Annotated in this window: 59 protein-coding genes, 2 tRNA genes and 9 pseudogenes (2 of these 70 only partly in view); 36 read left to right on the top strand and 34 right to left on the bottom strand. The window is 58.6% G+C overall.

Annotated elements, in window-relative coordinates; all coding sequences use genetic code 11:
• Both U5G49_RS08945 and U5G49_RS08940 read left to right on the top strand, forming a co-directional pair.
• Positions 1–309, top strand: the 3' end of a protein-coding gene (locus tag U5G49_RS08945; RefSeq protein WP_018445470.1) for a GNAT family N-acetyltransferase. 882 nt of this gene lie to the left of the window's left edge; 309 of the gene's 1,191 nt are visible here — the last part of the coding sequence; the start codon falls outside the window, past its left edge; the stop codon is at positions 307–309.
• A 155-nt stretch (positions 310–464) separates the two neighbouring features.
• Positions 465–896 (top strand): HIT family protein, encoded by a 432-nt coding sequence (locus U5G49_RS08940; RefSeq protein WP_193446867.1) that lies wholly within the window; start codon positions 465–467, stop codon positions 894–896.
• Between the two features lie 73 nt (positions 897–969).
• Here U5G49_RS08940 and clpA read toward each other — a convergent pair whose 3' ends face one another.
• The 6 genes from clpA to U5G49_RS08910 all read right to left on the bottom strand — a co-directional run bounded on the left by clpA (position 970) and on the right by U5G49_RS08910 (position 6,838).
• Positions 970–3,462, bottom strand: a complete 2,493-nt coding sequence (clpA, locus tag U5G49_RS08935; RefSeq protein WP_193446858.1) for an ATP-dependent Clp protease ATP-binding subunit ClpA — start codon at positions 3,460–3,462, stop codon at positions 970–972.
• Between the two features lie 10 nt (positions 3,463–3,472).
• Complete coding sequence (gene clpS, locus U5G49_RS08930; RefSeq protein ID WP_017988219.1) at positions 3,473–3,823, bottom strand: ATP-dependent Clp protease adapter ClpS; 351 nt, start codon at positions 3,821–3,823, stop codon at positions 3,473–3,475.
• A gap of 277 nt (positions 3,824–4,100) precedes the next feature.
• Positions 4,101–4,472 (bottom strand): phasin family protein, encoded by a 372-nt coding sequence (locus tag U5G49_RS08925; protein ID WP_193446857.1) that lies wholly within the window; start codon positions 4,470–4,472, stop codon positions 4,101–4,103.
• Positions 4,473–4,746: 274 nt separating this feature from the next.
• Positions 4,747–4,950, bottom strand: a complete 204-nt coding sequence (locus U5G49_RS08920) for a DUF3126 family protein (protein ID WP_003539277.1) — start codon at positions 4,948–4,950, stop codon at positions 4,747–4,749.
• A gap of 140 nt (positions 4,951–5,090) precedes the next feature.
• Positions 5,091–5,924 carry a serine O-acetyltransferase gene (gene cysE, locus U5G49_RS08915; protein WP_003539276.1) on the bottom strand — a complete coding sequence of 278 codons (834 nt, stop codon included), beginning with the start codon at positions 5,922–5,924 and terminating at the stop codon, positions 5,091–5,093.
• 128 nt (positions 5,925–6,052) lie between these two features.
• Positions 6,053–6,838, bottom strand: coding sequence for an alpha/beta fold hydrolase (locus U5G49_RS08910; protein WP_018241879.1), 786 nt, complete (start codon positions 6,836–6,838; stop codon positions 6,053–6,055).
• A gap of 158 nt (positions 6,839–6,996) precedes the next feature.
• Between U5G49_RS08910 and U5G49_RS08905 the strand changes: the two genes are divergently transcribed.
• Positions 6,997–7,242, top strand: a complete 246-nt coding sequence (locus U5G49_RS08905) for a zinc-finger domain-containing protein (protein ID WP_018241878.1) — start codon at positions 6,997–6,999, stop codon at positions 7,240–7,242.
• A 27-nt stretch (positions 7,243–7,269) separates the two neighbouring features.
• Complete coding sequence (locus U5G49_RS08900) at positions 7,270–8,424, top strand: FAD-dependent monooxygenase (RefSeq protein ID WP_193446856.1); 1,155 nt, start codon at positions 7,270–7,272, stop codon at positions 8,422–8,424.
• Positions 8,425–8,455: 31 nt separating this feature from the next.
• Here U5G49_RS08900 and U5G49_RS08895 read toward each other — a convergent pair whose 3' ends face one another.
• Positions 8,456–9,646, bottom strand: a complete 1,191-nt coding sequence (locus U5G49_RS08895) for a cystathionine beta-lyase (RefSeq protein WP_193446855.1) — start codon at positions 9,644–9,646, stop codon at positions 8,456–8,458.
• 362 nt (positions 9,647–10,008) lie between these two features.
• On the opposite strand from U5G49_RS08895, the gene U5G49_RS08890 reads away from it, so the two are divergent.
• The 4 genes from U5G49_RS08890 (at position 10,009) to U5G49_RS08875 (ending at position 14,304) form a co-directional block, all read left to right on the top strand.
• Positions 10,009–11,034, top strand: a complete 1,026-nt coding sequence (locus tag U5G49_RS08890; protein WP_018241875.1) for an amino acid ABC transporter substrate-binding protein — start codon at positions 10,009–10,011, stop codon at positions 11,032–11,034.
• A gap of 103 nt (positions 11,035–11,137) precedes the next feature.
• Positions 11,138–12,340 (top strand): amino acid ABC transporter permease, encoded by a 1,203-nt coding sequence (locus U5G49_RS08885; RefSeq protein ID WP_026230541.1) that lies wholly within the window; start codon positions 11,138–11,140, stop codon positions 12,338–12,340.
• A 1-nt stretch (position 12,341) separates the two neighbouring features.
• The gene (locus U5G49_RS08880; protein ID WP_018241873.1) at positions 12,342–13,496 is read left to right on the top strand and encodes an amino acid ABC transporter permease; all 1,155 of its coding nucleotides are present in this window, start codon (positions 12,342–12,344) and stop codon (positions 13,494–13,496) included.
• A 34-nt stretch (positions 13,497–13,530) separates the two neighbouring features.
• Entirely contained in the window at positions 13,531–14,304 is a 774-nt protein-coding gene (locus tag U5G49_RS08875) for an amino acid ABC transporter ATP-binding protein (protein WP_003559021.1), read from the top strand.
• Between the two features lie 163 nt (positions 14,305–14,467).
• Here U5G49_RS08875 and U5G49_RS08870 read toward each other — a convergent pair whose 3' ends face one another.
• Positions 14,468–15,139, bottom strand: a complete 672-nt coding sequence (locus tag U5G49_RS08870) for a hypothetical protein (RefSeq protein ID WP_193446854.1) — start codon at positions 15,137–15,139, stop codon at positions 14,468–14,470.
• Positions 15,140–15,537: 398 nt separating this feature from the next.
• Here U5G49_RS08870 and U5G49_RS08865 point away from each other — a divergent pair, with 398 nt between their 5' ends.
• Both U5G49_RS08865 and U5G49_RS08860 read left to right on the top strand, forming a co-directional pair.
• Positions 15,538–15,987, top strand: coding sequence for a DUF3597 domain-containing protein (locus U5G49_RS08865; RefSeq protein ID WP_018445477.1), 450 nt, complete (start codon positions 15,538–15,540; stop codon positions 15,985–15,987).
• A 170-nt stretch (positions 15,988–16,157) separates the two neighbouring features.
• Entirely contained in the window at positions 16,158–16,469 is a 312-nt protein-coding gene (locus U5G49_RS08860; RefSeq protein ID WP_018241870.1) for a hypothetical protein, read from the top strand.
• Between the two features lie 123 nt (positions 16,470–16,592).
• On the opposite strand, the gene U5G49_RS08855 is transcribed toward U5G49_RS08860, so the two are convergent.
• Positions 16,593–16,772 (bottom strand): hypothetical protein, encoded by a 180-nt coding sequence (locus tag U5G49_RS08855; protein WP_018241869.1) that lies wholly within the window; start codon positions 16,770–16,772, stop codon positions 16,593–16,595.
• 409 nt (positions 16,773–17,181) lie between these two features.
• Between U5G49_RS08855 and U5G49_RS08850 the strand changes: the two genes are divergently transcribed.
• Positions 17,182–17,472 (top strand): DUF982 domain-containing protein, encoded by a 291-nt coding sequence (locus U5G49_RS08850; RefSeq protein WP_018241867.1) that lies wholly within the window; start codon positions 17,182–17,184, stop codon positions 17,470–17,472.
• A gap of 195 nt (positions 17,473–17,667) precedes the next feature.
• On the opposite strand, the gene U5G49_RS08840 is transcribed toward U5G49_RS08850, so the two are convergent.
• The 8 genes and pseudogenes from U5G49_RS08840 to U5G49_RS08805 all read right to left on the bottom strand — a co-directional run bounded on the left by U5G49_RS08840 (position 17,668) and on the right by U5G49_RS08805 (position 26,511).
• Positions 17,668–18,060 (bottom strand): hypothetical protein, encoded by a 393-nt coding sequence (locus tag U5G49_RS08840; RefSeq protein ID WP_193446853.1) that lies wholly within the window; start codon positions 18,058–18,060, stop codon positions 17,668–17,670.
• 156 nt (positions 18,061–18,216) lie between these two features.
• Positions 18,217–19,192: pseudogene (locus U5G49_RS08835) on the bottom strand (formylglycine-generating enzyme family protein).
• A 295-nt stretch (positions 19,193–19,487) separates the two neighbouring features.
• Positions 19,488–20,270, bottom strand: coding sequence for a hypothetical protein (locus U5G49_RS08830; RefSeq protein ID WP_193446852.1), 783 nt, complete (start codon positions 20,268–20,270; stop codon positions 19,488–19,490).
• 278 nt (positions 20,271–20,548) lie between these two features.
• On the bottom strand, positions 20,549–21,985 hold the full coding sequence (locus U5G49_RS08825; protein ID WP_193446851.1) for a DUF1254 domain-containing protein: 1,437 nt from the start codon (positions 21,983–21,985) through the stop codon (positions 20,549–20,551).
• A 160-nt stretch (positions 21,986–22,145) separates the two neighbouring features.
• On the bottom strand, positions 22,146–23,459 hold the full coding sequence (locus tag U5G49_RS08820; protein WP_193446850.1) for an alpha/beta hydrolase: 1,314 nt from the start codon (positions 23,457–23,459) through the stop codon (positions 22,146–22,148).
• 15 nt (positions 23,460–23,474) lie between these two features.
• Positions 23,475–23,687, bottom strand: a complete 213-nt coding sequence (locus U5G49_RS08815) for a hypothetical protein (protein WP_193446849.1) — start codon at positions 23,685–23,687, stop codon at positions 23,475–23,477.
• Positions 23,684–24,490, bottom strand: coding sequence for a DUF2092 domain-containing protein (locus U5G49_RS08810; protein ID WP_193446848.1), 807 nt, complete (start codon positions 24,488–24,490; stop codon positions 23,684–23,686). The genes U5G49_RS08815 and U5G49_RS08810 overlap by 4 nt, the downstream gene beginning before the upstream one ends.
• The gene (locus U5G49_RS08805; RefSeq protein WP_246289456.1) at positions 24,484–26,511 is read right to left on the bottom strand and encodes an adenylate cyclase; all 2,028 of its coding nucleotides are present in this window, start codon (positions 26,509–26,511) and stop codon (positions 24,484–24,486) included. The genes U5G49_RS08810 and U5G49_RS08805 overlap by 7 nt, the downstream gene beginning before the upstream one ends.
• Positions 26,512–27,071: 560 nt before the next feature.
• On the opposite strand from U5G49_RS08805, the gene U5G49_RS08800 reads away from it, so the two are divergent.
• The 4 genes from U5G49_RS08800 to U5G49_RS08785 all read left to right on the top strand — a co-directional run bounded on the left by U5G49_RS08800 (position 27,072) and on the right by U5G49_RS08785 (position 32,813).
• Positions 27,072–29,513, top strand: coding sequence for an arylsulfatase (locus U5G49_RS08800; RefSeq protein WP_193446847.1), 2,442 nt, complete (start codon positions 27,072–27,074; stop codon positions 29,511–29,513).
• Positions 29,514–29,563: 50 nt separating this feature from the next.
• Positions 29,564–29,977, top strand: coding sequence for a hypothetical protein (locus U5G49_RS08795; RefSeq protein WP_193446846.1), 414 nt, complete (start codon positions 29,564–29,566; stop codon positions 29,975–29,977).
• A gap of 21 nt (positions 29,978–29,998) precedes the next feature.
• Entirely contained in the window at positions 29,999–30,388 is a 390-nt protein-coding gene (locus tag U5G49_RS08790; RefSeq protein ID WP_246289455.1) for a hypothetical protein, read from the top strand.
• Between the two features lie 379 nt (positions 30,389–30,767).
• The gene (locus tag U5G49_RS08785) at positions 30,768–32,813 is read left to right on the top strand and encodes a choice-of-anchor Q domain-containing protein (protein ID WP_193446845.1); all 2,046 of its coding nucleotides are present in this window, start codon (positions 30,768–30,770) and stop codon (positions 32,811–32,813) included.
• A 227-nt stretch (positions 32,814–33,040) separates the two neighbouring features.
• Here U5G49_RS08785 and U5G49_RS08780 read toward each other — a convergent pair.
• The 3 genes and pseudogenes from U5G49_RS08780 to U5G49_RS08770 form a co-directional block, all read right to left on the bottom strand.
• Positions 33,041–33,613: pseudogene (locus U5G49_RS08780) on the bottom strand (chloramphenicol phosphotransferase).
• 168 nt (positions 33,614–33,781) lie between these two features.
• Positions 33,782–33,858, bottom strand: a tRNA-Arg gene (locus U5G49_RS08775).
• A gap of 57 nt (positions 33,859–33,915) precedes the next feature.
• Complete coding sequence (locus tag U5G49_RS08770) at positions 33,916–34,221, bottom strand: ETC complex I subunit (protein WP_018241855.1); 306 nt, start codon at positions 34,219–34,221, stop codon at positions 33,916–33,918.
• A gap of 660 nt (positions 34,222–34,881) precedes the next feature.
• Between U5G49_RS08770 and U5G49_RS08765 the strand changes: the two genes are divergently transcribed.
• Both U5G49_RS08765 and U5G49_RS37105 read left to right on the top strand, forming a co-directional pair.
• Positions 34,882–34,958, top strand: a tRNA-Pro gene (locus U5G49_RS08765).
• Between the two features lie 172 nt (positions 34,959–35,130).
• Positions 35,131–35,286: pseudogene (locus U5G49_RS37105) on the top strand (transposase domain-containing protein); the annotation flags it as partial.
• 42 nt (positions 35,287–35,328) lie between these two features.
• Here the strand turns inward: U5G49_RS37105 and U5G49_RS08760 are convergent.
• Positions 35,329–35,760, bottom strand: coding sequence for a hypothetical protein (locus U5G49_RS08760; protein ID WP_193446844.1), 432 nt, complete (start codon positions 35,758–35,760; stop codon positions 35,329–35,331).
• Positions 35,761–35,909: 149 nt separating this feature from the next.
• Here U5G49_RS08760 and U5G49_RS08755 point away from each other — a divergent pair.
• A pseudogene (locus U5G49_RS08755) lies at positions 35,910–36,000 on the top strand (CopG family transcriptional regulator); the annotation flags it as partial.
• Positions 36,001–36,053: 53 nt separating this feature from the next.
• Positions 36,054–36,248, top strand: a complete 195-nt coding sequence (locus tag U5G49_RS08750; protein WP_246289454.1) for a hypothetical protein — start codon at positions 36,054–36,056, stop codon at positions 36,246–36,248.
• Between the two features lie 76 nt (positions 36,249–36,324).
• On the opposite strand, the gene U5G49_RS08745 is transcribed toward U5G49_RS08750, so the two are convergent.
• Together U5G49_RS08745 and U5G49_RS08740 are read right to left on the bottom strand one after the other, a co-directional pair.
• A complete protein-coding gene (locus tag U5G49_RS08745; protein ID WP_193446843.1) occupies positions 36,325–37,110 on the bottom strand; it encodes a hypothetical protein in 786 nt (261 codons plus the stop codon).
• A 79-nt stretch (positions 37,111–37,189) separates the two neighbouring features.
• A pseudogene (locus U5G49_RS08740) lies at positions 37,190–37,623 on the bottom strand (ATP dependent DNA ligase); the annotation flags it as partial.
• A gap of 114 nt (positions 37,624–37,737) precedes the next feature.
• Between U5G49_RS08740 and tnpC the strand changes: the two are divergent.
• A pseudogene (gene tnpC / locus U5G49_RS08735) lies at positions 37,738–38,844 on the top strand (IS66 family transposase); the annotation flags it as partial.
• Positions 38,845–39,114: 270 nt separating this feature from the next.
• Here the strand turns inward: tnpC and U5G49_RS08730 are convergent.
• A complete protein-coding gene (locus U5G49_RS08730; RefSeq protein ID WP_193446840.1) occupies positions 39,115–40,128 on the bottom strand; it encodes an IS110 family RNA-guided transposase in 1,014 nt (337 codons plus the stop codon).
• Positions 40,129–40,195: 67 nt separating this feature from the next.
• On the opposite strand from U5G49_RS08730, the pseudogene U5G49_RS37100 reads away from it, so the two are divergent.
• Positions 40,196–40,327: pseudogene (locus tag U5G49_RS37100) on the top strand (transposase domain-containing protein); the annotation flags it as partial.
• A 48-nt stretch (positions 40,328–40,375) separates the two neighbouring features.
• On the opposite strand, the gene U5G49_RS08725 reads toward U5G49_RS37100, so the two are convergent.
• Positions 40,376–40,843, bottom strand: a complete 468-nt coding sequence (locus U5G49_RS08725) for a DMP19 family protein (RefSeq protein WP_193446839.1) — start codon at positions 40,841–40,843, stop codon at positions 40,376–40,378.
• 141 nt (positions 40,844–40,984) lie between these two features.
• Between U5G49_RS08725 and U5G49_RS08720 the strand changes: the two are divergent.
• A pseudogene (locus tag U5G49_RS08720) lies at positions 40,985–41,097 on the top strand (thermonuclease family protein); the annotation flags it as partial.
• Between the two features lie 508 nt (positions 41,098–41,605).
• Here the strand turns inward: U5G49_RS08720 and U5G49_RS08715 are convergent.
• Complete coding sequence (locus U5G49_RS08715) at positions 41,606–42,544, bottom strand: sialate O-acetylesterase (protein WP_284200591.1); 939 nt, start codon at positions 42,542–42,544, stop codon at positions 41,606–41,608.
• Between the two features lie 882 nt (positions 42,545–43,426).
• Between U5G49_RS08715 and U5G49_RS08710 the strand changes: the two genes are divergently transcribed.
• Positions 43,427–43,801: a thermonuclease family protein gene (locus U5G49_RS08710; protein WP_193444973.1), complete on the top strand. Its 375-nt coding sequence runs from the start codon at positions 43,427–43,429 to the stop codon at positions 43,799–43,801.
• A 260-nt stretch (positions 43,802–44,061) separates the two neighbouring features.
• Here U5G49_RS08710 and U5G49_RS08705 read toward each other — a convergent pair whose 3' ends face one another.
• The 5 genes from U5G49_RS08705 to U5G49_RS08685 all read right to left on the bottom strand — a co-directional run bounded on the left by U5G49_RS08705 (position 44,062) and on the right by U5G49_RS08685 (position 47,282).
• Entirely contained in the window at positions 44,062–46,008 is a 1,947-nt protein-coding gene (locus tag U5G49_RS08705; protein WP_193444972.1) for an acyltransferase family protein, read from the bottom strand.
• A 206-nt stretch (positions 46,009–46,214) separates the two neighbouring features.
• On the bottom strand, positions 46,215–46,697 hold the full coding sequence (locus U5G49_RS08700) for a hypothetical protein (protein ID WP_193444971.1): 483 nt from the start codon (positions 46,695–46,697) through the stop codon (positions 46,215–46,217).
• Positions 46,694–46,879: a hypothetical protein gene (locus U5G49_RS08695; RefSeq protein ID WP_193444970.1), complete on the bottom strand. Its 186-nt coding sequence runs from the start codon at positions 46,877–46,879 to the stop codon at positions 46,694–46,696. The genes U5G49_RS08700 and U5G49_RS08695 overlap by 4 nt, the downstream gene beginning before the upstream one ends.
• A complete protein-coding gene (locus U5G49_RS08690; protein WP_193444969.1) occupies positions 46,876–47,142 on the bottom strand; it encodes a hypothetical protein in 267 nt (88 codons plus the stop codon). Before U5G49_RS08690 ends, U5G49_RS08695 begins: the two co-directional genes overlap by 4 nt.
• Positions 47,143–47,147: 5 nt before the next feature.
• Positions 47,148–47,282, bottom strand: coding sequence for a hypothetical protein (locus U5G49_RS08685; protein WP_281365505.1), 135 nt, complete (start codon positions 47,280–47,282; stop codon positions 47,148–47,150).
• A 136-nt stretch (positions 47,283–47,418) separates the two neighbouring features.
• Between U5G49_RS08685 and U5G49_RS08680 the strand changes: the two genes are divergently transcribed.
• The 8 genes and pseudogenes from U5G49_RS08680 to U5G49_RS08650 all read left to right on the top strand — a co-directional run bounded on the left by U5G49_RS08680 (position 47,419) and on the right by U5G49_RS08650 (position 51,345).
• A complete protein-coding gene (locus U5G49_RS08680; protein ID WP_193444968.1) occupies positions 47,419–48,606 on the top strand; it encodes a recombinase RecT in 1,188 nt (395 codons plus the stop codon).
• Position 48,607: 1 nt separating this feature from the next.
• The gene (locus U5G49_RS08675; protein WP_193444967.1) at positions 48,608–49,345 is read left to right on the top strand and encodes a 3'-5' exonuclease; all 738 of its coding nucleotides are present in this window, start codon (positions 48,608–48,610) and stop codon (positions 49,343–49,345) included.
• Positions 49,345–49,413: pseudogene (locus U5G49_RS37095) on the top strand (NUMOD4 domain-containing protein); the annotation flags it as partial. The gene U5G49_RS08675 and the pseudogene U5G49_RS37095, both read left to right, overlap by 1 nt.
• Positions 49,414–49,634: 221 nt before the next feature.
• A complete protein-coding gene (locus tag U5G49_RS08670) occupies positions 49,635–50,081 on the top strand; it encodes a hypothetical protein (RefSeq protein WP_246289114.1) in 447 nt (148 codons plus the stop codon).
• Entirely contained in the window at positions 50,078–50,416 is a 339-nt protein-coding gene (locus tag U5G49_RS08665) for a hypothetical protein (protein ID WP_193444964.1), read from the top strand. The genes U5G49_RS08670 and U5G49_RS08665 overlap by 4 nt, the downstream gene beginning before the upstream one ends.
• A complete protein-coding gene (gene ssb / locus U5G49_RS08660; protein WP_193444963.1) occupies positions 50,416–50,943 on the top strand; it encodes a single-stranded DNA-binding protein in 528 nt (175 codons plus the stop codon). The genes U5G49_RS08665 and ssb overlap by 1 nt, the downstream gene beginning before the upstream one ends.
• A 2-nt stretch (positions 50,944–50,945) precedes the next feature.
• Entirely contained in the window at positions 50,946–51,146 is a 201-nt protein-coding gene (locus tag U5G49_RS08655) for a hypothetical protein (protein ID WP_193444962.1), read from the top strand.
• A complete protein-coding gene (locus tag U5G49_RS08650) occupies positions 51,139–51,345 on the top strand; it encodes a ClpX C4-type zinc finger protein (protein WP_193444961.1) in 207 nt (68 codons plus the stop codon). The genes U5G49_RS08655 and U5G49_RS08650 overlap by 8 nt, the downstream gene beginning before the upstream one ends.
• A gap of 5 nt (positions 51,346–51,350) precedes the next feature.
• Here U5G49_RS08650 and U5G49_RS08645 read toward each other — a convergent pair whose 3' ends face one another.
• Positions 51,351–51,731, bottom strand: coding sequence for a hypothetical protein (locus U5G49_RS08645; protein ID WP_193444960.1), 381 nt, complete (start codon positions 51,729–51,731; stop codon positions 51,351–51,353).
• Between the two features lie 64 nt (positions 51,732–51,795).
• Here U5G49_RS08645 and U5G49_RS08640 point away from each other — a divergent pair, with 64 nt between their 5' ends.
• Genes U5G49_RS08640 through U5G49_RS08620 form a run of 5 tightly spaced genes read left to right on the top strand, consistent with a single transcriptional unit; the run spans position 51,796 to position 54,193 of the window.
• Positions 51,796–52,059 (top strand): hypothetical protein, encoded by a 264-nt coding sequence (locus tag U5G49_RS08640; RefSeq protein WP_193444959.1) that lies wholly within the window; start codon positions 51,796–51,798, stop codon positions 52,057–52,059.
• Positions 52,056–52,511 (top strand): hypothetical protein, encoded by a 456-nt coding sequence (locus U5G49_RS08635; protein WP_193444958.1) that lies wholly within the window; start codon positions 52,056–52,058, stop codon positions 52,509–52,511. The genes U5G49_RS08640 and U5G49_RS08635 overlap by 4 nt, the downstream gene beginning before the upstream one ends.
• Positions 52,496–52,747: a hypothetical protein gene (locus tag U5G49_RS08630; protein WP_193444957.1), complete on the top strand. Its 252-nt coding sequence runs from the start codon at positions 52,496–52,498 to the stop codon at positions 52,745–52,747. The genes U5G49_RS08635 and U5G49_RS08630 overlap by 16 nt, the downstream gene beginning before the upstream one ends.
• Entirely contained in the window at positions 52,740–53,174 is a 435-nt protein-coding gene (locus tag U5G49_RS08625) for a hypothetical protein (RefSeq protein ID WP_193444956.1), read from the top strand. Before U5G49_RS08630 ends, U5G49_RS08625 begins: the two co-directional genes overlap by 8 nt.
• Positions 53,175–53,218: 44 nt before the next feature.
• Positions 53,219–54,193, top strand: coding sequence for a site-specific integrase (locus U5G49_RS08620; protein ID WP_193444955.1), 975 nt, complete (start codon positions 53,219–53,221; stop codon positions 54,191–54,193).
• A 216-nt stretch (positions 54,194–54,409) separates the two neighbouring features.
• On the opposite strand, the gene U5G49_RS08615 is transcribed toward U5G49_RS08620, so the two are convergent.
• On the bottom strand, positions 54,410–54,898 hold the full coding sequence (locus tag U5G49_RS08615; RefSeq protein ID WP_193444954.1) for a DUF192 domain-containing protein: 489 nt from the start codon (positions 54,896–54,898) through the stop codon (positions 54,410–54,412).
• 1 nt (position 54,899) lies between these two features.
• Positions 54,900–55,108 carry the end of a cold-shock protein gene (locus U5G49_RS08610; RefSeq protein ID WP_193444953.1) on the bottom strand. 370 nt of this gene lie beyond the right edge of the window, so the window shows 209 of its 579 coding nt (coding positions 371–579); its start codon lies beyond the right edge, outside the window; its stop codon occupies positions 54,900–54,902.

Below are 55,108 nucleotides of genomic sequence, written 5' to 3'. Positions count from 1 at the left end.
TACGGCCGTCACTGGGGCTGCATCGAGGACCATCCCTTCCTGCATTTCGAGGTCTGCTATCACCAGGCGATCGACTTCGCCCTTTCGAAAGGGTTGAAAAGGGTCGAGGCCGGAGCGCAAGGCGAACACAAGCTCGCCCGCGGCTATCTGCCGGTGACGACGCATTCCGCCCATTATGTCGCTCATGCCGGCCTTCGCCGGGCGATCGGCGACTATCTCGCGCGCGAGCGCGCCGATGTCGAACAGATGAGCGAATTGCTGACCGAGCACAGTCCTTTCCGCAAGGGCGAACGTCTGCAGGAGGATTGACGCCGCCGCACCGGCCGCGCTACCCGCTCAACGACGCATATTCCTTAAATCGGAATCGATTTAAGGATAAAACTATGCAGCAATTCAAAGTGCTACAGCGTCCGTGGCGCGTTTGAAAAGACGCACGGCGCTGTGAAAAACGAGGAGATTTCGTGATGACCAGCCCGGCCGCTTATGACGACAACAACATCTTCGCCAAGATCCTCCGCGGAGAAATCCCCTCGCACCGGGTTTACGAGGACGAGCATACTATCGCCTTCATGGATGTGATGCCGCAGGCGCCGGGCCATGTGCTCGTCCTTCCCAAGGCGCCGTCCCGCAATCTCCTAGATGCCGATCCAGCCACCCTCACCCATGCGATTACCGTCGTCCAGAAGGTCGCCAATGCGGTCAAGGACGTCTTCGACGCCGATGGCGTGTTCATCGCCCAGTTCAACGAACCGGCGGCCGGTCAAACGGTGTTCCATCTGCATTTCCACGTCATCCCAAGGCATGAGGGCGTGGCTCTCAAGCCGCATTCCGGCAAGATGGAGGACGGTGCCGTGCTTGCCGCCAATGCCGAAAAGATTAGGGCAGCGCTGGGGTAACCGGTCCCTGCGATGCCTGAAAAACGAAAAAGGCCGCTGAGAACGCGGCCTTTTCCAATTCGGTGACGGTATCTTACTTCTTGCGTGGAACCTTCGGAACCGCGCTTCCCTTCTTCGGGGCGTCGCGGACCTCAGGCTCAACCTGCGGCACTGCTTTGGCGCGGGTCTTGCGGGCCGCCTTCGTCTTCAGCTCGCCGTCATCCCCATCATCGCCTTCGGGATGCACGACCTCGGCTTCGGGCTTCGGCTTGATCGGCGCCGTTTCCGAAATGGCTTCCAGCACGATGCCGGGCTTGCCATCTTCCTTCGGGCCGACGGTGACGTTGACGACGCCGCCCTTCTTCAGCTTGCCGAAGAGGATTTCGTTGGCGAGCGGCTTCTTGATCGTATCCTGAATGACGCGAGCAAGCGGGCGGGCGCCCATCTTCTCGTCGTAACCCTTTTCCGCCAGCCAGGCGATCGCATCCTCATGCAGGTCGAAGGTGACGTTCCTTTCGGAAAGCTGGGCCTCCAGCTGCATGATGAACTTCTGCACGACCTTATGGATGACGGCCGTCGGCAACGCCGCGAAAGGAATGATCGCGTCGAGACGGTTGCGGAATTCCGGCGTGAACAGGCGGGTGAGCGCCTCCTCGTCCTCGCCGGTGCGCTTGGACGAACCGAAGCCGATCGCCGCCTTGGCCATTTCGGACGCACCCGCATTGGTCGTCATGATCAGGATGACGTTGCGGAAGTCGATCTTCTTGCCGTTATGGTCGGTCAGCGTGCCGTGGTCCATGACTTGCAGCAGGATATTGTAGATGTCGGGATGCGCCTTCTCGATTTCGTCGAGCAGGACCACGCAATGCGGGTGCTGATCGACGCCATCTGTGAGAAGGCCGCCCTGGTCGAAGCCGACATAGCCGGGAGGCGCCCCGAGCAGACGCGAAACCGTGTGCCGCTCCATATATTCCGACATGTCGAAGCGCAGGAGTTCGACGCCGAGCGACGATGCCAGCTGCTTTGCCACCTCGGTCTTGCCGACGCCGGTCGGACCGGAGAAGACATAGGCGCCGATCGGCTTGTTCGGCTCGCGAAGACCGGCACGCGCCAGCTTTATCGAGGTCGAAAGGGCTTCGATGGCGATATCCTGGCCGTAGACCACCGAACGCAGTTCCTGCTCGAGATTGGCGAGCACGGCCTCGTCGTCCTTGGAGACGGTCTTTGGCGGAATGCGCGCCATCGTGGCGACCGTCGCCTCGATCTCCTTTTCGGTGATCAGCTTGCGGCGCTTGGACGGCGGCAGCAGCATCTGGGCCGCACCGGTTTCGTCGATCACGTCGATCGCCTTGTCGGGCAGCTTGCGGTCGGAGATGTAGCGGGCCGACAGTTCGACGGCCGACTTGATGGCGTCGTTCGAATAACGCAGATGGTGATATTCTTCGAAATAGGGCTTCAAGCCCTTCATGATCTCGATCGCATCATCGATCGACGGCTCGCTGACGTCGATCTTCTGGAAACGACGGACCAGTGCCCGGTCCTTCTCGAAGAACTGGCGGTATTCCTTGTAGGTGGTCGAACCGATGCAGCGAATCGCGCCCGATGACAGGGCCGGCTTCAGGAGGTTCGACGCATCCATTGCGCCGCCCGAGGTGGCGCCGGCGCCGATCACCGTGTGGATCTCGTCGATGAAGAGCACAGCGCCCGGATATTCTTCCAGTTCCTTGACGACCTGCTTCAAGCGCTCCTCGAAATCGCCGCGGTAGCGCGTGCCGGCCAGAAGCGTGCCCATGTCGAGCGAGAAGATCGTCGCATCGGCGAGCGCTTCCGGGACCTTGCCTTCGACGATGCGCTTGGCAAGGCCTTCGGCGATCGCCGTCTTGCCGACGCCGGGATCACCGACATAGAGCGGATTGTTCTTCGAACGGCGGCACAGGATCTGGATCGTGCGGCTCACCTCGGCGTGACGGCCGATCAGCGGATCGATCTTACCGCCCTTGGCCTTCTCGTTGAGATTGACGCAATAGGCCTTGAGCGCATCCTGCTGCTTCTTGGGGCCGCCCTCTTCCTCGCCGCCGCGCGCCGTCGGCTTGCTGCTTTCGGCTTCGTCCTCGGCGCCGCGCGGGGGACGCGCTTCGGAAACGCCCGGGCGCTTGCCGATGCCGTGGGAGATGTAGTTGACGGCATCGTAGCGGGTCATCTCCTGCTCCTGCAGGAAATAAGCGGCGTGGCTCTCGCGCTCGGCGAAGATCGCGACGAGCACGTTGGCGCCGGTCACCTCTTCGCGACCGGACGATTGCACGTGGATAACGGCACGCTGGATGACGCGCTGGAAGCCGGAGGTCGGCTTCGAATCCTCGTCATAACCGGTGATCAGGTTGGAAAGTTCGTTATCGACATATTCGACGAGCGTCTTGCGCAGCGCGTCGAGATCGACATTGCAGGCACCCATGACCGCGGCCGCATCGGCATCGTCGATCAGGGCAAGCAGCAGATGCTCGAGCGTCGCATATTCGTGGTGCCGCTCGTTGGCAAAGGTCAGTGCCTGATGGAGCGCCTTCTCTAAACTAGGCGAAAATGTTGGCACGTTCAGATCCTCACTTCTTTTCCATGACGCATTGCAGCGGATGCTGGTGCTGCCGGGCGAAGTCCATCACCTGGCTGACCTTCGTTTCCGCTACCTCGTATGTGAATATTCCGCATTCGCCGACGCCGTGGTTATGGACATGGAGCATGATGCGGGTGGCACTTTCACGATCCTTCTGAAAAAAACGCTCCAGAATATGGATGACGAATTCCATGGGAGTGTAGTCGTCATTCAAAAGCAGCACACGATAAAGATTGGGCTTCTTGGTCTTCGGCTTGGTGCGCGTGATGACCGAGGTTCGATTTGCGTTGTCCCCGTTCCTTTCGCTGTCGTTCTGCATCCGGATCGGCTTTGCGATCATTGTCATTTATTCCTCAAGCAATCCAGCGGAGCATGGGAGGGTGCTTTTCCCGCCGAATATCTGAAACACTAACTTAGTTCATAATAGGCTGATTTTAAGCCCCCTGTCAGACACTGCAATCAAGAAATGGCCGGCATGCACGGGAAAGACCAAAAAAGTCCCCGGCCGATCCCATGCGGGCGCTGCAGCGAAAGTGGAAACAAAAAGACCGGCTACAGATGCGTAGCCGGTCTTCTTTTTTCAATATGTAGCGCAGGTTGCGCCTTTTGAAATCAGTTCATGCAGCAGCAGGCGTCGCCGCCGACACCGACTTGGCGGTCTTGACGACGGCAGCGGCGATCGGCGCTTCATAGGGCTTGTAGGCTGATTTGGCGAGATCGGCATACATCTCACCGAGCTTCGTCGTCTCGGAGACGAAGCCTTCAAAATACGCCTTGACGTAGCTCGTCTGCAACTCGAAGGCAGCCTCAAAGCTCTTGACGCCGGCCAGCGTTTCGAAATGCGTCACCGCGTCCTGAAAGGATTTCTTCGAATATTCAGTGGCTTCTGCGGCGATTGCCTGAAAGCCCTTGGTCGTGTCGGAATAGCTTTTCAGGGCCGTGTCGACGGCTTCCTTGCTCTTCTTGTTGGCGTCTTCAAAGTTGAACATGAGCCATCCTCCGTTGGGCTGTTGATGGCGGCAGGGTAGCTGCAATGCACAAATAGTCAAGTAGTCTTGTGCGCCGCAAAACATCCATGAGTTGCATTACAATTATATAACAAAGCCCGCGCGCCGGGGCACGTACGTCTTTAACTGATTTTGCTAAAATATATCAGAATGCCACAACCGGAAGTTTTTAAAAAATTCTCGCTCCGAATCGAAAAAACGAAAAAAGGACCGAACGGATCGCGCCGTTCGGTCCTTTTGAAGCTTTCGAGCGCGATCAGAGATCGACGTCGAGGATCGCCATCGAGAAGTTGTAGGAGCGGTCGCCGTCCTCGTCATCGATATAGACGACACCCAGAAATTCTTCGCCGAGATAGACTTCCGCAGAATCATCCTTGCGTGGACGCGCCTTGACGATCATCTGCGGATTGAACATGCGCTTGAAATAGGCGTCGAGCTTCTTGATTTCTTCTGGCTTCACTCTGTCATCTCCGTAAGCGGTCTTGATTGGCCGCTTCTTGCACAGGAAATGCAGCGGTGTAAAGGCAAGGTTGCCGTTTGCTCATGGCTCTCCCCGCTCGGATCCCGCCGACTTTTCCTATCCTTGTTTCCAACGGGCGCTCAGATATCGGCGCCGATCACCTGGTCCATATTGCGCGACGGCTCAGAACAACCGGCCTCACCAACGACCTTGGCCGGCACACCCGCGACTGTCTTTTTGGGCGGCACCGCCTTCAAGACGACGGAGCCGGCGGCGACGCGCGAGCAATAGCCGATCTCGATATTGCCGAGGATCTTGGCACCGGCGCCGATCATCACGCCGGAGCCGATCTTCGGATGGCGGTCGGCGCCCTCCTTGCCGGTACCGCCGAGTGTGACGCCGTGCAGGATCGAGACGTTGTCGCCGATGACCGCCGTCTCGCCAACGACGAGGCCGGTGGCGTGGTCGAGGAAGATGCCCTTGCCGATACGGGCGGCCGGATTGATGTCGGTCTGGAAGACGCTGGAGGAACGGCTTTGCAGATAGAGCGCAAAATCACGCCGGCCGCGGTTCAGAAGCCAATGGGCCAGACGATGTGTTTGCAGCGCATGGAAGCCCTTGAAATAAAGCACCGCCTCCATGAAGCGCAGGCATGCGGGATCGCGGTCATAGATCGCCTGGATATCGACGCGCAGGATGGAGCTCCAGTCAGGCCAGTCGAGGAGCATTTCCTCGAAGGTCTGGCGCAGCAGGTTCGCCTGCATGTCGGGGTGATCGAGACGTTCGCAGATGCGGTGGATGACGCATTCCTCGAGCGAATGGTAGTTGATCACCGTAGAATAGAGGAAGGCAGCGAGAACCGGGTCCCGTTCGGCGGCGAGACGGGCTTCCTCACGCAGGCTGTCCCAGATGGGATCCATCACCTTCAGCGGATGGCCTGTGTCAAAAGCACGAATGTCAGTCTTTGCGACCATCGCCGCTCTCCTCGCTGCCAGCCGGAATGCCGTTTTCGGAATGCCAATATATAGAGGAAAACGCCAATAACATAAATGGGTGCCGTCGCCATGGTTTTTTAGCATGGTTTTTCGGCATCACGATGTTGTTAGCGATGGGCGACCCTTGCATAGAAGGCCAGCACCGCCTGCTTGAAAACCCTGTCACCGACGGCGAGCATATGATCGCGGCCCGGAATATCGAGCGCTTCGGCATTCTGCATCAGCGCCGCCAATTCCTGCGGCGAGCCGGCGATATCATCCTTGGTGCCGACGCCGATCAGCGTCGGCATGTCGAGCTTGGCCATATCAGAACGGGCGACGAGATCGCGCGAACCGCGGATGCAATCGGCAAGAGCGACCCGGTCGCTCTTCGTCTGCTCGGCGAAGGCGCGGAACATGCGGCCGCGGGCATGGGTCACCGCGTCCAGCGAGGGCGCCAGCAGCGCATCGGCGATCGGGTCCCAGTCACCGACACCATCGGTCATGCCGATGCCGAGGCCACCAAGAACCAGCGAACGGACGCGATGCGGATTGGCAAGTGCGGCAAATACGGAAATGCGCGCGCCCATCGAATAGCCCATGACATTGGCTTCTGGGATGCCCAGATGATCCAGCAAGGCGATCGCATCGCTGGCCATGACCCATGGACGATAGGCTTCGGCATGGTGCGGCTTGTCGCTTGCCCCGTGGCCGCGATTGTCCATGGCGATCACCCGGTAGCCGGCATCGCCGAGCGTCTTCAGCCAGCCCGGATGGACCCAGTTGACGTTTGCAGTCGAGGCAAAGCCGTGGATCAACAACACCGGCACACCGGCCGGATCGCCCTCATCAAAGAAAGCGAGCTGCAATCCATCATGGGTGAAGCTTGAAAATGCGGGTGTATTCAGGTTCATCGGGCCTTCCTTTTTGGCGCGAACATAGTCGAGCGGCCTTTCATCGTGAAGCCAAAAACTGCGGCTAAAAACTGTGCCCGGCGCGGCGGTTTGGCTCTACACATTTGCGGCGAAGGCTTATAAGGTTCGCGCACATTTCAAAGCATTCGGAGAGCGACATGGCCGGCCACAACATTCCCCACTTCCAGAACGACGGCGGTCACCGCGTTATCGAAGTCGGTGTCAAGGAATTCATGTGCACCGGCGCATCGGCTCCCTTCGATCATCCGCATATCTTCATCGACATGGGCGACGACAATGAGAAGGTCTGTTCCTACTGCTCGACGCTCTATCGCTTCAATTCCACGCTCAAGCCTAGCCAGACCAATCCGGCCGGCTGCGTTTTCCACGTGAAGGCGGCGTAGTCGGTCCAGATCCGGATCGGACGGACAATGCCGGTCGAACATGCCGCCATCATCGGCGCCGGGATATCAGGGCTGACAGTTGCCCTTGCGCTTTCGCGCCGGGGCATAAGTTCGGAGATCTTCGAGCAGGCGGGCGAACTCACCGACGTCGGCGCCGGATTACAGGTTTCGCCAAACGCTTCGCGCATCCTTGCCGAACTCGGTATCCTTGAAAGACTGTCAAAGGTCTGGCTAGAGCCCGACGCAATCCGGCTGATATCGGGCGGATCGCTGCGCCAGCTCGCGGCGGTGCCGGCCGGCAAATTCGCGCGGGAACGCTGGGGCGCTCCCTATGGCGTCTTGCATCGCACCACATTGCAGAAAGTCCTTTTGGCTGCGGTTAGCGCCGATCCGCTCTGCCGGCTTCACCTCGGCGTGCGGATAAATTCGACCCTACCGTCTTTCGAGCGCGCGGCCGATGTTGTGATCGGCGCGGACGGCGTCTGGTCAAAGCTTCGGCAATCCATTCCGGGCAGCCCCTCGCCGCGCTTTTCCGGCAATATCGCCTACCGTTTTACGATTGCCGAAACTGAGGCGCCCGGCTTCCTCGACCGGGCAAGCGTTTCGGCTTTTCTCGGCGGTTCGGCGCATCTCGTCTGCTATCCGCTAAGGGAGACCGGCAGCTTCAACATGGTGGCGATCACCGCCGGCAATATTGCGCCGCAGGCCTGGCAAAGCGAGCCGACGGAAGAACAGCGGACGCAGCTGCGGGCGCGCCTTTCCGGCTGGAATGCCGCGATCGTCTCGCTGCTCGAAAAAAACCGGAAGCTGACGTTCTGGCCGCTGTTCGAAACCACGACAGGCTCCTGGCAGGATGGCCGCAAGACGGTTCTGATCGGCGACGCCGCGCATGCGATGATGCCTTTTGCCGCCCAGGGAGCGGCGATGGCGATCGAAGACGCCTATGAACTCGCTGCGTTTCTTTCGAACCGCTCCGCGGCGGAAGCGCTGGCGCAGTTCGAAAGACATCGCGCGCCCCGCATCGCCAAGCTTCGCCAGCGCGGCGCCTTCAACCGGTTTGCCTATCATGCGAAAGGGCCGATCCGGATCGGCCGCGATCTCGTGCTCGGCCTCAAGCCACCGCTAAGCCTGGCGGCAGATCTCGACTGGATCTACGGCTATAGGGCTGTCGATCTGCCGTGAGGCGCTGCCAGCCACGACAAAGCGTGTCCGGTCAAACCGCGCTTGCCGCGGCAAAACCCCGTTCGATATCGGCCTTGAGGTCGACCACGTCCTCGATGCCGATTTGCAGCCGAATGACCGGACCGTCCGTCGGCGCCTTGGCGACCTTGCGATCGTTGAGATAGGCGTGCAAAGCGAGGCTTTCATAGCCGCCCCAGGAATAGCCAAGACCGAAAATCCTGAGAGCGTCGAGGAAGGCGTGCGCCTTTGCTCTGGACTTTTCGGGGCCGTCGGCGGCTAGCACGAACGAAAAGATGCCGCTGGCGCCTTTGAAATCCCGCTTCCAGAGATGGTGCGAGGGGAAACTCGGCAGGGCCGGATGCAGCACGCGGGCGACGTCCTCCCTGCCCTCCAGCCATTCTGCGATATCAAGCGCGCTTTCATAGTGCCGCTCGAGGCGGAGGCCCATGGTGCGCAATCCACGCAGGATCTGATAGGCATCATCGGGTGCGCCGCAGATGCCGAGCACACCGTTCGATTCCTTCAGCCGCTCCCAGTGCTGGGCATTGGCCGAAACCGTTCCGAGCAGAATATCGGAATGGCCGGACGGATATTTCGTCGATGCATGGATCGAGATGTCGACGCCGTGATCGAGCGGCCTGAAATAGAGCGGCGTCGCCCAGGTATTGTCCATCATGACGACGGCGCCGTGACGGTGCGCAACCGCCGAGATCGCCGGAATATCCTGCATCTCGAAGGTGTTGGAGCCGGGCGCCTCGGTGTGAACGAGTTTCGTATTCGGCCGGAACAACGCCTCGATGCCGGCGCCGACCGCCGGGTCGTAATATTCCACCTCGACACCGAGGCGCTTCAGCATCGTATCGCAGAAATGGCGCGTCGGGCCATAGACCGAATCGACCACCAGCGCATGATCGCCGGCAGCGACGAAACCCAGAAACGGAATGGTGACGGCCGCAAGGCCCGAGGGCACGAGGATCGTACCGGCCGAGCCTTCGAGTGCGTCGATCGCCTCGCAGAGCGCATCCGTCGTCGGTGTGCCGCGCGTTCCGTAGGTGTATTTCTGCGTGCGCGTCTCCATCGCCCGCGCATTCGGAAACAACACCGTCGAGGCATGCACGACCGGCGGATTGATGAAGCCGTGATAGTCGAAAGGGTCGTTGCCGATATGGGTCAGGCGGGTGTTGATGCCGGCATTCTGCAGCAAGCTGTCTTTGTCTTTCATGTCGGGAATAGCCTTTGGCGACGGAGACGCAAACCCGGACTTTTGGACGCCCCGCCATATCAGGTCAACCCCTGGGAGTTGATCGCCGGCGACGTAGCGAAGCGGTGGAAGCCACGATTTTCGCGTTATTTTTCCGCAATCAGGCGCCTATTTCATAGCCAAGTGCCCACGAACGCAGCGCAATCTACCAAAATGCTGAAATTTGCCGCAATTATTGACCGCGACACTTGACCATGGTGACATTTGCGACTGTGATAGAACAACTCGCGCCGGGAGGGTGTCGAGAAAATGGGGAGGCGGCAGAGTTTTTCCGCTGGAACTTCCCACAAGAAAATACAAGACAACGGAAAAGGTTGGGAAAAATGAAGAACAAGCTTCTGTCCGCAACGATCGGCGCAGCAGTTTTCGCTCTTGGCGCTTCGGCTGCTTCGGCCACGACACTCACAGATGTCAAGGCAAAGGGTTTCGTTCAGTGCGGCGTCAATACCGGCCTTACCGGCTTTGCCGCACCTGACGCTTCCGGCAATTGGGCCGGCTTCGACGTCGACTTCTGCAAGGCCGTCGCTTCGGCCGTGTTCGGCGACCCCACCAAGGTCAAGTACACGCCGACAAACGCGAAGGAACGCTTCACCGCTCTGCAGTCCGGTGAAATCGACGTTCTCTCGCGTAACACCACCTGGACGATCAACCGCGACACCGCACTCGGCTTCAACTTCCGTCCTGTCACCTATTATGACGGTCAGGGCTTCATGGTACGCAAGAGCCTGAACGTGAAGTCGGCTCTCGAACTCTCCGGCGCCGCAGTCTGCGTACAGTCGGGCACGACCACCGAATTGAACCTCGCTGATTACTTCAAGACGAACAATCTGCAGTACAATCCGGTCGTCTTCGAAAATCTTCCTGAGGTCAACGCGGCTTACGACGCTGGTCGTTGCGACGTTTACACGACCGACCAATCCGGTCTCTATTCGTTGCGTCTGACGCTGAAGAATCCCGACGAACACGTTATCCTTCCTGAGATCATCTCCAAGGAGCCGCTTGGCCCGGCCGTCCGTCAGGGTGATGATCAGTGGTTCGATATCGTTTCCTGGACGGCTTATGCGCTGATCAATGCCGAAGAGTTCGGCATCACCCAGGCAAATGTCGACGAGATGAAGAATTCGCCGAATCCGGACATCAAGCGCTTCCTCGGCAGCGAGACCGACACCAAGATTGGCACCGATCTCGGCCTGACCAATGATTGGGCCGCCAACGTCATCAAGGGCGTCGGCAATTATGGCGAAATCTTCGAGCGCAACATCGGCCAGGGCAGCCCGCTCAAGATCGCACGCGGCTTGAATGCTCTCTGGAGCAAGGGCGGCATCCAGTACGCACCGCCGGTTCGTTAATCGAGCTTTGGCATGAAATCCCGGGAAGGCGGCCGAGCCGCCCTCCCATCTTCCAAAAAGCAAAAAGAAAGCCCGAAAACGGGCACAAGGGGATTGGCGCGGCATGACGCATGGGGCTGTGGATACGACACCTTTGCATGGCACCGGCTGGAGTTTCCGGTCGGCAATGTACGACCCGAAATACCGGAGCATATTTTTCCAGGTTCTAACAATCGTTATTCTCGTGGGCATTGTGTGGTGGGTGGCCCACAACACGGCCGTGAACCTTGCCCGCAGCAATACGGCATCGGGTTTCGGCTTTCTTCGCGGTCGCGCCGGTTTCGAAATCGGCCAGTCGCTCATCAGCTTTTCGAGTGACTCGACTTATGCGCGCGCACTTGTCGTCGGCATTCTGAATACCTTGCTGGTGGCGGTGACCGGTATCTTCACGGCGACCATCATCGGCTTCCTGATCGGGATCGGCCGGCTGTCGCACAATTGGCTGATTGCCAAGCTCTGCACGGTCTATGTCGAGGTTTTCCGCAACATTCCGCCGCTGCTCGTCATCTTTTTCTGGTATCTCGGCGTTCTCTCCGTTTTGCCGCAGCCGCGCGAGTCGGTGGGTCTGCCGTTCAGCATGTTCCTCAACAACAGAGGACTGGCCTTCCCGAAGCCGATCTTCGAGACAGGTATGATAGCGGTCGGCATCGCCCTGGTGATTGCGATTGTCGCCACCATCATCATCGCGCGCTGGGCCCACAAACGCCAAGCCGCAACCGGCCAGCCGTTCCACACGGTATGGACGTCGATCGCACTGATCGTCGGCCTGCCATTGCTGGTCTTCGTCGTCTCCGGCTTTCCGCTCACCTTCGACGTTCCGGTTGCCGGAAAATTCAACCTCACGGGCGGCTCCGTCGTCGGTCCCGAATTCATGTCGCTGTTTCTCGCTCTGTCCTTCTATACCGCCTCGTTCATCGCCGAGATCGTTCGCGGCGGCATTCGCGGCGTTCCAAAGGGACAATCCGAGGCAGCCGGCGCGCTGGGGCTGCATCCGTCGAGCGTGACGAGACTTGTCGTGGTGCCGCAGGCGCTGCGCATCATCATCCCGCCGCTGACGAGCCAGTACCTGAACCTGACCAAGAACTCCTCACTCGCCATCGCGATCGGTTTCTCGGATCTCGTTGCCGTCGGTGGCACGATCCTCAATCAGAGCGGTCAAGCGATCGAGATCGTCTGCATCTGGGGTATCGTCTATCTCAGCTTGAGCATTCTCACGTCGCTGTTCATGAATTGGTTCAATGCCAAGATGGCACTGGTGGAGAGATAAGATGTCGGTCGCCGATAAACCCTTCGTCAGAACGTCCATCCTTGCCGCCGAACCACCGCCCCCCGGCGAGAGGGGAGCCGTCGCCTGGATACGCCGCAATCTCCTGGCAACCCCGAAGGACGTGATCCTGACAATCCTGGCTCTTGCGCTCATCGCGTGGGCCGTGCCGCATCTCGTCAACTGGCTGTTCATCCAGGCCGTATGGTCCGGGCCGGACCGCACATTCTGCGCGACGACGATCCAGGGCGGCGTCCAGCCTGACGGCTGGAGTGGTGCATGCTGGGCCTTCGTCAGCGCCAAGTACGATCAGTTTATATTCGGCCGCTATCCGCTGGATGAGCGTTGGAGACCGGCGATCGTCGGGATCCTGTTCATTGTTCTGCTGGTTCCGATGCTGATCCCTTCGGCGCCGCGCAAGGGCCTGAACGCCATTCTTCTGTTCGCCGTCCTGCCGGTCCTCGCCTTCTGGCTTCTTCATGGCGGCTTCGGCCTCGAAGTGGTGGACACTCCGCTCTGGGGCGGGTTGATGGTGACGCTCGTCCTGTCCTTTGTCGGTATTGCCGTCTCCTTACCCTGCGGCATTCTGCTTGCGCTGGGGCGCCGCTCGAAGATGCCCGTCATCCGGATGCTCTGCGTTACCTTCATCGAGGTCATTCGAGGCGTCCCGCTGATCACCGTCCTGTTCATGGCAAGTGTCATGCTGCCGCTCTTCCTTCCCACAGGCTGGAACGTGGACAAACTGCTTCGGGCGCTGATCGGTGTGTCGATCTTCACCTCGGCCTATATGGCGGAAGTGATCCGCGGCGGCCTTCAGGCGATCCCGAAGGGACAATTCGAAGGCGCCGATTCGCTTGGCCTCGGCTATTGGCAAAAGACCCGGCTGATCATCATGCCGCAGGCCATCAAGTTGGTCATCCCGAGCATCGTGAACACCTTCATCGGAACCTTCAAGGACACGTCGCTGGTCACCATCATCGGCATGTTCGATCTGCTTGGCATCGTCAAGCTGAACTTCTCCGATGCCAACTGGGCAAGCGCCGTCACACCGATCACGGGTCTGATCTTCGCGGGCTTTATCTTCTGGCTGTTCTGCTTCGGCATGTCGCGCTATTCAGGCTTCATGGAACGCCATCTCGATACCGGCCACAAACGATAAGAACGCTAAAACGATAAGAATGAGGGAAAATATCATGGCTGAAGCTCCAGCGAAAAAGCTCACCGTTTCCGCGACGGAAGTGGCGGTCGAGATCGTCAACATGAACAAGTGGTACGGCGATTTCCACGTGCTGCGCGACATCAACCTGAAGGTCATGCGCGGCGAGCGGATCGTCATTGCCGGCCCGTCGGGCTCGGGCAAGTCGACGATGATCCGCTGCATCAACCGCCTGGAAGAGCATCAGAAGGGTCGCATCATCGTCGACGGCACCGAGCTCACCAACGACCTGAAAAAGATCGACGAGGTGCGGCGCGAAGTCGGCATGGTGTTCCAGCACTTCAACCTCTTCCCGCATCTGACGATCCTCGAAAACTGCACACTGGCGCCGATCTGGGTGCGCAAGATGCCGAAGAAGCAGGCCGAAGAAGTGGCCATGCATTTTCTGAAGCGGGTCAAGATTCCGGAGCAGGCCAACAAGTATCCGGGACAGCTTTCCGGCGGCCAGCAACAGCGCGTGGCGATCGCCCGGTCGCTGTGCATGAACCCGAAGATCATGCTGTTCGATGAGCCGACCTCCGCACTCGATCCCGAAATGATCAAGGAAGTGCTCGACACCATGGTGGGGCTTGCCGAAGAAGGCATGACCATGCTCTGCGTAACGCATGAAATGGGCTTTGCCCGCCAGGTCGCCAACCGGGTTATCTTCATGGACCAGGGTCAAATCGTCGAACAGAACGAACCGGCCGCCTTCTTCGATAACCCGCAGCACGAACGCACCAAGCTGTTCCTCAGCCAGATCCTGCACTAAAGCGCATCGCGATCTTTCAGATTCGCTCTTCGCGCTTTAGGTCTTTGTTTTTACGCATGTCGTTGTCGCAAAAACTGCTGCATAGTTTTGCGCGACATGCTTTAGATCGAATCATCCTTTGAAAAGGACCCGCCGAGCCGCTGGCTCGGCGGGTTTTGTATGTTCACCGGGAGGCGGTCGCCTGCAGCAGACTGCAGAGACCGGCAAGGCCGGAATCACCGCCGGAGGCGGAGATGTCGGCGCAACGGACGAGCATCTTGCGTTGGTCATTGACAGGCATGCTGCGGAAGGCCTCCAGGGTACGTGCCCGCGACGCGCTGAGCGTGCTGCCGGGCGCAGCCGTGGTATTGCTGCCGCCAGCTTCATCCACCCGGCCGATGGCGAGATTGGCATCGACCCCATTACCCGTGCCAACCGAGGCCGTGGCCTTGGCATCGATCCCGCTAGAACCGCCGACGCGTGCATTGACATCGGCATTGATGCCCCGGCCGCCGCCAGCATTGGCGGTCGCATCGGCATTGACGCCGGTCGAGTCGCCAACGGAAGCATTGGCATCAGCGCTGATGCCACTCCCGCCGCCGAGTGACGCGCCGACATCGGCGCTGACAGCATTGCCGGCATTCACCGACACACCAACATCGAGCGCACGCGCATCGCTTGCCGGCATGACAAGGAGGGCGCAGCTGGATGCGAGCACTGCAAAGGATAGTCTATTGTGATTACGGGTCATGTTTTCCTCCGTTTCCATTCTGCCGGACGATCTGCCCGGCAGTCGAAAATCGAGGAACGCGCGTGCCTTCGATCGATCGGACGCCTGCAACTCCAGGACGTCCATGGCAAGGCAACGTGAAGGGATGACGAATGTTTCACGAGACGGCGCGGCAAGTCGGTTCGGTAGCGTGCGATGATGTTTCACGGTTATTGAAATACGAATTATCTGACAGACTGTGCCAAAAGAAAACATATATCGCAGCGGCTGGAGAGCCGACAGAGTATTTCCTCCTCATTGCGCCAGGAAACTTAGAAGCCAGCAAGCAAATCTCAGTTCGCAATACCATGGGCCGTGATTGATCCATTTGCGGCGTTTCGTGCAGATCGAATACACCCTTCCCCCGAATTGACTTTTCCACCTCAGATTTAGATTGCTAAAAATAACTCCCCTTCCGTCTGGATATATCAGGCGGGAAGTCCATGTTTCAGCTTGTTCTCATCTGATGGAACTGGAGGTTTAGAATGGGCATTTTCGACAAGATCAAACATGCAATTTTCGGAGAGGCGAAAGCAGCCGAACCCGTTGCTGCCGGCGCGCCGAAGACAGAGCCGGCGCAAGCGCCTGCCTCACCGTCGGCAGCGCCCAGTCCGACGCCTGCGGCCCCTGCCCCGCAGAGCAAGCCGGCCACCACGGCCACTGCTCCAGGCACAGGCACAGTCGATATCGTCCCGATCCTTGACGCGGCAGTGAAGAAGAGCGGCCAGAAGCTCGATTGGCGCCGCTCGATCGTGGACCTGATGAAAGCCGTCGGGATGGATGCAAGCCTGACCGAGCGCAAGGAACTTGCCGCTGAACTCGGCTATACGGGCGACAACAACGATTCCGCAAAAATGAATATGTGGCTGCACAAGGCGCTGATGAAGCGGCTTTCGGAAAATGGCGGCAAGGTACCTGCCGATCTCCTGGATTGATCGATGACGGATAGCTGCCGCCATGTCTGTGGCGGCAACTATCCGATTGCTGTTCCGCCGAGGTCACGGCCGATCAGACCGGAGGCCGGGAAGTCCCCTTGCCCGCAGGAACTGGAACGAATAATGTTCCGCTCGATACTTCGATAATCGATCAGGGGGAATTAAAGCCGATGAGATTGATGGTAGTCGTTGGTCTTGCACTTAGCCTCGGCTGTATATCGGCCGCAGAATCTCCTTCAAACTATCATTCCTACAGCGGCATTCGGGTCGATACCGACCCGGCGCTCCTGGCTCGATACGATAAAGCGCTTCAACGCTGCGTGCCGGAGGCAAGCTCATGGCGACGAGGCTCTCCGGACCCGCGAAGCCTGCATTACAATGCGGCTCTCAGAAGTTGCCTCTATAGGTACAGCTTCGTCGACAGAGGCGTCTACGCGTACCCTATCCCCCAGGTCTACTTCGATCATTTCCTGGATCGCTGATAAGAGACTGGCCCTTCAGGACCCATCAAACAAAAACCCCGCCACTTTGGCGGGGATGTCTTCAATCGAGATGCTGCGACCTCTGCATAACTCCTTAAATCGGAAAGACGCGCGGCGCTGTCGTCAGCGTTTGCCGCCAGTTGGTGGACGACCCTTGCCTGCCGGGCGATTGCCGCTTCCGGACGAGGTCTTGGCGTCGTTGCCCTGACCGAAGTTGGTGCCGCCGAGATGGCCACCGCCGCTGGTATTGGCAACCTGGCGCTGCGCTTTGCGCAACAGTGCCTCTGCATTGGTCTTGCTCATGAAAATCTCCTCAATGGCTGGAAAACCCAGCCGGAATGTCGCCACTGACATCCGCGGTCAAAGACCGAAGGCATATGAGGCAGCGACGATGGGTGTTTGGCCGAGGCTTGCGTCGATCAAAGAATTGCCTGCGTTCATGACGATTCCCCCTCAACCGGCATGACAATCACCCTCCGGCGGCTGCCGGACGGCGCAGAAATCGATTTTGAAAGGAAAGATCAGCTGGGACGCCGGGGCGCAAACCAAGCTCGACAAGCAATTTCGATAGAAGAATCAATAGGACGGCAATGTGTTTAAAACAAGTTCCCGGCTTCTGCCGGGAGAGGCATTGCCGACTGTTTTTGTGGAACCATCCGTGGGATGATCATGCCGCAGCTCCAGTTGGAACGCTTCTTGCAGAGTTACTAATATGTTTATGATGCAAGGACCAAATGTCATGAATCGGTACACATCGCATCAGTTTCCCGCACTGAGGATCCTCATGAGCGGCCAAGATAAATACAGCGTCGTCAGGACCCTCGGCGACGCAGCCACCATGCTCATTTCCGAATGGCCTGGGGATGATGGCGAGGAGTATGTCGTGGCAGTGAGGACATGCCTCGACGCCATCCGCGGCACCACGCCTCCAAACGCTGCGCGGGAAGCGCTGATGAGAGCGGCTGATGAAGCCGGCATCCGCTACCTCTCGGTCGTTCACTGAGATCACTGCCTGGATCCGGCAACACGCAATGGGCGCGCAGCCGACGCTGATCGCCGAAGCCGAATACACCGCTTGGACGGATGACGGAAAGCTGCAGCTTGCCGCGTATAAGGGCTGGGGGAAGTGCGGGCTAGCACCGGGTTCTATGAGCCCTCCCAGATTGAGCCGCGGCAGTGAGCGGAGAGATCCCCAACCTCACCCGACAGTCGAGATTGCATGGACTTTCATGTCATCTCGAACTTCATAGAATTTATCGCCGTCTATATAGATAAAGTGGCAATTTGGCTTTTCGCCTTTACCGTTGGAACAAGCTTTATCGCCCCTGAACGTGAGTTTCGTTTTCACGTCGATCATTTTGCCGCCGACATCCGCCTTACCGGTAATGGTGCCCTTCCAACTCCATACGAGATCAGCGGTCACGGGCTTTTCCAGATCGAGAATTTCCACCTTTACATGCTTGCCATCAGCAAACGCTTTGAACTCTTCCATCGTGACCTTCTTGGCCCCTGCCGGGAGATCGGCGGCATAGGTGTTCACTGCCGACAGCAAGAGTGCCGCCGCACCAACGCTCGAAAGGATGTTTCTCATGTTTAGGCCCCTAAAGATTGACGGCCAAATTACAACCCATCAGGCGAAACGACATCCCACCTATTGTGATTAGCTGCCCATACCGCAGGCTGAACTCGCCCCAGCGCGAAAGGGCAAGCGCTGGAGATGTCACGTCCGACGGGTATCGTTCTGAAATCAAGGTGCGGTCTTAGCTTCTCCGGTCGCGGGTTTTCTCTTGATGCAACGGAACCCGACATGGCTGGTGGAGGTGTCCTCCGGCTCAGCATGACGAGCCGCCGGGCGATAACGACGGCAGTAGTTCGGAGCGCAGAGATGCGATCCGCCCTTCAGCACGCGCCGATGGATGCGTATCTCGGGCTGGCGAGGGTCGAAGCTCGCCTCGGCATGGCCGCCGCGCGGGTTGCTTGGAATGCAGCACGAATGGCTGGCAGGCTCCGGATGGCGTGTCGACCAGTAGTCGGACGTCCACTCCCAGACGTTTCCGATCATGTCCTGGAGGCCGTAGCCGTTTGCCGGAAACAAGCCGACGGGAGAGGTGCGCTCATGGCCTTTCGGCTTTGTCGTCGTCGTGGGAAAGACGCCTTGCCAGGTGTTGGCCATGGCGACGCCGTCCGGCATGAATTCGTCGCCCCATGCATATTCCGTGTCGTCCGAACCGCCGCGCGCCGCGAGCTCCCATTCCGCTTCGGTCGGCAGGTCGAGGCCAGCCCAGTCGGCATATGCCTTGGCGTCGGACCACGCGACGTGGACGACGGGATGATCGAGCTTGCCGCGAAGATCGCTCAGGCCGCCGAGAGGCCGCCGCCAGGTCGCGCCGAACTTGAACGTCCACCACTGCGAGATATCGGGACCATTCACCGACTTCGGCCGGTGAACACCAGCGATCCCGCCCTCAGCATCTCCGGCGCGCGCCGGGATAGTCCTTCGGATCGGGCACCTTCTCGGCAACGGTCACGTGTCCGGTCGCCTTTACGAATTCCATGAACTTGCGGTTCGTGACCGGTGTCCGCTCTATCCAGAAGCCGTCGACCTTCACCGGGTGGGCCGGCGCCTCCTCCGGATAGTGGTCGTTCGATCCCATGGTGAACGTACGGCCCTCGATCCACACCAGATCGTCGGGCACGTGTTCTGCTCCGAATGCCAAGGCCATTGCCGCCTCCATGGTATGACCGCCGAGCATCGCGCGGCGGGTACCCGCTCAGCTCAACCATATCTGCATCCCTATTTGGCCATCAAGGAAGCCGCTCCCGTAACGGTCGCCCTTCAATGACCGACCTCATCGACGCTTTAGGACGGATGACAAGCTATTGCCGTTCGTTGACAAACTCCGACTGGCTTTGAACTGATGGTGCCGCGGGAACCGCGGCATCACAAATCACCTGATGGTCTGTTCGAACAATGCGAGAACCGCTTGTCGACCCATCGCGACCATCCAAGTCCGCCCGCTAGAAATGGATAGCGAGCCCAACGATCGGCCCTTGCTGCACGGCGTCGAAGACGAACCCGTCGTTGCTGTAGTTGACCCCCAATGCCCGGTACCCCGCGACCGCGGACACCGTCTCGTTGAATTTGTAGCCGAGGGCCAAGGCGACGTCCCAGTCGATATCCGCGCCGCCTGCCCCGACCAGGCCCCATCCGGTCATGTAGATTTCCGGCGTAAAGAAGTAATTGCCCCGGAAACCCGCGATGCCATCGACCCAGGTATCACCATCGTCGCCCTCCACGCCGTCGAGCAGCCCACCGTTGAATCCGATGGTCGTGTCGACCGACCAGACCCTGATGCCCCCGACGATATCAAGGTGGCCGGATGGGCTCTCCAGCACCGAGTAGCCGACACCGAGCAGGCCGGCAAACGTCTTCGAGGTGACGTCGACACTGTCGGCCAGGATGCCGGCAGGCGTGCTCGCATCCGCCCCGAGTTTGGTATAGATGACGTCGCCGAAAATGCTGAAGCGGTCGTACCGCGCCTCACCTGCCGCCATGAAGGCAAAGTCGAGATTTGACAGCAGGTCGCCGAAGTCGGCGTCCATGTGGACCTCGGGCAATCCGAACTGTGCGGTATCTCCGGAGATGCCGGCCGCCCAGAAATAGGGTGCGACCGTGAAGGTCCACCCGCTTGAGCTTTCCACCTGCTTTGCATCGGGCGTCAGCGGCGTGATGTCCGCCGTCCTGGCAGGTGATGCAATTGCAAGCGCGGCGCTGACGGTGGCGATATAGATGGCTTTCATGTCCTATCCCTCAATCAGCAAGCGAGTGCGAATCCCGCCTGACAGTTCCCCCAGAGTTCAACATGCCTGATGGCTAATAAAATTATAAGTAAATTTCCATTGCGCGGGCAACGCATAAATTGCGAGTTGTCGGCGGCAATCATTGCTTTTGGCATTCCTGTGTCGAATGTCCCACGGCACAGGCGTTGCCGCCGTGCGGGCGTGCTTGTCGCCACCTACCAGCGCGTGGCGAGGAATGGCCGGCCCTTTCCGTGCGCCAGCCACTTTCATGCTCGCTGTCAGACCTTCTTGGCCGGCGGGATTTTCCATGACCCGTCGAGGATCGATGGTGGCTTGTCGTCGGGCCAGTAGAGCCGCATCATCAGGATGAACTTGCCCTTGGGGGCGGGGAGCCAGTTGGCCTCCTTGTCGGCGCCCGGCGACTTGTTCTGGATGTAGATATCGATCGATCCGTCAGCGTTTGATTTCAGGTTCTGGCGTGCGCTGATCGAGTAGCGATTGAGCGGATTTTCGACGAAGAAGTACTTTTCATTATACATCGTTATTGACCAAAAGCCCTTCACCGGCGGCGTCTCGCCCTTTGGAAAGGTCAGCACGTAGTCGTCCGACCCGGCATAGGCACGGGAGAGAAGCCCGTCCTTCGACTTGGTCGAAGTCGGATAGATGGCATCCTCCGGTCGGTTTGCCCCGAGGCCGATCGCAGTGATCAAAGCCCGCTGCAGATAATTGATTCCATAGATACCCGTCTTGGTGGTGTAGCCCCACCCATTGATGTCCTTGATGTCGCCGTCGCTGAACTTGAAGTGCAGCATGATGCGAGCAAAGGCGATTTCCGGGATGCGCTTGACGAAATGAGCGTCCAATTTGCTCTTGTCGAAATCCTTTCCGGGGATGATGCCGATCTCAGCGATCTTCTCGACCATCGGGGCGTCCGCTGCGGTCGGAGGGTTCGTCTTCATGAGCTCGCTGAGCAGGGTGAAGTACTCGACGGCGTCCATACGGTTGACCTGCTCGCGCACAGCCGTCTTCATGTCCATCTTGGGGTCGACCTTGCCGATGGGCGGCTTCCATTCCTTGCCGTAGCTGCTCAGGGGAACAAGCTTGCACTGGTCCTGCAGCTCGTGCACCGCCTTGTAATCCTCGGGCGTTCCTGTGCAGTAGATGCGGCCGAGAATCCAGACGAGGCTGGTCGGGGATTTGTACTCCGTGACGCCGTCCGGAAGCTTTCCTTCCCAGCCGGGGCCGGTGATCGCATATGTCTGCGGTTCGCCGCCCGTCGTCCGTTTCCCAGGCACTTGGAACACCGTGGTCCATCCGTCGAGCATCGGGAACAGATAGTATCGATCCTTCATATCTGGGATGGAGAATACCCATGGCTCCTTGCCGACGTCGATGAACGAAGTCGTGTAAAGTGTGTCCGCATTTGGCGCGGTGACGTCCGTGAACGAGGCGTTCGGATATTCCCGAACCTTTATGATCTGGCCCATCGGTCCTTTCGCCCCCGCAACCTTGGGGACGTTGGTGATGACGCGACGCGTCATTTCCATGGTGACCAACGGATAGCCGTAGATATAGGCCTCGACCGCCAGCCAGAAATCGTTTCGACCCTCGAATGGGTCGGCGAGTGGATCGTCGACGGCATAGGCGGTCGACAGTGAACTGGTGGCCAATAGACCAAGGCCAGCCAGCGATAAGGCGCGGCGCGTGATTTCCATGATATCCTCCCAAGCGAAATGAAGTGAACCCGCCGACCTCATGTCGGCGACTGCAGTCCCGTGCATGTCATGAATTCCCGATCCGTCCGGGGAGCGGGCAAGCCAGCCTGTGCCGCGGAGCGTGAAGGCGACGCTAGCGCTGCTGCGGCATGAATGGTTCTCATTTTTGCCTCTCCCTGCGGCAATCGGTGTCTCCGGCATCGGCGCCTTGGCGGCCCGCGCCACAGGCGGTAGCGGCCGTACGAGCTTGCACGCTCGCACCGACAAGAGCGTTTGCCCTATCCCCGTAATTGTCTCTCGTATTCTGATCGACGACCGCGACCGGGGCGGTGAGGATCAGACCCACGGCGTGACCTGCTGCCGCGGCCGTTCCGATCGTCGCATCGAGTATGTGGTCACCCAGCCCCACCTTGTCTTCGCTCAGTGTCTGCCCGTCGGAAATCCTGGAACCGATCAGCCGAACGATCTCGGGAGATTCTGCAAACTTCGTGTGGTGGAGGCGGTCGCCCTGCTTGACCTTGGTGAGATCGATCACGCTGATCTTGTTGATTTCCAGTTCTTCCTTGTAGGGCAATTGCTCCGGATCGATCGCGCCGAGGCGCGACACATCTCCCCAAACGCGGCGCGAGACGGCAAGCGCCCGGTCGTCTCGTGATACGAACAGCGTGAACTGCGGGTGCTGCTTGCCCATATCCACGATCTGCTGGCTGAACACGTCGACATCGACGTCGGGTGCGGCGAGAATGACGTTCCTAAACTTCGCCGGCAGCCTGCCGTTGCGAATGGCCATCTGACGCAGTGACTCCAGTGTCAGCCAGTTCCCCATCGAATGGGCGAGGATGGAGACCTCCTTCACCTCTTTGTCGCGGGCCAGGTACTGAAACAGCGTTTCGAGCGCATTGCGGGTGTAGTTCGTACTTTCCCGGTCATAGCCATAGGCAAGCAGGCTGCCGCGCGATGGCCACGTGACGAGAATGGGCGCGCTGTGGACGCGGGAATCATGGACGATCTGGGCAAAGCGGTAGACGGAATCTTCGAATCGCGTGTTGAAACCGTGGATGAACACCAGGACGCTTCCATCCGGTGTCTTGCGCACGCTGGCGCTAAGCCAGGATTTTGCGGCGTCGATATCGATCTCCTTGGCCTTCAGCGTCGCGAAATCCCTGGAAGGATTCGGAGGCAACCTTCTTGGCCATGCGACACTTCCCACCTTGCGGGCACTGTCAGGTGGGATGGAGATAGTCATTTCCGCAAAGGTGGGCTTCAGCGCGCGTTCGCCCGAGAACATCTCGCCGGGAACGGTCGAGCGGCTCCTGGTCGTTGCGACAAGGAGGTTCACCCGGCTCAAACCAGGTGAAGAGGTATCGGCGATCGGCGTAAGGACGCCCTTGGGATGGCCACCGCAACCAGAAAGAAAAATGAGCGAAATGCAGAGAATCACCAGGAGGTTGGGAGGCAATTCGTTGATCCCCATAGGTGCCCTTTGCTTTCAGCAGTAATAGACACCGACCGCGCATCGCCTGACGGTGCGTCGTGCAACACCTGCCACGCTGACGGGCGTGAGGGGTCGCCCGACACGCGCCTCGGCCGGCGTAAAGATTCCCGTCATTCCGGGGACCGCCAGCCGTTCGCCGAGTTCAAGACCGGACATGGCCATAACGATGGTCAGCAGCAGGATTTTGATTTTTTGCAACGAGGTCATTTGCTGTCTCCCTTGGCGAAGCGATCCGGAAGCTCATCAATGTCCACGAGCTTTTCCAGCTCGACTTTCTTTGCATCCGTGGTGTTCTTGAAACTGTAGTCTTCGGCAACGACATCGGTGCCTGTTTTCCAGTCGCTGATCTGGATGCTGTATTGCGGTCCCAGATCGACCTGCGTGGCGGTAATCACGTATCGGCAAGGATATGGTTTTTCGCCTTGCGCGATCCATAACTGCCAGTCGAGTTCCTTGGTTCGGAATGCAAGATGATCGCATTCAACGCCGCCAATCACGCCGCTTCCGAGATCCTTGATGTCAACAACGTCGCGCATCAGTTCGTCATAGACATTGGGCAGCAGGAGATCGGCGCCGGGAACCGGGCGGTGAAGTTTATCCCGCATTTCATCGACGAGATGATCGATCGTGCCGGGCAGATCAGCCTGAGTGTAAAGATTGAGATGTTTTCCAAGGACCGTCGCCGTCTTGCCATCAAAGGTCATCTCGACATCGGCAAAGCCACCGGTGCGAGTAACGCGGAGCTTGTCGGGTCGGCCCATCTCCACCTTTCCGGAACTTGCGAGCAGTAATTTCTGGTGCTCGGTGGTGACAATCTCAAAATTGGTGTCGTAGGCGAATGAAATCGCCTTCTGGGCCGAGAGATAGTCGGACATCGCCTTGACGAGCTTCCTGGCATCGGGCTCTTCGGCACGGGCGGCCAAAGGTGAGATCAACGTGACGGCAAGCGCAAGCGCTACGGACGATCGCCAGTTTGCTGTCAGGCAATGCTTGCAGGAGAGTTTTACCATCGACCTGTGCTCCTTGCGTCTTGGTGGCGAGCGAAGTCAAACGTGTCGGGAGAGGATGGAGATCGCGATCCAGGGATGACCGCCTCTTTCGCTCCGCCCCTTTGTCCTGTTGCATCAGCTATTGTGCGGCAAAGACGAGCTCGGCGCTCGTAACATCGGGTATGCTCTGTAGTACACGCACCGTAAAGCAGATACGGACAACGCCTCAGGGTTGTGGGATCAAAGACTGGCCCGACGGTCGAAACGGTGGTTGCGGTTCGACTGCTTATGGCCAGTCCCGCCTTTCGGATTGCGGCGCTAAACCGCTCCTGATCCACGGGGCGGACGTTTCGGGACTGAAGTTCCGCCGCTAAGTTGGGCAGGAAGTCCGGGCGCATTTCAACGAACTTTGCGCCTTCGCGCCGTGCCTCCGCCTCAAATCCATTCTCGGCATAGATAACCGCGGCAACGAGGTGGAATAGCGGGAATTTCTGCAAATCGGCCTGTCTGATTTCCGCGACCGCCGTCTTGCCGTCGTTCAGCATGAACGCAGCAAGCGCTCGTGTCCCGTGATAGTAACCGCCGCCACCCGGATTGAGAACGATGGCCCGCTCAAGAAGTGCTGCCCCGCGAGCCCAATCCCCGCCCATCGCCACACGTGTCCCGAACTCTCCAAGCAGTTCCGTGTCGTTCGGGTTGGTTGCGAGCGCCAGTTCGCCAACGCGTAAAGCCTCATCCCGCTGCTGATTGAAGAACAGTGCCATCATCAATGCCTGATGCGCGCGCGTGCTGCCGGGATCAAGCTGGATTGCGCGCCGCGCCGCGACGAGGCTACGCTCGATTGGAATGGACGATCCCCGCCGCGCATTGAAGTCGAACCGATCTTCGTCGAGGTAGACGATCGACAGCATCGCCCATGCGGTCGCGAACGACGGATAGCGAGCGACCGCACTTTCAAGGCAATCCCTGACCTGCCGATGCCGTTCCGGACTCAACTCGGTTCGATAGGTGTAGAAGCTTAAAGTGCAGGCATAGGCGCCGAGATCGTCGGGAGGTTGATTGGCGACATCTTCCTGCGCGATAACTCCATAGGGTTGAGCAATGGCCGTCGCCACCCTGTTTGCGACGTCTGCCTGGATCGCGAACAGATCACCCGAACCCATGTTCTCGTCATAGATCTGCGACCACAGGATTTCGCCGTTGTCCGTATCAAGCAGCCGCGCGGTAACCCGCATCTTGTCCCCCGAAATACGCACCCCTCCCATCAACAGATAGCCGGCACCGAGTGCGTTCCGGACGCGAGAAGCATCGACTTCGGGCGACAACGATCTGGACGTCTCACGGCCGAAGACCTTGATCTCCTTGAAGCGTGGCAAGGCTGTGAGAAGCTCCTCGGTCAGGCCGGCCGAAAAAATCTCCGCCTTAGGATCCTCACCAAGATTCGCAAACGGGGCAACGACCAGACTTGCCGTATGCATTTCCGGCATCGCCGTCGGATTGCGGGCAAAAGACGGTGATCCGCTTTGCATCTGATACAGGAAGGTCGATATCAGAGCTGGAATCAACAGACTGGCGACAAGCCACCTTCCATACCCTTGAAACCTGCCTATACCGACTGGTCGATCTGCGGGCGCAGATGCGCCAACGGAAGACTTGGTGTCTCCAGGGCTGCTCCAGACGAACGTTGGAACATACCCCCCTTTCGGAATGTCCATTCGAACAGGATCGTCCTGTCCGGCTACAAGATAGTAGCGCTCCAAGCTTTGCCGCAGCCGTCCCGCCCCGATCCGCACGACCGGGTCGTCCTGCGAGAAGCCTTGGGAGCGCTTGAACACCTCCACCGCAACGGAATAGCCCTTGATGCGCTTGGCGTTGCCTGCCAGCGTCTCCTCTGTGATGTACCGCAGGAAATCGGCGCTACGGCCAGTGTGGGGAAACTCCGGATTCGCGATGATGCGCTCAAGCTGCCTGCGAATATCATCAGGTCCGGGAGGCGGTCGCGTGGAAGGTCGTGCAGCATCGGCTGCCATCGCATTCTGCATGCCATGCTCCTCACCGCTCTTGAGGGCGCCACTACCAGAAATTTTATTAGTGTAATCTACTTCACAAAGTCATCCGCGTCCACGGAGATGTCGTAGACGTGCCTTGGCGTTGCCTGCACGGCAGATGCGGGCTTACCGTGTGTTACCGTTAGATATGTTGCTTTTTGCAGTGCCCTGGCCAGGATGCAATCGGCGGTCGACATCCCACCCGCCGCTCATCAAGGGGGAGGTATGACGGTGACACGGCAAAATCGGGATGGCGTCGTCAATAGCCGCAGACTTGCCGCATGAGCGCATCGACGATCGCCGCAATTGTCTTCAGTTGCCTCGCACTTGCTTCGGCGGTCGGAATGATCGTGCGGCATCGGCTGCCGCATCAGGGTGAAGGCGCTGCCGCGTAGTTACTGCCGTTGTTACGGTAACATACGTTGATTGTGGATCGCGGTGAGCGATCATCGCGGACGTCCGCCCCCGTCGCGATGGGCGCGAAGCCGTCGTGCCCACCATTGGCAGCCACCATACCGGTCCGCGCCGCGACGTTATCCAGGAGGAGAAATTCCATGTGCCGTCGGAATGCGTTGCACTTTTCTCGCGGCGCGCTTGCCGCGCTGGGTTTCACAGCTTTGACCGGGTTGGGCTGTCCTGCGGCATTCGCGCAGGCGGTCACAGGAGCGCCCGGCGCGACGATCACCCTCGACGGCAAGCAGCTTCCGCCTCCCCCACCGAATTTCGGCGGCGTCATCAAGGAGAAAGCCTCGGAGTCTCAACCTTGGTGGGCGCCGCGCGTCGTGCCGCCAAAGGGTGCGCCGAACGTATTGCTGATCATGACGGACGACCAGGGATTCGGTGCACCCAGCACCTTTGGCGGCGTCATTCCCACCCCTGCAATGGACCGCGTTGCAAACCAGGGGTTGCGCCTCACCAATTTCCATTCGACGTCACTTTGTTCGCCGACACGGGCTGCATTGATTACGGGGCGAAACCACCATTCGGTCGGCGCCGGGGTCGTCGGCGAAATTGCGACGGGCTATCCGGGTTATGATTCCATCATCCCGATCGAGAAAGGCACCATTGGCACGATCCTCAGGGAGAATGGCTTCGCGACATCGTGGTTCGGCAAGAACCACAACACGCCTTCCTATCAATCGAGCCAGGCAGGGCCGTTCAATCAATGGCCAACGGGTATGGGCTTTGAATATTTCTACGGTTTTGTCGGCGGTGACGCCAGCCAATGGCAGCCCAACCTCTACCGCAATACGACTGCGATCTATCCCTTCGAAGGAACTCCGACCTGGAACCTGGAAACGGCGATGGCCGACGAGGCCATCCACTACATGAAGCAATTGAAGGAGATTGCCCCCGAGAAACCTTGGCTTGTCTATTACGTCCCGGGCGCCACCCATGCACCGCATCACCCCACACCGGAATGGGTCAAGAAGATCAGCGACATGCACCTCTTCGACGAAGGATGGAACAAGCTGCGCGAGACGATCTTCGCCAACCAGAAGCGGCTCGGCATCATGCCCGAGAACGCGCAACTGACGCCGTGGCCGAAGGAACTGCCGGAATGGGATAGCTTGGGCCTGGAAGAGAAGAAACTCTTTATCAAGCAGGCAGATATCTATGGCGCTTATCTCGCCTATGCCGACAATGAAATCGGCCGGGTCATTCAGGCCGTCGACGATCTCGGCGAACTCGACAATACGCTGATCATCTATATCGGGGGCGACAATGGCGCGAGCGCTGAAGGCATGCTGAACGGCACGCCGAACGAGTTCACCACCTTCAACGGAATCCCCGTGCCGGTGAAGGACCAGTTGCTCTGGTATCCGTTCTGGGGATCGGAACGAACCTTCCCGCATTTCGCCGCGGCCTGGGCATGGGCGATGGACACGCCTTTCAAGTGGGTGAAGCAGGTGCCGTCGCATTTTGGCGGAACCTCTCAAGGCGTGGCGATGTCCTGGCCGGGCCATATCGATGACGTCGGCGGCATCCGTCGCCAGTTCCACCACGTCATCGACATCGTGCCCACGATCCTCGAAGCGACTGGCATCCCGACGCCTCAGACAATCAACGGCATCGAGCAACGCCCCATTGAAGGGGTGAGCATGATGTACACATGGGATAAGGCAAATGTCGACGCTGCCACCCGGCACACGACGCAATATTTCGAGATGCTCGGCAACCGCGCCATCTACGACAATGGCTGGGTGGCTGCGACGACGCCGGCGACCCGTCCATGGGAGTTGAGCACCGCGACGCCTCCCGACGTCATCAGCGGCTACAACTGGGAACTCTACAACGTCAACGATGATCCGACCCAGTTCAACGACCTTGCCGCCAAGATGCCGGACAAGCTCAAGCAGATGCAGGATCTCTTCTATTCCGAGGCGAAGAAGTACAACGTCCTGCCATTGGACAATTCGACGCTTTCCCGCTGGAACACGCCGCGCCCGAACCTGACTGCCGGACGAACCGAGTTTGCCTACTCGGGAGAACTCAGCGGCGTGCCGCCCAGTGCAGCGCCGAGTGTCTTGAACAAGTCCTATACGATCACGGCCGAGGTCGAGATACCCGAAGGCGGCGCGGAGGGCATGATCGTCACCGAGGGCGGCCGGTTCGGCGGCTACGGCTTGTTCCTCAGCAAGGGCGACTTCGGCGTCGGGCGAGGCAGGGTCGTGTTTCTCTACAACCTTCTCGACCTGAAGCGCACCATGTGGGAAGGGCCTGAACTGGAACCCGGCAAACACGAGATCGTCTTCGCGTTCAAGTCCGATGGTCCAGGCCTGGGAAAAGGCGGCACAGGCGTGCTGTCGGTGGACGGCAAGGACGTGGCGACGAACTCGGTCGAACACACGATCCCGGTCACCTTTCCGGAGGATGAAAGCTTCGATGTCGGGCAGGATACGCGCACCGGGGTCGCCTTGGTCGAGTATCGGTACGACGCTCCGTTCAAGTTCACCGGCAAGATCAACGAGCTGACTTTCAAACTCGACCAGTAGAAGCGAACGAGGGTCTCCGACGCAAGCGCCGAGATGTTCAAGGAGCCGACATGCCTGAAACCATGCGAGCGAATTCCAAGCTCCTGCTTTCGGTGACGGGCGTGGTTGAAGCAGCCACGGGCCTGGCGTTGCTGCTGGTACCGGCTCTTCTGATTGAAGTGCTGCTCGGGGCAGCGCCAGATACCCCTGTCGACATGACCGTCGCCCGTGTCGCTGGTGCGGCAGTGCTCGCCTTGGCCGTCGCCTGCTGGCTTGGGCGGCACGACGCGGGAGGCAAGGCCGCCAGAGGACTGGTATCGGCAATGCTTCTCTATAATGTTGCCGTCACCGCAATCCTGGCATTTTCCTGGCTCCGTCACGGCATTTCCGGCATCGCGTTTTGGCCAGTTGTCGTGGGGCACGTCGGGCTGGCCGTCTGGTGCGTGGCGTGCGGATTGGCGTCACCGCGCATCGCAGGCCGTTAGCTGGCTGTCATCGATATCCTCATGTTCACCTGCCGCAATCTGCTGGCAACCTTTACCGTGTCGTTGCAAAGCAGCCTTTTTCCCGCAACGCAATTGGCCAGATTGCACCCGCTGCGGTCATTGCGCGATATCCGAGAAGTCGCTCGTCTGCATCGTCATTTGTCATACTCAGAGATGATGTTAGGCGGTAGCGAGACGATGACTGCTTTCGTGTTTCTCATGCCGTGGAGAGAGACTTCGGTCATGGAGGAACGTCTTCGATTTGTCGCCCGGCTGCTCGAGGGCAAGGGTATGAGCGATGGGTACCGAGGCATATTCGCGGCGGTGGCGCTTGAAATGCTGCGCAATGGGTTTGGTCGAATCAGCTACGGTCATGCCCCCATTACCATCTCGATCAGTACGAATTGGTAAGGCGACGCTGCCCAAAATTGCGAAAATCACAAAAAATGTCGATTCCGCCTTAGGCGAGAGGAATCCAGTCACGCCCCCCTGGATTTTTCTAATGTTTTCAATGGATGCGTTTCGCTATAGTTGCAGAAAGAATAATTCTCGGCATGCGGGACCTTTATACTGCCGTAATTTGAGCGACTCGAATTTCCGCAAATATTTCAAAATGTAACTTCGGAGTGATCGGGATAATGTGGCAGCAATATTGCTATGTTTCTCAAGCACTTACTGTCGCGTTGCTGTTGCGCCTTCCAGAATGTCGCCCTATAACCCGCCGCCGTAACGCCTGATTAACTAAAAATAGTAACCGGCAAAGACAACGCTAAGGTTGAGGAACAAGACCATGACGACATACTATGTAGCGACGACTGGCAGCGACAGCGGTAACGGCAGTACCACTTCTCCCTTCCGCACGATCAGCGAGGCGATGTCGGCGAACCTTAGGCCCGGCGACGAGGTCGTGGTGAAAGCAGGGACCTACAACGAGAGCATCAACATCGACAAGGACGGCTCGGCGGCAGGCGACATCACGCTGCGCTCGGAAGTGCCTGGCGCAGCACTGATCCGGCCGCCCGCAGGCTCGTATACCGGGATCAGTGTCAACGCCAACTACGTGACAATCGACGGCTTCGACATCAAGGGCGGCAACGGTGACGGCATCGAAGCGAACAACGTCCATCACGTCTCAATTCTCAACAACAAGGTCCACGACAGCGGGGAGTCGGGCATTCAGTTCAACTATTCTGACTTCGTCAAGATCGTAGGGAACGAGACCTACAATAACGCGTCGTCAGGCTGGTTCTCGGGCATCTCGATCTACGAGAACCGGAACATCACCGGCGATACCTCGACGACCGGCTACCGGAATATCGTACAAAACAACATCTCGCACGACAACGTCACGAAGACGGGTGCGCACACCGATGGCAACGGCATCATCATTGACGATTTTCAGAGCACACAGACGGATGGTCATCCAAACTATACGTTCAAGACCCTTGTAGACAACAACCTGGTCTACGAGAACGGCGGCAAAGGCATCCAAGTTGCCTGGAGCGACTCCGTCACGGTGCAGAACAACACAGCATACCACAACAATCAGGACCCGCTGAACGACGGCACCTGGCGCGGCGAACTCAGCAACGCGCAGTCGAGCAACAACACCTGGATCAACAACATCGCCGTAGCCGACCCGTCGGTGAACAAGAACAACACTGCGGTCGATAACACGTCGTACGGCGGCTATACCAACGCCAACGTCGTCTGGGCCAACAACGACACCTACAACGGCACGGCCGGCCAGGCCTCGGTCAGGACCGACGGCGGCAACGCTATGCCGAGCACGGCGAACGGCAACAAGCTCGGCGTCGACCCGCATTTCGCGGGAGCAGCGAGCGACAACTTCCACCTCGGCTCCGGCTCGGCAGCGATCGACGGCGGAACCGCCAAGTACGGCGTCGGCTCGGTCGATCTGGACGGCCACGCTCGCGTCGTTGGAACTGTCGATATGGGTGCCTACGAATCGGGCTCCAGTGCGACACCGGGAACGCCAACCACGCCGACGCAACCGACAACGCCAACCACCCCGACGGAACCGACAACGCCGACCACGCCGACGCAACCGACAACGCCAACGGCGCCGACAAAGGAATTCATCGGCACCAACGGTGACGACATCCTGCCACACACCGGCCAGTCCAACGGCGGCAACGAAACCTTCAAGGGTCTCGGCGGTAGTGACGTGTTGAAGGGCGGCGCCGGCGCGGACGTGCTCGACGGCGGTACTGGCAATGACACGGCCAGCTATGCGGGCTCCGACGCGGTCAACGTCGACCTGGCGACTAAGGCCGCATCGGGCGGCCAGGCGACCGGTGACAAGATCGCCGGCATCGAAAACTTGACCGGCTCAAGCTACAACGACGTGCTGACCGGCGGCAACGGCGGCGGCAACGTTCTCACTGGCGGGGCTGGCGCGGACAAGCTGGACGGCGGCGCCGGCAATGATGTCCTCATTGGTGGTGCCGGAAAGGACATTATGACCGGTGGCATCGGTGAGGATACGTTTATCTTGAAGGCACCGACGGAAACCGGGTCCGGCTTGAACCGCGACGGCATCACCGACTTCCAGCACGGCGTGGATAAGATCGACATCTCGGCGATCGATGCGAATGGCTCTGCGGCGGGCAATGGTACCTTCCATTTCCAGGCACAGGAGAATGCCTTGTTCGATCACAAGGCTGGCGCGCTCGCTTGGCACTACGACGACAACGCCGGATCCGCGAGCGATGTTACCGTTATCCAGGCCGACATGAACGGCGACGGCATTCATGACTTCGAGGTTCAGCTGAAGGGCCTCGTCCACCTGGGGGCAGGCGATTTTCTCCTGTAACGATAGCGTTGTGGCGGTCGTCCGATCGCCACAACACGCTGGCCGCAAAAGTCGGCTACTTCGGCGTGCGGATGAGGGAGCCCCATCCGCGCGCTGCAATTTTTCGACAGGCGTCAGCCGGCCTTTCGGGCCGGCTTTGCGTAAACCGATAGCTCGTCAGAACGCCTCACCTCCCGCCATCAGGCGTATCGACGATCGTAGCGCGATAGAATCAACTCCGACGAATTTCAGGCTGACAGGTCGCCAAGGACCTTTGGAATATGTTCTCGGATCGCGATGGCCGTTTTTCCCGGTGATGCGGAAGTGACGTCGAGCACCAATGTGTTTGGGTGGAGTGGATCGAAACCCCCGCCCTCCGACTGCGATCCCTCGAGGCTGCCACATCCGTGGATTTCAACCTTTGGCGTCGCTCGGGGTTCGAAACCCGGCGAGCCAGCTCCTCTTCATCACAGCAATCGCACCGGCACCAAAACGGCGTCGCAGCCTTCGGCAGCACCGGCGATCTGTTGAAAGGTACGAAGGCTCCGCTCATCACCCTCCAAGCCGGCATGCGTGAAAATGAAATTGGCGGACGGCGCGTAAGCGGTGATTGCATCAAGGACCGCTTGTCGAACTCGACCTGTAAACTCCCATGTTCCCTTTGGAAGCGGGGCCGTTCCATCCTCACCCAGCAGACGCAGAATCGAGTTGTTGACCCAGTGGTTGTCGACAATTTTTGCCGAAACCATGGCGCTCAACTCTTTCGCGATGGTCAACTTCCCAACGGCCGGGAAGCCTATGAGCACGATGCGGACACCCATCTTTCGCGACACCTACATAGTTTTCGTTGATAATCATGTCGCCCGAAGACATGGCCGTAAATGCGTGTTCCAATCGGATAGACGGTCCACGGCCCAGCAGCTTCGTTTTACGGAAGCCGCTCTACCTGTTTGGCGAACGGCATGCTGCATGGATGGACCCTTGAAAAATGGCGACCCCTGCAGGAATCGAACCTGCGACAACCTGCTTAGAAGGCAGGTGCTCTATCCAGCTGAGCTAAGGGGCCGTCCGGCGGCCGCGTCTCGTGAGCGCGACCGGATGCGGCATATCTGGACGAGAAATCTCAATGCGTCCAGGGCTGCGTGCGGGTATAGCGGAAATTGTCGGGATAGGCGACAACCTGGCGTGTCGGGTCCTTCGGCGCGATGACGCGGTATTCGATGCCGTTGCGCTGGGCATAGGCTTCGGCGAGTTCCTGCGATTCGAAGGTGAGCTTCACCTGCTGGCGCATATCGCCGGAGGAGGTATAGCCCATGATCGGATCGATCTTGCGCGGCGACTCCTGATCGAACTCAAGCACCCAGAGATGGGTCTTGGCTTTGCCGGACTGCATGGCGGTCTTGGCTGGACGATAGATCTTGGCAGACATGACTGCAGCGTCTCCGACTATGCGGGCAGCGCCCGCCTTACATGGCTCGATCCCCGTTCCCGGGGCTTTTGCTTCATCGCTAGAGATAACGCAAAGAGATGAATTTTGCTTAGCGGCGAATCCCCGCCTTTTCAAGAAAAAAGGCGGTGTTTGACGCTGCTGACGACTCCATAACGAGCCGATGCATTTGGGAAACAAGGATATCGACGGAGATGGCGGCAGCCATCTCTTGAAACCCTCGGATTTCCACCCGGATTGCGCAATATTACCGATTGTCTCATGTTTTGATCACAACCCGATTGCCGCTGCCAGCCCTCGGCACTAGTTTACGGCTCAATCGCTTTCAGTGGATTTGCATTCATGATCAAACGTTCGGCGGAGTTCAATGCCATTGTGATTGGCGCGAGCATCACGGCGTTCTTCTACGTTGCCATCAGCTACGCTCAATATATCGGCCTGATCGCCCACGGCTGAGGCAGCCTTGTCCTGACGTCCAATTGCGCCAGTCAGATGGGCTCGTGCGCCCGGCAAGCAGACTGGCGACCTATCAAGATTTTTCTGTCTGGCATCCACAGGTCCGGCGAGGAATCTTCGGGCAGAGCTGGATTTATGGGTTGCGACGGCGAAGTGAACCGTGTATCTCCCCTGCCATTCACGGCACGGAGTGTAGCGCAGTCTGGTAGCGCATCTGGTTTGGGACCAGAGGGTCGGGAGTTCGAATCTCTCCACTCCGACCACCGCCTTTCCCATTGAAAATGTTATAGAATTTTTCCGTGGCTCGCGTCACGCCTTGAAGGGCTTTGTGAGAGCACTGTGAGAGCAACCGCCGCCGTGGGCGCAATTTTGTAAGCACTGGGCGAGGCACCATGACCACCACGGACACTGCCGCCCTCCTCGAAGACGCCAACCATCGCCTCGCTTATTGAAACTTGCAAACTCAATGCTGTTGATCCACTGGCCTATCTGACCAGCACGCTCACCGCTATCGTCAACGGCCATAAACAGAGCCGGATCGATGAACTCCTACCGTGGAATTACTCTGCACATGCAGAATTGCTACGCTGATTGCCGATGGAGAAATCCAGCGGCCGCGCATTCTGATATGGTCTATGAAGCCTCACCCCTCTCACCGAGCGCCTGCGAGGTTGAAAAAATGGGTGGTTTCCGAACAGTCTGAGTGAAGCCGGTAGCGGTGAAGCTAAGGTCTCCCACATCCAACTCGATTTGGTAGTCCCAAAGCATGATCTTTCCGTTGGGCGAGAGTCGACTGTTCTTGCGGGTGATGTGGTGGATCGAGGTGTCGCCCTGCGTTGGCCAACTCAACGAAACGCTCAGATCGGACACGTTGTTGAATTCCAGCGTGCAAGGGGCAACATCCCATCCACGTACCGCTTCGCGTTCCCAATGCCATTTGAAAATATAGTCGATATCGAAGCGTATCGCGTAGTTTGCTTGGGGGAAGCTCATGGAGTAAATCAAGGCGTCGTGCCAACCCATGTCGACAAAATCGGCGTCCGTCCATATCTCGCGGTAGTTCATTGCGCCCCCAAAAAGACAAGAGATGCTCTCGCGGGGCTTCATAGCAGCGTTAAGCGTATGGCCGCAATCAGAACAGGTTAGCCACACGCTCCACGCTACCGGCATTTAAAAGATTACGAAATCTCCCGAACTTGCGAGGGGAACACCGCTTTCGGTTTATCGCCAGGGAGTGGATGGAAGAACACCTATCTGCCCGTGCACGAGCTCGACGAAGATGGCGATGTTGATGGGAGTGCCTGAGCCGCGCTATTCTTGGTAAGCACCGACGAGCGAACATCAAATGGAGCATCAGCATGCCAAGCCTCGCGCAGATGACTGGTTCACTGAATATCCACAATTTCTATATCGGGAAGTTAAAAGCTAAGCAGGAGCAGCTTTTCGACAGAGACCCTGAATTGGCGATGCTTCTCGACAACGTGGCGGCCGTTCTTTCAGAGCACGCAGTGGCGTTGGCCGAAGACATCGCTGACATGGATGACGACACGTGAGGCTCGAGCCGATGCTCGACTGGACGGAGGATGCTTCGGGAAGACCAATGAATGGGCTGGGGCGCTCGCCTGACAATCAGGTGGCTCCAAAACCTAATGTGTCAATTTTCTTGTTTTCGATGATTATCTGCTCGGCGATCTTACCGGGGAGCTTCTGAAGCAGATCTTCGGTCCGCATGATTCTTTCCCATTCCTGTCGATATTCTTGCTTGAGTTCCTCGCTGTCGACTTTATCAACGTCAGGCGCCTTGATCGCATATGGATTGCGGTCGAACTGCGGAGTTGCCTCTAAGTCGCAAGCTTCTTCGAATAGATCCCGAACGTTCGCTGCGATGCCGCTGCGAATTTCCTTCAAGACGTGCCTGTTCGACCAGTGATGCTCACGCCAATTCTGGGTTATTTCTCCGGTCTTCGACCTAGTTAACCGCGCCTGCAACTCGCTTGAGGCCAGATCGAAGATAGCCTTGGTTTGGTCCAGGTTTTCGACCCATTGCTCCAGCCTTTTACTCTTCGCAAGTGCTCTGGCGGACTGCCTGCCTCTGGTTGCATCCCCTTGAAGTTTTTCAAATTCTACGTGGTGAACCGTCACGTATCCGACCGGTGGAAGGTCGGCCAGGGCCTCAGACCACAGGCGATATGGGACGATAAATAAACAACGCGCTGTGAAAATTATAAGTGCACCCAACAGAATGAAGCTTGCTTCCCATGCCTTATCTTTCATCAATCCTGTCTGGTGAAACATGCGGGCAACAACGATAAGAAAAACAACCTGAAGGGTCGTCCACATCACATTTTTAAACGATCCGAAAGAAGTCGTCCAACTGCGGCGGAGTATCCGACGCCAAAAGCGAAGATAGTTCATGAAACATCCGCCAACAATTATGCTATCTGTTACTATGCCGTGTGGGTGAAGATTTCTGCAAGTGTTATGCAGTGTTTAACTAACCCAATTCACAGACCTGCGCCCCATCCATACGATCACGGAGCCCTTTGAAAGAGGCGTGGCGCAGCTTCCCGTCATGCGTCCAGGCTCGGTATTCGATCTCGGCGACGAGTTTCGGTTTGATCCAGATCAGGTTCTTGCGTCCGCCGGAATCTCTCACTGCAGGCGCCGACACCTTAATCTTGTCCATCGCCCGCGAAGCTCCAACGCCTGGTTTGCCTTGAAGCCAGTTCCAACCGATCCGACATAGACCAGCTGGCCCTCTCTCCGCGCAGCCAGCAGCAGCGCGCGAATGTTCCTGAACGCCGAGCTTGACCTCTGATAGCCAACGATGGCGAAGCTGTCGCTCTGAATGCATTTGATCTTCAGCCAGTCGCCGTACCTACCGCTGCGATAGGTGCTGTTCCGATCTTCGGCATGGATGGCAGCCATGGCCGTTTCCAGGTCTTCCAGCGCCACACGGGGAAGATGCTGAGGAAGGGAGCCGCGATTGCTCGCTCGTGGTTTTGAGACCTTAGTCCCGGCAGGAGCGTCTGCCTCATCCTCGTTGAAGAGGTGATCGAGCCGGGAAGCCTGATCTGCGCCTGCGGCGGTTGCCTGCATCGCATCGGCGAGGATGTTTCCGAGCGTCTGGACGTGGTCCCGGCGCAGTTCCGTGTCATCGTCACGCGTCGTCCCAAATATGCATGCCGTGCCTGCACCGACGGTGTTGTTCAGGCTCCGGCTCCGGCACGGTTGATCCAGGCAGGCCTGCCGACGGAAGCGACCGTCGCCCATGTGCTGGTCTCCAAATATGCCGATCATCTTCCGCTTTACCGCCAGGCCCAGATCATGAGCCGCCAGGGCATCGATCTCGACCGCTCCACGCTTGCCGACTGGGTCGGCCGGGCAGCGTTCGAATTGCGTCCCGTCTTCGATGCACTGATTGCCGACCTGAAGCGCTCAACCAAGCTGTTCATGGACGAGACCCGTGCGCCGGTTCTCGATCCTGGCTCGCGCAAGACCAAGACCGGATACTTCTGGGCGCTGGCGCGGGATGATCGACCATGGGGCGGCGGTACTCCACCGGGCGTGGCCTTCACCTACGCTCCCGGTCGAGGAAGCGTTCATGCCGAACGGATATTGCAGGGCTTCTCCGGCATCCTGCAGGTCGATGGCTATGCCGGATACAACAGACTGATCGCACCAGAGCGCGTTGGGCCGGACATTCGGCTTGCCTATTGCTGGGCACACGCCCGTCGCAAGCTGTTGGAGATCACCCGCAACGGAATAGCACCCATTGCCGAGGACGGCGTCAAATGGATCGGAGAGCTTTATCGGATCGAAAGTGAACTGCGCGGCCTTGATCCGGAGGCTCGTCTCGCCGGGCGACAGGAACGATCAGCCCCACTAATTGCCGACATGCAGACCTGGCTTGTCCATCACCGCGCACGCGTCGCGACGAAGTCCCCGCTCGGCGAGGCCTTGGCCTACATCGCCAAATACTGGGATGGTTTGAAGCTGTTTCTGACCGACGGCCGCATCGAGATCGACAACAACTGCGTCGAGCGGACCATCCGGCCGATAGCCCTCAATCGCAAGAACGCACTCTTCGCAGGGCATGACGCTGGAGCAGAGAACTGGGGGACTATCGCCTCCCTCATTGAGACCTGCATGTGTGGATGGCTCCCGTGATGCAAGAGGCTTATTTGACTGATGCGCGAAAGTCGGCGGCTTGCATGTGTCCGGCCTACATAAAGGCGGCACATCTCGCCGCCGGCCCAGATGAGATTCGCGGATCGGGTCCATAACAAACTGACGCGCTCGAAGCGCCTACAGGTCTACTGGGTGTCCCGATCTCGTCTATCAACTGTCGCGTCATCTTCCCATTCAGCGCCGTTGCACCACAACCGCCAGCACCCGGCTGATCCTGGCGATCGATACTTATGCCGGTCGGTAGGTCTCCTCGCGCGTCATCACCGCCCAAATGATCCTTGCCATTTTGTTTGCCAAGGCAACGGCCGCGAGTTTGATCGGCTTGCGAGCGATAATGCGCCCCAGCCAACTTTGAGCGAAGTTCTGCTTACTCCTCGACCAGCGTATCGTAGACATCGCGCCGATGACCAGGAGACGTCGGATGGTGCGATCACCCATCTTGGTAATACGGCCCAACCGCTCTTTGCCACCGCTTGAGTTCTGACGTGGCACAAGCCCAAGCCATGCGGCGAAGTCGCGTCCCGATCGAAAACCGCTGATGTTCGGCACTCCAGCCAATATGGCACTGACGGTGATTGGGCCGACGCCTGGGATGCTGAGCAATCTGGCGGATTCAGGCTCTTCGCGGCAATTCTTCCGCATCTGAGCCTCGAGAGCATTGATGCGCGCATCCAGGGCTACGAACTGGTCGACTAGGATACTTAGAGGCTCTCGGACCGCATCCGGGATCGGCGTCTTCGGATCGGATATCCGCTGGATCAGCGAACCGACATGTTGAGGACCAGCGGGCGCGATCACACCGAACTCAGCCATATGACTGCGGATCGCATTGATCAACGAAACGCGCTGCCGCGAAAGAAGTTCGTGTGTGCGATGAAGGACGCGCGACGCCTGTTGCGCCAGCGACTTGATTGGAGCTGTGCGAACCGCCGGTCGCGTCACTGCTTCGCAGATGGCCGCAGCGTCCGCTGCGTCGTTCTTTTGCCGCGCGACGTAGGGCTTCACGTACGAAGCGGGGATCATTCGGGCGTCATGGCCAAGAGCACGAATCTCGCGTGCCCAGTGATGCGACGAGGCGCATGCCTCCATGCCGACAACACAAGGCGGCAACTTGGCGAAGAAGCTGAGCACCTCCTCGCGGCGAAGCTTCTTCTGAAGAACAGGGCGGCCTTTTGCATCCGCCCCGTGAACCTGAAAAACCCGCTTTGCCAGATCAAGCCCGACCGTCGTTACTTCGCACATGGATGACATCTCCCCTTAGAGCGATCATCGCGACCGCTCTTTCACTATGGCGCCGGACGAGGGAGCCATCCACCTCATCAAACTCAACGCTGTCGATCCGCAGTCCTATCTGACAGCCACGCTCACCGCCATCGTCAACGGGCACAAACAGAGCCAGATCGACAAGCTTCTGCCGTGGCAGTTATCCTGCCTTACCTAACAGTTCCGCAACGCATTAGGCTCAAAAGTCATTCTGGACGCGGTTTACTCATTTCAATAATTCATTTTTTCTGGCGTAATTGTCGCGTGCGAGGATGAACTCCCGGCTCCAGACATCAATGGCATGATAGCCGCGATCCAGCATTTCCTGGATAGAAGTGTCTGAGTCTATCTTATCGACTCGAACCCACTGATTGCGAGGGTATTCCGGCCCAAAAGCGTTGATAAGTTGCGTCATGATGGTCGCGTAGTGGAGCACTTCCATTGCCTGCAACGCATCCCGAACAATAGGAGCCAAAGCGCCGGATGAGTTTTCGAAGAACTGAGGAAGGCCGCCATTGGCGACTTCCCCGTCGAAAATAACCGTAGCGTAAAGATAGACATAAGGCAGTCCTAACCGCTCGACCGTCCCCGGAATAAGCTCGTCTTCAATTGAAATCCCGCGCTCTGCCTGCTCAATCCCTTGTTTAAGGAGCCAGTCATCGAGCGAGCCAAGATCATTGTATGGCGCTGTCATGATGACTCCCAACTATCCAACCCACTTACGTGAGGGTGTTGATACGATCAAATCGCGAAGCCTGCAAACGGCTATAGTTACTGTGCCCATTAAAGCCGCGATTATTGTAAAGGTGAGAGCAGCACACCGCTTACAACGGACCGGCCACTCGGCAACATCTACCGAACGAATGGGGAAGAAATCGGCAAGAAGTACTTAATGAAGGCTTCGCCAGGACGTGGAGCCCGAAGCGGCTGAACGACTGGTGCGACTGATTAAAAATTCTGTCGACGCGGAACAATAACCTTAGTTGATCGTAAATCTATGGGCCGCGCGGAGATTTGTCTTACCACAGCCACTCGACACTTCGATGTGCGACCCACCTCAACCTTAGCCCCGCTACGAAGCGGGGTCCTTTTTTCCCCATTGACAGACGACAATACTATTACTGTACAGAATTGTACCGGAACTAGTGTCACACAAAAGTGTTTACTTGGCTCGGAGCGGATCGCGAAGGGAGCCTCCTGTCTCCAGCAGCACACCCCATGCAATCTTCGCGATCCGTTCCTCTCCTGCCGGCCTTGGAGCCGTTAATTTGGCCGGAACCGTAAGGAACTTTTCCGGCTATCTACTGTTAGGCCGGAAGGATCGCACAGGCGCCCCATGGTGGGGCGGTCCGCTTCCCTCTTTCTTCCTGTGCGGTCCGCCTTTCCAGAAATCGCCCCGCTTCGGCGGGGCCTCAAGAAGGTCTGCACCGACCAAAGTGCGAAAACGCTGGCAAGATTATCGTGAGGATTCCAGGTAGCTATCGCCGCGCAGAAGGTCCAGCCAGGCCTGCGACAGTTTTTCCGCGCCTGTGCCCCCGATATGGCAATCGTCGTAGCGGTCGTCACTATCGAGTAACGCGTCGGAATCTACGCCTTCTCGGATACCGTGGCCGCTTTTTGACAACGCCAGTTGCGCCCGCACTATAGCGTTGTCCGGAATATGCTCCTTGAAGCCGCCGTTGCTCGGTTCGAGGCATTTCGATGCGATCGAAATGTGAACCGGTGCTTCGACGCCGTGCTGACGCAATGTGTCAACCATCGACATGAAACGGTTCTGGTAGGCCTCCGCAGTGGTGCCCAGAACGAGGTCCGCCTCTCCTTGCACCCAGAGAACATTCGTTATCCGATAACCGGAATCCTGAAGCTGTTTCACGGTATCGACCAGCACAGGATTGAGGTCACCGCCTTTCGCCCATCGCGCGACCTCAGATCCGGAATATGCGAGAGGTGCGAGGATAACGCTGTCATTTTGTCCCGATGCGATCAAATTGTTCCCAAGCAGCGTCCAGTACTCTCCCTTGGTATCGGTCGATCCAAGAAGTGGCGAGGCGGCGATGAAGCAGCGTTTGTCAAAGGCGTTTACAACGCGAGCGCCATAATTTGACCTGTGCCGTTGTCCACCGTCGTTGGCCGCGTTCGATTGGCCAAGAACGAGTAAGACAGCAGTTCGATCAGTTTGAGTCGGGCAGGTCACAAGCGTTTTTGATTCATCCCCGATGAGTCGTTCCTTGTCGTCGAAGGTATAGCGGCTCGGAGCTGCCGCCTTCTCTCCGGCTCCCATTTTCTTCAACGCGGAAAGTTGTGGCCAAGGAAAAATCTCGCGTCTCGCGCTCATGCCGCCGAGAAAGTACATGGCAATCAAGGCAGCCAGGCCGGCCGCTATTATTTTACGCATGTTGTCACCCTTTACTCATGATACGCTGACTAATCGAAGCTGGTCCAGACACTGTTCTTTTGCCGTAGCCACATCTGCTTGCACTGGCATGATTAAGCGGCTGCCGAATGATACAAACTACTAGTCACGCGACTGTAGTCAATTTGTATTTTCGAGTAAAACAGGACAATGAGCCCTTGAGAACAAACTGTGGCCGCGCGCAACGCAGCCTGCTAGAAGCACCCCTTCCTCATCCCCGCGGCGGACGTATGGAACGAAACCAGGAAGCGGAGTTCCTCGCGATAAAAAACTTTCGGAACGGGAACAATTGGCTCCGCCGATCGTAAGACATCGGGCCGTGCGGAGATTGTCATGGCAGCCTACCATACACTTCAATATGCGGCCCGCCGAACCCAAACTAGCCCCGTCTTCCAAAGGCGGGGCTTTTTTGGCATTTGGTTTCGGCCAACCCGGGATCGACACCAAAAATTCTTCCGCCCCGTGGAACAAATGGCGGGTGTTGATCGTAAGAGCGTTAGGCCGTGCGGAGATTTGTTATAACTCCAGCCTGACACTTCGCCGTGCGGCCGGTCGTAAACCTCAGCCTAGCCCCGCTCTAAAGCGGGGCTTTTTTGAACGGTGGAATTGCATGGTCGGCCAAAACATGGTCGATAGACGGATGCGATGGCGGCCGACAAGGATCGATGACACCACGCCGCAGATGGACAAATGCTGCGGTGTTAAGCCGAGGTTACACCATGGCCTCCCACTAACGCAGATCTCCTGTCCGAGATGCGGAGAGACGATCTCCACCGAGCCAGCACCGTTCTTTCGCGACGACGCCACTCAGCGCGAGCACGAGACCTGGCGTGCGGTAGCAGTATGGAACAAAGTGGATTCGAGATGATTGCCGGCCTGATCCTATGCGCGTCGCTCACGGCCGTCGACGGCGACACGGTGAAATGCGATGGGCAGAACATGCGACTACTGGGGGAAGGTGTTCCGTTCGTCTCTGGCATTGATACGCCGGAGATCGGAAGCCATGCAAAGTTCATGAAGGAACGGAAGCTGGCGCTGATCGCCAAGGGGAGATTGAAAGAGCTTTTAGCTGAAAAAGGATTGCGGATCGTCCTAAGCGGCGCTGTGGACAAGACGCCTACGCACCGCCCGCTCGTCAACATCTATCGAACGAACGGGGAAGAGATCGGGAAGAAGCTGCTCAAGGAAGGGTTCGCCAAGACGTGGAGCACGAAGCAGCGCAACGACTGGTGTGATTAACCGGTGGAGAGAGACGTAATCATCGATGGTGACGATACCATACCGCATCCGGACCTATGCTGCGGCATCGAGCCAGACGCCGTCTATGGTCCTGCCTCGGTCATATCCTGCCAGAAATGCAGGGAGACTGCAGCCGTCGACACGCCGCCATTTTTCCGCGACGCCGCCAGGCAGCGTGAACACGAGGCCTGGCGGGCAGTCTTGGCGTGGAACGCTAGGCCGATCCTTAGCGGGGAGCCTTGATAGGTGCAGAAAACTCTTCACTGTCCTGCGCGAAAATCGACCAGAGATCGCATCGATGGGTCCGCCATTAATCGCCGCGTCACATAATCAGAGCCCGAGAATGTTAGGTGGCCATAGTCCCATGCCGTCAAATCGTCGTGACGGTCTCCCAATTTCGTGAGACATCCTTCATCACTGCACAGGGATTCGAACGCGGAAAAGTACTCGACATTCATCTCTTGGGCGAGCTCCCGCATTTGCCTGTCAGTCTTTGCCACGCTGTCATTCAGCTCTGTCCGAAGTCGATCTGGAACGGTATGTGACGGGCTTTCATTGAAGGAATCTAGCAGGATTTTCGGCAGTGACGGTCGCCAGTGCGGCACCGGCCCGATAAGCACGATATGGCCAACGCCTTCGGCTTTCAGCTTTTCTAACGTCGGGCGCAGATTGGCGAAGTCGGGATTGTCGACGTATTTCGTCCAGTCGGCCGAGACAACCAGAGTGCGCGGTTTCAGCGAAGAAATCTGATCAAAGCCAAATTGATTTATCTCCGGGCAGTTTGCTCTTCCCGCTGACTTGAAGCCAATGATTGGCGGGCAAGACGCTGCGTTGAATTGTCCAAGGGGAAAATGCCTCTCGGAGCTTGCCTTCAGCAGGCCGGGGTAGAAATGGGCAGCGTGAGAATCTCCCCACAATACGACCCCGCCGGCTGCCCCGCACTCCGATCGAAAATCGTTAGGCCCTTGGTCTGGCCGCAAGAAGCAGGAACCAACACGATATCCGGCCGTATATTGCGGGTATTTGTAATCCGCCAGAAATTGAACAACCGCGGGGAAGCGGCCAACGAAACCGCCTTGCTGTACCGTCGCAAGACCAGCGGCCAGAATTACGACGGCACCAGTTGCAAGCGGCTTGACCGCCGAGCGCCGGAAGCTGCCAAACCGAACTTTCTTCTCCAGAAACTCGTATGTCGCCCACGCCAACAGGAAGGATGAAGCCACGAGCAATAGCCGAACGACCAAGCTTGGCTCGCCGTTTGCTGCGGTCCTGGCGAACGCCAGAAGGGGCCAATGCCAGAGATAGAGGGGATAGCTGATCAGGCCAATGCCAACCGCGACACGATTGGAAAGGAAATAGCGGTTCACCCACGCCGAGGCGCCGGCCGAGATGAGGAGAGCCGCCCCTATGGTGGGTGGAATCGCCCGCCAACCGGGGAACGAAGCCGAATTGTCGACAAGAATCAGCGTTGCAGCAATGAGCGCGACGCCGACCGATGCCTTGACCTGGTTCAATGGCATTGATCCAGGCTGTCCTGCGGTCGCCAACAGCGCGCCGAGCAATAGTTCCCAGAGCCGAGCATACGGGAGAAAGAACGTCTGCACGGGATCATGGGGAGTGATCAAAATATTGAGGACAAGCGAGATGATGCCAAGCAAGACTATGAGCTTGACTGTATTCATCCGACGTCGAGATGCGAAGGCAAGAAGCATCGGCCACATGACGTAGAATTGCTCTTCGACGCCAAGCGACCAGAGGTGTAGCTCGGGTAGAAGATCAGAAGAAGACGCGAAATAATCGGATGTGAGCCAGAAATAGATATTTGCCGCGAAACCAGCTCCGGCGGCGATCTGCGCGCCCAACGATTTGAACTCGTCGGCCGTCAGCATGAACCATCCCGCCAGCCAACTGGCAGCGAGCACGGTAACAAGGGCCGGGAAAATGCGGCGAATGCGCTTGGCATAGAACGTCGCGATGCTGAACGAACCCGAGCTGAGGTCGTTTAGGATGATCGAACTGATCAGGAAGCCGGAGATCACGAAAAAAATGTCGACGCCGACAAATCCACCTGGCAACCAACCGTGATCGGCATGGAAAATGACGACCGAAAGCACGGCGACGGCGCGCAGTCCGTCAATATCCGGCCTATATCCGATCTCGGCATGCCTGCTCGCGACCGAAGCGATCGCCACTCTCGCCAAATTCATACCTTGCCCTCGCTTCGCGGCGGCTAGCATGGAAGCGAGAGCAAATCAATGGACGGCGGGCATAATGGATGGATGACCCCGTGGCCCTATTTGTCACTAGGGCGCGCGAAACACTGGAAGTGGCGATCCGACCAATTCGGCTTGCGAGCGCTGCCACGACGACGGAGCTATTTTTCCGTGACCCGGCAACAAACTTTCCCACCAGATCACGATAGGAAGCTCGTGATGCTGATCCCGGAAATCAATCCGGCGATGAAAAGCGCGATCCCGAAACGCAGCAGGCTCGCATTCGCCACTTTCCCGTTGTCGACGTCCGGGGCCATGGCCACCAGAGCCGACGCGATCATCAGCATCCACGAGATGAACGGCGAGACTGGCGAATAGACCAGGCTGTCCGGCCGGTCGTACATGTCGAGGACGATCGCCCAGATCCTCTGCCAGAAGAGAATGACGAAGGTCAGGTAGACGCCGACGACCAGGAAGTTATACCCCTCCCTGCCCTCGCGCAGGGAATAGAAAGCGTCCTTGGTGTATCGGATGAGGACGGCGAAGATGGCGCCCAGCGCCAGACCGTAGGAAACCTTCGTCAATTGGTCCTGCCGCAGGAGCGCGAACAGCACCCAGAAGGAAAATATGGCGGCGAGGACGCCCCAAGCTGCCAGGCTCTTCTTGAACCTCCTCATCGTCACTGCTGCCCTTCTCTCATGCTCTTTAAAGCCTGCTCTGCAATCTGTTGCACACGGTGCCGCCGGCGCTCGAAGGTGACGGAGGCTTGCGCCAGTTCCGCCTGAAGCTCTCGCTTCTCCTCCTCGATCTGCTTGATCTGGTGATCAATCTTCGGCTTTCGGCTCAGCCACGAGGACAAGCTCATCCCTGCCTCCTGTCGAGGTTGCGCATCAACAGAGGGAGGACCGTGTCCATCGTGGTCGTCAGCTTCTGCACCAGCGGAAGAATGATTTTCAGGGTCTCGATGTTGGCCAACTGAGCTTCTTTAAGCTCGTTGTCGAAATCCTCACGGTCCTTGCTTCGGCCCTTACGCTCGTAGACGTAGAGGCCGGTCATGATCAGGGCCAGGACGCCGATCGGGCCTTGTGAGATGAGGTATGTGCCGATCTCGCTGCCGACTTGTTCCATTATTCCTACCTGCTACGGCGAAAAGCCTGCGCCTGTTTCGCGGCGTCGACGGCCGCCACACAGGCGGCGCGGCAGGATTCGCCGATGTTGCGGGCCGTCCGGTCGGCCGACCATCCGTTGAAGATCTCTTCCTGCGTCATGTCTCGATCCGGCTTCAGTGAGAGAGCGGGCGTCATCTTCCGGCATTCGGGCGGCAGAACGACCGCAACGGTCCGCCTGCCCGGCGTCCGGATCTTCCGCGACTCCAAGACCTCCTTCCGCTGATCGGAGCCTTCCATGAACGACGTAGCAATCTCCAACGATCCGAACGTCCAGACGCTTCGGGATCAGATCGAGAAGAGGCTCGGCAGCTTTGCCGACGCTCTCCCATCCCACATCACGCCCGAGCAGTTCAAGGCGATCCTGATCCGCGCGGCAATGGGCGATCCGAATCTACTCATTGCTGACCGAGTTTCGTTCTTCGAAGCCGCCCTCGCCGCCGCCATCGACGGGCTCATTCCCGACAAGAAGGAAGGGGCGATGGTGGTCTATAACACCAAGATCAAGGGACAGAACGGCCAGAAGGACACCTGGATCAAGAAGGTTCAGTGGCTCCCGATGATCCGCGGCATCTTCACGAAGGTCTACAACACGGGCCAGGTGAAGAGCGCAACGGTCGGCATTGTCTACGGCAATGATCAATTTCGCGCCTGGACCGACGACGATGGCGAGCACCTCTTCCACGAGGAAGCCGAGGATCAGGACCGCAAGCTGATCCGTCGCTTCTACGCCCAGGTCATCATGAAAAACGGCGGCGTTTTCGTTGAAACGATGCGATTGATCGACATCGACAAGGTGAAAGCCACCTCGAAGTCGCCGGACAGCGGCCCGTGGGTCGACTGGTTTGAAGAAATGTCGAAGAAGACTGTCTTCAAGCGCCTTGCCAAACGCTTGCCCATCGCCCGCGAGATCGCGCAGGTCCTTGAGCGCGACAACTTCCTCTACGACCTGGCTGCGCAGGCCCGCGATATCACGCCGGCGGGAAACCGGCCGCGCGGTATCGCGAACCGTCTCGACGCCCTTGTCGGCATTACCGATCAGTCCGGCTCATCAATGCCGATGGAGAAGCTTGGGGAGAAGGAGAAGCTGCCTGCCGAGCGTAAGGACGCCAGCCGTAAGACCGAGCAGCGCCAGCAGAGGCGGGAAACCCGGCAGGATGCCGACCGGCGCCAGCCGAACGAGGGCGAAGGTGACCAGACCGGTGGCGCGCCAACGCAGGAGGAGTGGGACAGGCGTGCAGCGGAGGCAAATGAAGACGCCGCTCGAACCGCAGTTCCCAACGCCGAGCAGGAAGCCTCCGCATACCGAGCTGGGCGTGATGCCCGCTCGAAGGAGATGAGCCGCAAGGCAATTCCGGCCGAATTCAAAAAAGTGGAAGCGCTGACGGCCGCCTGGCTCGAAGGCTTCGATGCGGAGGGGAACTGATATGGATATCGCCCCTCTCTCCGTTCTCCGCCTTTGCGATACCGAAACGACTGGCTTTCCGCCCCGAGCCGAGATGTGCGAAATCGGTTGGGTCGACTTCGTTCTCTATCCGGATGGCTGGAGGATCGTAGGCGAACACCAAAGCCGGTTCGTCAATCCCGGTCACCCGATCCCGGCAAAGTGCACGGAAATCCACGGCATCACCGATGACATGGTTGTCGACGGCATGGATCCGAATGAGGCCCGCGCATTTCTATCGCGCGGCCCTGTGGTTCTCGGCGCCCACAATGCAGCGTTCGACAAGCAGTTTGTGCGTTCGGCCCTGCCGTGGATCTGCACGCTTGAGTGTGCTCGCCATGTCTGGCCGCAAGCGCCGAACCACAAGAATGAGACACTGAAGGAATTCCTGGGCATTACGGTCGATGGCGATGCACACCGCGCTGGCTACGATGCCGCCGTCTCTGCCGGCATCTTCTTGCAGCTGATCAAACACCTGACGATCGAGGAGATGCTTGCCCACTCCGACCCGGGCGCTGTCCCGCTCAAGATGCCGTTCGGCGTTCATAAGGGCAGCCGATTCACTGAAATTCCCGACTCCTACCTGAAATTCATTGTCGGCAGCGACATGCGCAAGGGCGTAAAGACCGCCGCTCAGAACGAGATCAATCGTCGGACCGCCGCGAAGCCGTTGGCACCCGCCGCTCGCCTCCGCTCAAGCTCCTGGGATCGGGGGTTCTAATGGAAAACTGGATCAAAATCCCTGGTTGGCCATACGAAGTCAGCAATCTTGGCAACGTCAAAAACCTTCGCACCGGCCGGATCGTTCGGCGCGATACGGCGGGCGGCAGCTGCCGCGTGACCCTGTCTCGCTCTGGTGACACGCGCAGAGTTTCGGTCGCGAGGATACCCCCATCAATCGCCGCACCAACGGAAAGAGCAACTGGAGCCACAAAGGAAAGCCCTGGACCTTCGATGCCGCCCGATCGGCGCTCGCTGACGAGCTCGACACCATGGGGGCGACGAATGTCGTGCTGTCGACGAACTACGAGCTGCGGCTGGACGGTGCGCCTCGTGCGGGCGCGCCCAGACCCGACGACACGGGGATCGCCGTATACTTCACCTACAAGAACCGACCGATGGTCATGGCGCGCGACGCTTTCGATCGCGCCGAGGAAAATATTCGCTCTCTCACGCTCGCCCTTCAGGCGCTGCGATCACTTGAGCGCCACGGCGGCTCGACCATGATGGAGCGCGCATTCGAGGGGTTCGCCGCATTGCCCGCGCCAGCCGCGATGAAGCCTTGGCGCGTTGTCTTCGGTTGGGACGACGGAGAACCGGCGACGGTCGGGGCAATCGAAAAGCGATTCCGCGAGCTTTCCAAGACCCGTCACCCCGATATGCAAACCGGCTCCCATGAAAAAATGGCCGAGCTCAGTCGCGCCCGTGCCGAGGCTCTGCAGGAGATCGGCGCTTGAGCAAACCTCCAAAGACCCCGGCCGAGTGGCTGACCTTCCTCGCCGGCCTCGCCGAGCAGCACACGCTGCAGACGATCACAACGGAAGGCGCGTTCCTTCAGCTCAGCCTTATCGAATTTCTCCGGTCAGCCGGATCTACCAGCACGTCGCCGCTCGACCTGCAGGCTGACCTGCTCACCCTGCTCCCCAGGTTCTGCAATGCCCTGCTTCAGGCCGAGCACGCCGGCGCGGCCTGCCGGACATGCTCCACCAACCTCGCCCACATGCTTTTTTCAGAGATCACGAGAGACATGAACGATATCGCCACGCGCCAAGACACCGGAGGCCTGCACTGATGGCGGGCTCCCTCAACAAAGTCTGCCTGATAGGCAACCTCGGCCAAGACCCAGAGATCCGCCGCACCCAGGGCGGCAATGCTGTCGCCAACTTCAGCGTCGCGACGTCGGAGAGCTGGCGCGATCGCAATACCGGCGAGAAGAAGGAAAAGACCGACTGGCACAACGTCGTCGTCTGGAACGAAGGCCTGGCCAAAGTCTGCGAGCAATATCTCCGGAAGGGCTCGAAGGTCTATATCGAGGGCAAGCTTCAGACCCGCAAGTGGCAGGACCAGGGCGGCGCCGATCGCTACACGACCGAAGTCATCCTGCAGTTCGACGCCAAGCTGATCATGCTGTCCGGCCGTGAGGACAGCGCCGGCGACAGTCGCCGTGATGATCGTGGTTCCGGCCGCGACGAAGGCCAGCGGCGCGGCGGCAACACCCGCGGTAACGACAATAGCGGCGGCTATGGCGGCGGCGGCTCCGGCGGCAACTTTTCCCGCGATCTGGACGACGACATCCCATTCGAAATGCCTTGGAGGTGACGATGAAGGACCTGACGGTTTCCGAACGCGTGGTCGTTCGAATGCTCGAGGCGGCATGGAGCGCCTACCTCACCCTGCCCCACGAACGAGACGACGAGGCCTTGGAGTTCCGGCGCAAGCTGGATGAGGCCGCCGCCGTCGTGAAGATGCGGCCCGCTCGCCGATGGGCTGCCGAAGCTGAGTTTGGGGGGAACCATGGCTGAGATCGCACTCACCATCGATGCCTCGCCGACCGATGTTTTCCCGGAACCGGCCTGCTCGTTCTGCGGCGCGTCCGCCGGCAACTGCCGGGTTCTGATCGCCAATCGTCTCCGGACGGCCTTCGTCTGCGAGATCTGCGCGCCGATCGTCGCCGCGCAGGCGCGCGACACCAACGCAAAACAAGACGAGAGACTGTCGTGACGAAGTCAGAAACTGACGTCTTTGCGGCCTTGGCTGCTCCATCCGCTGCCGACCGACGGCTGTTCGCCATCGGTCGCTCCATCGACCCTCACGATCCTGCCGTGCCGCGTCACGTAGAGCAGGACTGCCAGGGATATCGAAACCGTGAACCAGATGCCGAACGCCACGACGGGGATCATCAACGCCCTGCCATCGAGCGGCTGGGCATATCTCATTGCCCCGAAGGTGATGATCACAAGCGCGACCGAAAACAGGAAGTAGAGGATCCGGATCACCAGCCCCAGAAATCCGGGCTTCTGGACTCTCAGAACATTGCCGCAATGAACGCAGCTCATCGCGGTGCTGGAAACCTTTCCTTGACAGTCTCGGCAGGCCAGCAGCGCCATTTCACACTCCCTACTAACGTGGCACTCGCAGAAGATGGCCGACTTTATGTGGCGGAGCAATAGGATGAACGCTGTCGCTCAGAAATTGAAAGACCTCTCCCGCATCAATCGCCTCGGCGGCAAAGGCGCGCTGGCCGACGCGTTGGATGAAGCGGTCGAGCTGCTCACCGAAGCCGACGTGCTTATTCGGGATTTCCCCTTCCTGATCTTCCGCGCACCCGGATCGCGCTCGGTCGTTGGCGCCACGGAGACCGGCGAATACGCCTATCGCCTCGGCGAGTGGACGCGCCGGCGAGACCTTTTCCTGCAGAAGGGAACCAAGAAATGACCGCCATCCATGTCGATCGATATATGTTCAGTGTCGACGAAGTAGTCGCCGCCATCCTGCCGAATGTCGGCCGGGCGCGCGAGCTTGAGCTGCGCGTCGACGCCGACGGCTATGTCGTCATCGATGTCGTCGCCCCGGTCGCGCCGGCCGAGCGGCCAGATCAAAAGCAGGAGATGCCGGCTGACGATGACACGTTCCCCGCCGATCGGCCTTCGCAGGCCGCCCCGCCGCCCGCGAGCAGCGAACCTGGGCCGAAAGAGGAAGAGGCCCGCAGCCTTTGCCGGATCTCTCTGTTCCGTGCTTTCCTGGAAGTGAAGACTGAGGAGGCAGCGGTGAAGGTGCTGATCGAGCGTTGCCACGTGAAGGCCCTCGCTGATCTTGACCGCACCAGGTCGAATGGCATGAATTTACGCCACGTTGTTGAGGAGTTCGAAGCGTGGAAAATCACCTGAAGGCCGACGACGCCACCCCTCACCTCGCGAACTGCCGCTGCGGCTTCGAGCCGGTACCGGAATACGGACCGACCTCGATCGTCACCTGCCCCAATTGCTCGGAATTCGTTGCCATCACGACGCCTGCATTCTTTGCGCATCCGGTCAGACAGCGCGAAATGAGACATGGCGGGCCGTACTGGCATGGAGCGCGCAGCGTGCACCCGCCTGTGGAGATCGGGGATAATCATGGCTGATCGCTTTACACCCATCTCCATTGACGACCTCATCACACACGATCAGGTGCTTGAGCAGTATCCGTTCCTCAGCGCACAAATTTTGAACCGGTGGCTTCGCGAGGAGACAATTCGGTGCTTTAAAGGCAAGGATGGCAGGACGGTCTATCCGAAATCGGATCTGTCGGCTGCCTTGGACAAGGAAATGACATGCGGAAGGACCGAGGACAGCGAGGCCTCTTCGAATATCGCGACCAGTGGATTGGGCAAGAGCCCGGTCGACCAGGCTTCTATCGCTACTGGTACGAGGACGGAAGCCGACGTGTTAAGAGAAAAGCTCTCGATGCAGTCGATCTTCGGGAAGCAAAAGACGAACTCATCGAGCTCCTTGGGCGCGCGCCGGAATCAAGCAAAGCGCCAAGCCACGTCAGTCTCGCCGACGTCCTAGCCCATTATAAGGATCACTACGCGGAGCCGAAGGGCTATAGTCAAATGGCCGCCGCCCGCCGCGCGGCCCAACTCGTTCTGCAGGCACTACTGACTTTTATACCCTCACCGACGGTTGCCGATTTGACAAGGACGAACCAGCGCCGTGTGTGGACGCACATGGCGCGAGAGGAAGAACTCAGCGCAAAATCGATCATGACCTATATGATCTCCGTGCGAGCCGCCATCAATTATGCCGCTGTTCCGCAGATCATCATGATAGCTGGCGAAGAGCAGGAGGTGCAACTGCTCGACGCTCCAGTGTCCATATTCTGCAATCAGGAAGAAATCGCTGAGCACATCGGCGGGTCGGTCTCGACTGGCCGCGAATATATCCCGACGTTCCAGGATCTGGGGCGGTGGATAGACGCGATCGAGGAGGAGGATGATTTCCGCTACGTCATCATCGCACTCAACACGTGCGCTCGAAACGAGGCGATCTTCGACCTCCGCATCTCGAAGCAGTGGAACAGGGAGTTCGGGACAATCGACTTGAACCCTGTTGGAAGGCGCCAGACCAAAAAGCGCCGTCCGGTCATTCGAGCAACCACAAACATCGCCGCATGGTTGGAACACTGGGGGGACGATCGTCCGGTTCGGCAGTATCAGGACACTGTGGAGAAGCGCCTAAACAAGCTCGGCAAGCCGACCGTCGCGGAAGACGGCACCATCATCGACATCGGCCTCGATATGCCGGAAATGACCTGCTACACCCTGCGGCACTTCATGGCGACGAATATGCGTCGCGCCTCCTTCCCTGTGTCCAGAGAGCAGCGCTCGAAGTGGCTCGGCCACAAGGTCAGCGAGGGCTCGTCGACGACAGACTGGTACGAGAAGTTCGACCCGGATTACCTCGAGCAGCCCATGCGAGCCACTGAGGAAATCATCGCGAAGCTGCAGAAGCACACGAAGCGGCGGCTGTTTGCACCGAGCACCAAAGCCAATGGCAAGGTGCGGGTGATCGAGGGTGGAAATCTGTGAGAGCACCGTGAGAGAAAAACACGGATGTTCTCCTGACGTTCTTGGTGGTTCTCAGCCTTTCCCCCCTGAATTGCCGGAAGTGGGTTCCATAAAAGGTGGTTTGGGACCAGAGGGTCGGGAGTTCGAATCTCTCCACTCCGACCATTTAATATCCCGATATTGTTGAATTCCTGGACAGTCGCAGCGCAGCTTGCGTGCTCGCGGTTGTACGCGCCGTTACTTCGCATTCTTCGTCGTCGTGGCGCTGACGATCCTGTCGCCCGGCTTGATTCCCAGTTTGGCGACGATGCCGGCATTGAGTTCGACGACGTATTTCACCGCGATCATCGAATCGATGATGTCGCGCGAATAGGGCACTGCCTTTTCCTTGATGTGGCGGATCGTGCCGGTGTCATCGGCAAAGAGCATATCGAGCGGCAGGATGGTGTTTTCCATCCACATGGTGACGCGCCGCGGCTCATCGAAATCGAAGATCATGCCGGCATCGTCGGCCATGACCTTGCGAAACATCAGTCCGCGGGCGCGCTGATCAGGGGTCGAGGCAATCTCGACGGTGAAATGCAGCACCTTGCCCGCAGCGGTCTGGATGAGCAGCGGCTCCTTGTCGAACCGCATTTGCTCCTCGGCCAAAGCCGGCAGCGCGACCATGAAAAAAAGCGCCAATATGGCGCTTCTGATGGCATGAAACAGGGTAAGGCTGCTCATATTAGTGAGACCGGCTGGCCGGGCTCGGAACGTCGGGATGGATCTCTGCGGCCATCAGGCCCTTTTCGCCGTCGCCGAAGCGGACAAGAACCACCTGGCCGGGGCGCAGTTCCGTCAGGCCGAAGCGGCGGAGCGTTTCCATGTGCACGAAGATATCTTCTGTGCCCTCGCCGCGCGTCAGGAAGCCGAAGCCCTTGGTGCGGTTGAACC

Origin of the sequence: Rhizobium indigoferae, assembly GCF_034554815.1 — a bacterium.
Taxonomy (GTDB): Bacteria; Pseudomonadota; Alphaproteobacteria; order Rhizobiales; family Rhizobiaceae; genus Rhizobium; species Rhizobium leguminosarum.
This window is presented reverse-complemented; position numbering and strand designations above follow the sequence as displayed.

Coding starts and splice junctions, on each gene's coding strand:
- U5G49_RS08940 (WP_193446867.1), top strand. CDS start 465: ATGACCAGCCCGGCCGCTTATGACGACAACAACATCTTCGCCAAGATC.
- clpS (WP_017988219.1), bottom strand. CDS start 3,823: ATGATCGCAAAGCCGATCCGGATGCAGAACGACAGCGAAAGGAACGGG.
- U5G49_RS08925 (WP_193446857.1), bottom strand. CDS start 4,472: ATGTTCAACTTTGAAGACGCCAACAAGAAGAGCAAGGAAGCCGTCGAC.
- cysE (WP_003539276.1), bottom strand. CDS start 5,924: ATGGTCGCAAAGACTGACATTCGTGCTTTTGACACAGGCCATCCGCTG.
- U5G49_RS08910 (WP_018241879.1), bottom strand. CDS start 6,838: ATGAACCTGAATACACCCGCATTTTCAAGCTTCACCCATGATGGATTG.
- U5G49_RS08905 (WP_018241878.1), top strand. CDS start 6,997: ATGGCCGGCCACAACATTCCCCACTTCCAGAACGACGGCGGTCACCGC.
- U5G49_RS08900 (WP_193446856.1), top strand. CDS start 7,270: ATGCCGGTCGAACATGCCGCCATCATCGGCGCCGGGATATCAGGGCTG.
- U5G49_RS08895 (WP_193446855.1), bottom strand. CDS start 9,646: ATGAAAGACAAAGACAGCTTGCTGCAGAATGCCGGCATCAACACCCGC.
- U5G49_RS08890 (WP_018241875.1), top strand. CDS start 10,009: ATGAAGAACAAGCTTCTGTCCGCAACGATCGGCGCAGCAGTTTTCGCT.
- U5G49_RS08885 (WP_026230541.1), top strand. CDS start 11,138: ATGACGCATGGGGCTGTGGATACGACACCTTTGCATGGCACCGGCTGG.
- U5G49_RS08880 (WP_018241873.1), top strand. CDS start 12,342: ATGTCGGTCGCCGATAAACCCTTCGTCAGAACGTCCATCCTTGCCGCC.
- U5G49_RS08875 (WP_003559021.1), top strand. CDS start 13,531: ATGGCTGAAGCTCCAGCGAAAAAGCTCACCGTTTCCGCGACGGAAGTG.
- U5G49_RS08870 (WP_193446854.1), bottom strand. CDS start 15,139: ATGGACGTCCTGGAGTTGCAGGCGTCCGATCGATCGAAGGCACGCGCG.
- U5G49_RS08865 (WP_018445477.1), top strand. CDS start 15,538: ATGGGCATTTTCGACAAGATCAAACATGCAATTTTCGGAGAGGCGAAA.
- U5G49_RS08860 (WP_018241870.1), top strand. CDS start 16,158: ATGAGATTGATGGTAGTCGTTGGTCTTGCACTTAGCCTCGGCTGTATA.
- U5G49_RS08855 (WP_018241869.1), bottom strand. CDS start 16,772: ATGAGCAAGACCAATGCAGAGGCACTGTTGCGCAAAGCGCAGCGCCAG.
- U5G49_RS08850 (WP_018241867.1), top strand. CDS start 17,182: ATGTTTATGATGCAAGGACCAAATGTCATGAATCGGTACACATCGCAT.
- U5G49_RS08840 (WP_193446853.1), bottom strand. CDS start 18,060: ATGAGAAACATCCTTTCGAGCGTTGGTGCGGCGGCACTCTTGCTGTCG.
- U5G49_RS08830 (WP_193446852.1), bottom strand. CDS start 20,270: ATGAAAGCCATCTATATCGCCACCGTCAGCGCCGCGCTTGCAATTGCA.
- U5G49_RS08825 (WP_193446851.1), bottom strand. CDS start 21,985: ATGGAAATCACGCGCCGCGCCTTATCGCTGGCTGGCCTTGGTCTATTG.
- U5G49_RS08820 (WP_193446850.1), bottom strand. CDS start 23,459: ATGGGGATCAACGAATTGCCTCCCAACCTCCTGGTGATTCTCTGCATT.
- U5G49_RS08815 (WP_193446849.1), bottom strand. CDS start 23,687: ATGACCTCGTTGCAAAAAATCAAAATCCTGCTGCTGACCATCGTTATG.
- U5G49_RS08810 (WP_193446848.1), bottom strand. CDS start 24,490: ATGGTAAAACTCTCCTGCAAGCATTGCCTGACAGCAAACTGGCGATCG.
- U5G49_RS08805 (WP_246289456.1), bottom strand. CDS start 26,511: ATGCAGAATGCGATGGCAGCCGATGCTGCACGACCTTCCACGCGACCG.
- U5G49_RS08800 (WP_193446847.1), top strand. CDS start 27,072: ATGTGCCGTCGGAATGCGTTGCACTTTTCTCGCGGCGCGCTTGCCGCG.
- U5G49_RS08795 (WP_193446846.1), top strand. CDS start 29,564: ATGCCTGAAACCATGCGAGCGAATTCCAAGCTCCTGCTTTCGGTGACG.
- U5G49_RS08790 (WP_246289455.1), top strand. CDS start 29,999: ATGTTCACCTGCCGCAATCTGCTGGCAACCTTTACCGTGTCGTTGCAA.
- U5G49_RS08785 (WP_193446845.1), top strand. CDS start 30,768: ATGACGACATACTATGTAGCGACGACTGGCAGCGACAGCGGTAACGGC.
- U5G49_RS08770 (WP_018241855.1), bottom strand. CDS start 34,221: ATGTCTGCCAAGATCTATCGTCCAGCCAAGACCGCCATGCAGTCCGGC.
- U5G49_RS08760 (WP_193446844.1), bottom strand. CDS start 35,760: ATGAACTACCGCGAGATATGGACGGACGCCGATTTTGTCGACATGGGT.
- U5G49_RS08750 (WP_246289454.1), top strand. CDS start 36,054: ATGCCAAGCCTCGCGCAGATGACTGGTTCACTGAATATCCACAATTTC.
- U5G49_RS08745 (WP_193446843.1), bottom strand. CDS start 37,110: ATGAACTATCTTCGCTTTTGGCGTCGGATACTCCGCCGCAGTTGGACG.
- U5G49_RS08730 (WP_193446840.1), bottom strand. CDS start 40,128: ATGTGCGAAGTAACGACGGTCGGGCTTGATCTGGCAAAGCGGGTTTTT.
- U5G49_RS08725 (WP_193446839.1), bottom strand. CDS start 40,843: ATGACAGCGCCATACAATGATCTTGGCTCGCTCGATGACTGGCTCCTT.
- U5G49_RS08715 (WP_284200591.1), bottom strand. CDS start 42,544: ATGCGTAAAATAATAGCGGCCGGCCTGGCTGCCTTGATTGCCATGTAC.
- U5G49_RS08710 (WP_193444973.1), top strand. CDS start 43,427: ATGATTGCCGGCCTGATCCTATGCGCGTCGCTCACGGCCGTCGACGGC.
- U5G49_RS08705 (WP_193444972.1), bottom strand. CDS start 46,008: ATGAATTTGGCGAGAGTGGCGATCGCTTCGGTCGCGAGCAGGCATGCC.
- U5G49_RS08695 (WP_193444970.1), bottom strand. CDS start 46,879: ATGAGCTTGTCCTCGTGGCTGAGCCGAAAGCCGAAGATTGATCACCAG.
- U5G49_RS08690 (WP_193444969.1), bottom strand. CDS start 47,142: ATGGAACAAGTCGGCAGCGAGATCGGCACATACCTCATCTCACAAGGC.
- U5G49_RS08685 (WP_281365505.1), bottom strand. CDS start 47,282: ATGACGCAGGAAGAGATCTTCAACGGATGGTCGGCCGACCGGACGGCC.
- U5G49_RS08680 (WP_193444968.1), top strand. CDS start 47,419: ATGAACGACGTAGCAATCTCCAACGATCCGAACGTCCAGACGCTTCGG.
- U5G49_RS08675 (WP_193444967.1), top strand. CDS start 48,608: ATGGATATCGCCCCTCTCTCCGTTCTCCGCCTTTGCGATACCGAAACG.
- ssb (WP_193444963.1), top strand. CDS start 50,416: ATGGCGGGCTCCCTCAACAAAGTCTGCCTGATAGGCAACCTCGGCCAA.
- U5G49_RS08655 (WP_193444962.1), top strand. CDS start 50,946: ATGAAGGACCTGACGGTTTCCGAACGCGTGGTCGTTCGAATGCTCGAG.
- U5G49_RS08650 (WP_193444961.1), top strand. CDS start 51,139: ATGGCTGAGATCGCACTCACCATCGATGCCTCGCCGACCGATGTTTTC.
- U5G49_RS08645 (WP_193444960.1), bottom strand. CDS start 51,731: ATGGCGCTGCTGGCCTGCCGAGACTGTCAAGGAAAGGTTTCCAGCACC.
- U5G49_RS08640 (WP_193444959.1), top strand. CDS start 51,796: ATGAACGCTGTCGCTCAGAAATTGAAAGACCTCTCCCGCATCAATCGC.
- U5G49_RS08635 (WP_193444958.1), top strand. CDS start 52,056: ATGACCGCCATCCATGTCGATCGATATATGTTCAGTGTCGACGAAGTA.
- U5G49_RS08625 (WP_193444956.1), top strand. CDS start 52,740: ATGGCTGATCGCTTTACACCCATCTCCATTGACGACCTCATCACACAC.
- U5G49_RS08620 (WP_193444955.1), top strand. CDS start 53,219: ATGGCCGCCGCCCGCCGCGCGGCCCAACTCGTTCTGCAGGCACTACTG.
- U5G49_RS08615 (WP_193444954.1), bottom strand. CDS start 54,898: ATGAGCAGCCTTACCCTGTTTCATGCCATCAGAAGCGCCATATTGGCG.